The following is a 57,671-nucleotide window of genomic DNA, read 5'->3' as shown; positions in this document are numbered from 1 at the left end:
GTGGTTTGTGGGAATATGTGTTTTTTATCGATATTGAAGGTCATCAGCAGAATGAGGATGTGGCAGCTGCATTGGCTGTCTTGCAACAGCGTTCAGCTTTTCTGAAAATAATTGGTTCTTATCCGCAGGCTGTGATTTAAATGCAAAGTTAATATTTATCTGAAGCAGATACCATTGACTGCTGGCATGGAGATAAAACAAATATGAAAAATATTGTTGTATATTGTGGTTCTAATCTGGGGCAGAACAAAGCTTATTTCGACGCAGCTCAGCAGCTGGGACAGGAAATGGCTCAGCAGGGATACCGTCTGGTTTATGGTGGCGGCAATATTGGTCTGATGGGTACGATTGCTACTGCTGTACTGGAACATGGTGGTGAAGTTATTGGTGTTATTCCGAGTTTTCTGAAAAATCTGGAAGGTGCGCATCCGGGGTTAACCGAATTGTATGAAACCACCAATATGACCGAGCGCAAAAATAAAATGATTGAACTGGCTAACGGCTTTATTGCCATGCCCGGCGGACTGGGAACTTATGAAGAACTGTTTGAAGTTCTCTCACAAGCTCAGCTGAAACTGCATCCTCATCCGATAGGAATTCTGAATGTAGCCGGTTTCTTTGATCCCTTAATTCAAATGCTGCAAAATACAGTCACTGCCGGTTTTATGCCGCCGGAAAACATGGATTTACTTTGTCTGTCCGCCAAACCAGCGGAGCTGCTGGAACAAATGCGCCTCTGGCAGCCGCGTGATGCAGTTAAATGGGTTACTCCGCAATGGGCGCAGCAAACCAGAGAAACTTTATGCTGACCTTAGCTGTTCTTAATCACCTTATCCAGCAGAATGTGGAGCTTAAAGTGCTCTGGCAGCAATACCGGCAACGGGTTGTAGCGCTAGTGTTGCCTATGCTGACTCTTAAAGGGCGCATTGATGATCAAGGATTCTGGCAGGAAGATTCTGCCGAAGCTGAAACCACCATTATTATCGCTCCGACAGCTCTGACTAAAATGCTCAGTGGTGTACAGCCGGGAGTGGGTGACGTACAAATTACTGGTGACCGTACCCTGGGTATGGCGATTTTGCCGCTTATACAGGCATTGCAGTATGACTGGCGTGACGATCTGGCCAGACTGCTTGGTGATGCTGTGGGCGGAAAGGTGGCGCTGGAACTGGAGAGTCTCTATCAGCAAGGCTGCGCTATTGGTCAGAATATTGCAGCACAGGTTGCAGATTATGCACAGGAAAACGATGCAATTGTGGTCGGGCAGAATCAATTACAACGTTTTTCTGCTCAGGTCGAGACATTACGTGATGATACAGCCCGACTGGCCGCCCGAATTTCCCGCTTGCAGCAGAAAACTGACTAATATTCCGGCACGTGAGTGGTTTATGAGCCGTTACTGTAGCAGAGAAACGGCTCTGGTATAATTTCAACGATTTTTACTAGATTCTAACGATACATCAATCATGACAAAACAACGCAAAATACTGGTTACTTCAGCCTTGCCCTATGCAAACGGTAATATTCATCTGGGACATATGGTTGAACATATTCAGACTGATATCTGGGTGCGTTTCCAGAAAGCCCGCGGACATGAATGCTATTACGTCTGTGCAGATGATACGCATGGTACACCGGTCATGCTGGCGGCACAGAAACAGGGAATAACACCGGAAGAAATGATTACTCAGGTACGTCAGAATCATCTGGCCGATTTTACCGGTTTTGGTATCGGCTATGATAATTATTACAGTACGCACTCACCTGAAAATGAAGCTTTATCACGCAGCATTTATCTGGCTTTAAAAGCTAATGGAAAAATTGAAAGCCGTACTATTGAGCAATTATTTGATCCGGAAAAGAATCTGTTTCTACCCGATCGTTTTGTTAAAGGTGAATGTCCGAAATGTCATGCACAGGATCAGTATGGTGATAATTGTGAAGTTTGCGGCACTACTTATAGTCCTACCGAACTGATTAAACCGTATTCTGCTATTTCCGGCGCTACTCCTGTGCTGAAAGAATCTGAGCATTTCTTCTTTAAACTCGGAGAATGTGCGGATTATCTGAAACAGTGGACTGCCGGCAGTACCAAGCTGAAAAATGGTCGTGAGCAGCCGCATTTGCAGGCAGAAGCCCTGAATAAAATGAATGAATGGTTGCAGAATGATAGCCTGAGTGACTGGGATATCAGTCGTGATGCGCCTTATTTCGGCTTTGAGATTCCGGATGCTCCCGGTAAATATTTTTATGTGTGGCTGGATGCACCTATCGGCTACATGGCATCATTTAAAAACCTGTGTGAACGTCTGGGCATTGATTTTGATCAGTGGTTCTGTGCAGATACTGATACTGAAATGTATCATTTCATCGGTAAGGATATTTTATATTTTCATGCATTATTCTGGCCGGCTACTTTGCAATACGCCAATCTGCGGGCACCCACAGGCATATTCGCGCACGGTTTTCTCACGGTAGACGGACAGAAAATGTCCAAATCACGCGGTACTTTTATCACAGCCCGTTCCTATCTTGAGCAACGACTGAATCCCGAATGGCTGCGTTATTATTTCGCAGCCAAACTCAATAGCAGAATTGAAGATCTGGATTTAAATCTGAATGATTTTATCGCCCGGGTTAACAGTGATTTAGTTGGTAAATACATAAATATCGCTGCGCGTGCTGCCGGATTCATCAGCAAACGCTTTCAGGGAACACTGGCTGATGTTAGCAACAGCGAGCTGTTACCACAGCTACAGGCGCAAAGTGAAAATATTGCTGCCAGCTTTGAAGCACGTGAGTATGCGCGTGCCTTACGTGAAATCATGGCATTAGCTGATGTGGTCAATGAGTATGTCGATGCCAACAAACCATGGGAGCTGGCACGACAGGAAGGACAGGAGATACGTTTACAGCAAGTATGCAGTGAACTGATTAATGCTTTCCGTATTCTGACCGTATATATGTCACCAGTACTGCCGAAGCTTGCTGCAGAAGCAGCCGCTTTTCTGAATGTGGCGCCATTAAGCTGGGCTGATAGTACGACCTTATTACCTGCCGGTCATCATATCAATGCATATCAGCATCTGATGCACCGGGTGGAACAGAAACAGATTGATGACCTGATTGTCGCGAATCAGCAGAATATTCAGGCAGTTGAGGCTGCTGCTGAAACAAAATACGAGCCTGTGGCAGATACAGCTTCATTTGATGACTTTATGAAAATCGATATGCGTGTTGCCAAAGTGTTGACATGCGAAAAAGTCGAAGGCAGTAGCAAACTGCTTAAATTTCAGCTTGATCTTGGTTTTGAGCAGCGCACAATATTCTCTGGTATTGCCGCCAGCTATCCTGAACCGGAAAAACTGGCCGGAAGAATGGTCATTGTGGTAGCCAATTTTGCGCCGCGTAAAATGGCAAAATTTGGCATGTCTGAAGGAATGATTACTTCAGCTGCCGGTAATGGCAAACTATTTTTACTGGATGTGGATAGTGGGGCTGAACCGGGTATGAAAGTCGGCTGATTATCTTGCTGAAAAACCAGACCAGCTAATATTGCTGGTCTGGTTTTTTATTTATGAATCAAAAAAGTGATGAGATGGTTAATCTCATCACTTGGTATAAGGAAATCAGATTTCTGTAAGCAGAATTTGAAGCTGTATGAAGTGCTTATTTCAGTACTTCATGTAAACGTTCTTCATCAAGGCTTTTTTCCCAGCGCGCAACCACAATAGTGGCACAGGCATTACCTACCAGATTAGTCAGAGCACGACACTCAGACATGAATCGGTCAATACCCAGAATCAGCGCCATTCCTTCCACCGGTACAGAAGGTACTACCGATAAGGTCGCAGCCAGGGTGATAAATCCTGCTCCTGTTACACCTGCGGCGCCTTTTGAACTTAACATGGCAACCAGTAACAGCAGTATTTGCTGTTCCAGTGTCAGGTCAATATTACATGCTTGTGCAATAAATAATGCCGCCATGGTCATGTAAATATTGGTACCGTCCAGATTAAACGAATAACCGGTTGGTACTACCAGTCCGACAATTGATTTCTTGCAGCCGGCTTTTTCCATTTTCTGCATCAGTGTGGGCAGGGCGGCTTCAGATGAACTAGTACCCAGTACCAGTAACAGCTCTTCCTTAATGTATTTGACCAGCTTGATAATCGAAAAACCGTTATAACGGGCTACAGCACCCAGAACAATCAGAATAAACAGAACGGAAGAAATATAAAAAGTCAGAATCAGATAGAGCAGATTACCAATAGAACTAATACCATATTTACCTATGGTAAAAGCCATGGCGCCAAATGCACCTATCGGGGCTGCACGCATCAGAATAGATACCATTTTGAAAACGGGCGCCGATAAATCCTGAAAAATATTAATCAGCGGGCGGGCTTTTTCACCAATCAATGCCAGTGAGATACCGAACAGAATAGCAATAAACAGAGTTTGCAGAATATTGCCATTAGTTAGCGGGCTCATGGCTGTAGTTGGAATAATATCCATCAGAAAGCCGGTCAGGCTGGATTCATGGGACTTCTGCACATATTCGTGTACCTTGGCACTTTGCAGTGAGCTCGGGTCAATATTCAGACCATGTCCCGGCTGGGCAATATTGGCCACGACCAGCCCGATAGCCAGTGCCAGAGTAGAGAAAGTAAGAAAGTAAACCATAGCCTTGCCGGCGACCCGCCCCATGGTTTTCATATTGGTCATCTCGGCGATGCCGGTTACCACTGTAAGAAAAATAACTGGGGAGATGATCATTTTCACTAATTTGATGAAAGCGTCGCCTAAAGGTTTCATGCTTTCGCCAACAGTAGGGAAAAAGTTGCCAAGTAAGATGCCAATAATAATGGCAATAATTACCTGTACATATAGGATCTGATACCAGCGCTGTTTTTTCGGTGGCGGATTCATTTCCTCAATTTCAAGTGGTAACATGTTTACCTTTCAATGGGTTGTGTTTAAAGGCTACAGTTTTTTAACGTTATTATGTAGTAGGATGTAACATAATTGGCTGATTATAAAGCCTACATAACTTAACAGAAAAGCATTATTAATTACTAAATAAGAACCATGAGACAAAAGGATGTATGATAAGAAAATTTTTTATAGAAAAATAGATGGTTGTATTAGGAATTGACGATAATTTTCTATCGTGTTTTTAGAAGTAAAAAATAATTTATATTATTTAATTTAAAATAATTTCATTCAAAATAAATTTATTTTAGTTATAAAAAAACCGTCTGCTTGAAATAAGCAGACGGTTTTTAAAATATGGTCGGAGTGAAAGGATTCGAACCTTCGACCCCCTCGTCCCGAACGAGGTGCGCTACCGGGCTGCGCTACACTCCGAAAGAAGTTGTGCATTATAGGCAGCGGCGAGGACATTGACAAGAGTGAAGCGCAAATTAATTTCAAAAAATATCAGTTACAATTATCCGGCATAAACAACGAACAGACATGGTCTTTTTTTCAGCGGTGGCAATGCCGGCATTTTTCGCCATGCTGCAATATTCTGACTAATAATAGTTTGGGTCGGCATAGTTAAATCTGCGGCAATACACAAACGGGTTTCAGAATGTAAAGTCGCTATGGCATCAGCCAGTAAAGCATCATTACGGTAAGGCGTTTCAATAAAAAGCTGAGTTTCATTTTCCTGTCGTGAGCGCTTTTCCAGAGTATGCAAACATTCAATACGTGCGTTTTTTTCAGCAGGCAGATAACCCTTGAAAGCAAAACACTGTCCGTTGGCGCCAGAAGCCATCAGAGCCAGCATGATACTGGACGGTCCCACGAGCGGCATTACAGTAAACCCGGCCTGATGTGCCAGTGCCACCAGCTGGGCTCCCGGGTCTGCAACAGCCGGACAGCCGGCTTCGCTGAGTAATCCCATACTGCGACCGGCCTGCAAAGGTTGTAATAACTTAGCAATATCCCGCTCAGGAGTATGTTCATTCAAAGTGCACAGATTCAGCTCACGAATCGGTGTTTGCACACCGAAGGCTTTTAAATGAGCCCGTGCTGTTTTTTCTGCTTCAACAACGAAGTCAGTCAGGTTAACAATGCATTTTTGTTCATGCGCAAGCAGACACGGTGTATCTGCATTTCCCAGCGGTGTCGGGATAAGATAGAGTACAGGACTGCTCATAAAATATTCATTCCTTCTGCCAGCAGAAAATCCACCAGACGAAAAACCGGTAAACCAATCAGTGCATTCGGATCGGTGCTTTCGATGCGTTTAATTAGTAAAGCGCCTAATCCTTCACTTTTTGCCGCGCCGGCACAATGTACAGCATCCGGTTCACGACTCAGATAATGCTTAATCTGCGCCTCAGTCAGTGAACGCATCATGACGCGTGTTTCATCAATATGCTGATGCAGGCGGTTTTCAGCAGCGTTCAGTACCGCAAGTGCACTGTAAAATATCACTTGCTGACCACTCAAATAGTGTAACATCTGTTGTGCTTTTGTTACGGTTAGTGGTTTGCCCAGTTGCTGCCCGCGACATAGCGCAACCTGATCGCAACCAATAATCAGAGCATCCGGATAAAGACTGGCTAGAGAGTATGCTTTGCCGCTGGCCAGACGCAACGCTGTTTGTGGTGCGGTTTCAGCAGAAAGTGGCGTTTCATCAAAATCAGGTTTAACCGCGTCAAAAGGAATGTTTAACTGCTGAAGTTGTTGCTGGCGAAAACGGGAGCTGGAAGCCAGAATCAACTTTTTCTCTCTTGGCATAAGTGCGAACTCATTGACATTATAAAGTTTAAATTATATCATCCGCCGTTTATGTTAGACCCTATTTTGATTGATACGGCCACGTTCACACGTGAACAGCAGCAACGCAGCGGTCAATTGCAGCTTCAGGCACTTGACCGGCGGGTTTGGTCGCATGAACTTTTAGCGCAACGCGAAGGCATTATCCAGTATCAGGTTTGTGGTGGTATTGACCGCTGGCAGCGTCCTTTTCTCGACATCAGTGTGGAAGGTCAGCTGGAACTGGTGTGTCAGCGCTGTTTACAGGCTGTTTCCTGGGCGCTGAATGACCAGTCGCATGTGGTGCTGTTTACCAGCGAACAGTTGCTGGACGAGGCCATGGCCGCTGATGAAACACTTGAAGGCGCGGTATGGAGTGCAGAATATAATCTTGCTGCACTGCTGGAAGACCAGATTTTAATGGCTATTCCGGTTGCACCGCGACATGAAGACTGTGATCACACTCTGGCAACCCAAACCAATCAAGACTCAGGTAATCCTTTTGCCAGACTGGCAGGACTGAAAAGCGGCCACTAACGAATTAACTTACATTACCCAGGAGCTTTAACATGGCAGTTCAACAAAACAAAAAATCACCTTCAAAACGTGGTATGCACCGTTCACACGATGGTCTGACCGCTGTACAGGTTTCTACTGATACCACTACCGGTGAAGTACATTTGCGTCACCACATCTCTCCAAACGGTATGTACCGCGGACGTAAAGTAGTCAAAGCCAAAGGTGAATAATTCACACCTTTGATTATTCAATACGTATGAAAGCCAGACATTGCATCTGCAATCACTGGCTTTTTTGTATCCAATATCAGCAGGGTAATTATCCTGCTAAAATAAACTGCTTCCACTTTCCCGGCAGCCTCAATGGCCTGCTTTACACTGACTCGGGTTTCCCATGAAAAAAATCTGGTATAACTACGAAGACATACATCGTGCCATTAAACAGCTGGCAGAAAAAATTCAGAAATCAGAGCATTCATTTGATGCAATGATCGCTATCGGTGGTGGTGGATTTATTCCGGCACGTATATTGCGTAGTTTTTTGAATATTCCTGTATATACTGTTACTTTGTCTTATTATGACGTTAACGACTGCCCGACTGACCAGCCGCAGAAAATACAGTGGACCAATGGTTTTGACGAAAAATTAAAAAACAAAAAACTACTGATTGTTGATGAAGTGGATGACAGCCGGGCTACGCTCGAATACTGTATTCGCGAATTACAGCATGAAGGATTCCAGCATCTTGGGGTAGCAGTACTGCATGAAAAGCGCAAACCCAAAAAAGGGGTATTGCCGGCAGATTTACCTTTTTATAGTGCAATACAGGTTGATGACTGGTGGATTAACTATCCTTGGGATGCGCTTGATATTGATGAGCACTATGAGCATGTTGCAGCCCAAGCTACATCAGAGGCATGATCTATGACCCTGAAAACTATTGCTGTAGATGCCATGGGCGGCGATTTCGGTCTGGATATAACCATTCCGGGGGCGCTGACATTTTTACAGCAGCAAACTGACGCAGCACTGATTCTGGTTGGTGATGAATCCAAAATCAGAAATGCATTAAATAAAGCTAATGCTTCCATGGAACGGATTACCATTTGCCCGGCCAGTGAAGTGGTAGGCATGGATGAAGAACCGACTTCTGCGCTCAAGAATAAAAAAGATTCTTCGATGCGTGTGGCCATCAACCAGATTAAAGAAGGCCAGGCACAGGCAGCTGTATCAGCCGGCAATACCGGAGCACTGATGGCAACTGCCCGCTTTGTATTGAAAACCATTGACGGTGTTGATCGTCCTGCAATTGCTAAATTCCTGCCCGGCCGCAATAATCATATGACACTAGTGCTGGATCTGGGTGCCAACGTCGATTGCAGCAGCACCCAGCTTTTGCAGTTTGCTATTGTTGGTAGCCAGCAGGTGGCGGCACTGTTTCCTGAAAATACGCAGCCAAGAGTAGGTTTACTCAATGTCGGTACTGAAGACATCAAGGGTAACGCAGCTGCTAAAGAAACTCATCAGCTTTTACGACGCAGTGATCTGAATTTTGTCGGCAATGTTGAAGGTAATTCTATTTTTACAGCTGAAGTTGATGTGCTGGTAGTTGATGGTTTTACCGGTAATGCAATGCTCAAAAGTATTGAAGGAGCGGTGAAATTTGCCGGTTCAGTTGTTAAAGAAGAGTTTACCCGCAGCTGGTTTAATAAACTGGCCGCATTAATTGCATTACCAACATTAAAGGGGTTTAAGCGGCGTCTTGATCCGCGGCGTTTTAATGGTGCTATTTTTCTGGGATTACGTGGTGTCGTAATTAAAAGCCATGGCGGTACGGATGCTACAGGTTTCTGTTTTGCCCTGCAGGAAGCTTATAAAGCCATTAAGGCAGATTCAATCACTAAAATCCAGGCCGGTGTTGCACGTCAGCTGGCTGTTATGGAAGAATAAATCACCTTGTTGCAAAGGCAGACAAGTCAAATGACTTTGTTTAAAATATGCCCTTTGCCGTAAATTAAAGACAATGCCATGCTGAATGCCCATATTCTGGGTACAGGCAGTTACCTGCCTGCACGCCGCCTGACTAATGATGACCTGAGCAAATTTGTTGATACCTCGGATGAGTGGATTGCAACGCGTACCGGTATCAAAGCGCGTCATATTGCTGCAGAAAATGAACAGACCAGTGATATGGCTGTTTCTGCAGCACAGATTGCGCTGGCCGATGCAGGCATTGATGCCAATGAAATTGATCTCATTATTGTGGCTACCTCAACTGCGGATATGACATTTCCTGCTACTGCCTGCATTGTGCAGAATAAGCTGGGTATTTCCGGTTGTCCGGCATTTGATGTTCAGGCAGTCTGTGCCGGTTTTATGTATGCAATGGCTACTGCCAATGCTTATATTAAAAGTGGCATGGCCAGTAAGGCACTGGTTATCGGCGCGGAAACGTTCAGTCGTCTGCTTGACTGGAATGACCGGCGTACCTGTGTGTTGTTTGGTGATGGTGCTGGTGCAGTTATTCTTGGTGCTTCCGAACAGGAAGGCGGTATCATCCATACCAAATTACAGGCTGATGGTAATTACAGTCATATTCTGCAAACACCGGGAAAAATTGCAGCAGGCAAAATTGAAGGTTCACCCTATCTGTATATGGACGGGCAGGCTGTCTATAAATTTGCAGTAAAAGCGCTGGCCAATATTGCAAAAGAAGTCATTGATCAATCCGGTTTACAGCCGTCTGATATAGACTGGATTATTCCGCATCAGGCCAATCTGCGCATTATCGAATCTACTGCACGTCATCTTGGTGTATCAATGAATAAAGTTATTGTTACCCTTGCTGAGCAGGGCAATACTTCTGCTGCCTCTATTCCGCTGGCACTGGATGAAGGAATTAAATCCGGTCGGATTAAGCGCGGCCAGACCTTGTTGCTTGAAGGTATCGGAGGTGGCTTTGCCTGGGGTGCGGTTACCTTAAAATATTAATATTGTTCCTATCAGGATCGGATTATGCTATCTCAATCTGCGTTAGCCAATATGTATCCGGTTGTTATGTCGCCCAGTCATGACGGGCGGTATTTTGGTAATTATGTACAGTCATTGCTGGCTTTGGTTGCTGCGCATACCAGTGCAGGTTTTCCGATACAGGTATTTATGCATCAGGGTGAAAGTCTGATTACCCGTGCACGGAATAACTGTGTCGCAGAATTTCTGTCACATCCGGAATGGACGCACTTATGCTGGATTGATACTGATATCGGTTTTTCACCGGAAGCTTTTCAGCGTCTGCTGCTGGCAGATCGCGATATTGTTGCAGGTGTTTATCCGCTCAAGCGTGAGTCATGGCCGGAAGAAGGTATTCCTGCGCATATGACCCGGCAGCAGTTTAATGCCGCTTATACTCGCTATACCATCAATATCAGTAAGGCAGATATTAATCATGAGGTGCATGTACAGGTAGATGATGAAGGCTTTATTGAGCTGCCAGAGGCACCGACCGGATTTATGGTTATCAAGCGGGAAGTATTTATCCGGCTGATGGAAGCTTATCCTGAGTTGCAATATCAGCCTGATTCTATCGGTGTTGCTGATAGGGGATATCACTATCGTTTTTACGATTGTCTTGTTGATCCGGTGACGAAGCGTTATTTATCTGAAGATTTTAGTTTTTGCCGCTTGTGGAATCAGTTAGGCGGTAAGATTTATGTTGATGCACGCTCTAACCTGACCCATATGGGTAACAAAATCTATCAGGGGCCTTTTGCCCAGTCACTGGAAGCTAATCTTGCTTACGCAATAGGTGCCCCGGCAGGTGCCAAAATGTTTCTGCACCACGAACAGCCATTACAGACCAATCAGCCTCCGGCACAATAAATGTCCGGACATTAGTTTTATTCAATTCAAGGAAGATCATGAGTATTGCTTTTTTCTTTCCCGGACAGGGGTCACAAAGTCTCAATATGATGTCCGGCTTTAATGATATGCCAGTTGTTAAAGAAACATTTGAACAGGCATCAGAAGCACTTAATCAGGATTTATGGACATTGATGAACGGGGAAGACAGCACAGCCCTGAACGAAACCGTTAATACTCAGCCCCTGATGCTGACTGCCGGCATTGCCACATGGCGTGTATATCAGCAATTGCATGGTCAGTTACCTGTGATGCTGGCCGGGCACAGTTTAGGAGAATACACTGCGCTGGTCGCTGCCGGCAGCCTAGCATTTCATGATGCTGTGAAACTGGTTCGTCTGCGTGCACAATTAATGCAGGAAGCTGTACCAGCCGGAGAGGGTGCCATGGCTGCAATACTGGGACTGGATGATGATATCGTGCGTCAGGTATGTTTACAGGCACAAAATGAATTATCCGGTACAGTGGCCGAAGCCGTAAATTATAACTCACCCGGTCAGGTAGTGATTGCCGGAACTGCTGTTGCCATTAATCGTGCCTGTGAGCTTGCTAAAGCTGCCGGTGCCAAGCGTGCACTGCCGTTACCTGTATCCGTGCCTTCACACTGCTGTCTGATGAAACCAGCTGCAACCAAACTGGCTGCGGCCATGGAGCAGATTAATATTTCAAAACCACAAATTCCGGTATTGCATAATGTTGATGTTGCGGTGCATTCAGAACCGGAAACAATTAAACAGGTTCTGGTACAGCAGTTATATTCACCTGTGCGCTGGACTGAAACAGTAAGCAAACTGGTGGCTGACGGAATAACAGAATTTGCTGAATGCGGTCCGGGTAAAGTGCTGGCCGGACTGGCTAAACGGATTGATAAGAGCGCCAGTTGCGTTGCATTAACCAGTGTGCAAAGTATAGAAAGTTTTATTGCTGCACATGTTGAGAGCTAAAGGAATAAGTTATGAATCAGGATTTAACAGGTAAAATTGCGCTGGTAACTGGTGCTACCCGTGGAATTGGTGCCGCTATTGCCCGTTTTCTGGCAGAAAAAGGTGCTAAAGTAATTGGTACAGCCACTTCTGCTGCAGGTGTGACTAGTATCAATGAAGCACTGGCTGATTTTGGCGGAGAAGGGCGGGAATTACGTATCGCTGAAGAAAACAGTATTGAAAATCTGATTGCCGACATTGAAAGTAATATCGGTAATATTGCCATACTGGTTAATAATGCCGGTATTACCCGTGATAATTTGCTGATGCGCATGAAAGAATCAGAATGGGATGAAATCATGCAAATTAATCTGAAATCTGCTTTCCGTGCCAGCAAAGCAGTCACCCGCAGTATGATGAAAGCACGCTGGGGCAGAATTATCAATATAACCTCTGTAGTCGGTTTTATCGGTAATGCTGGCCAGGCTAATTATGCTGCAGCCAAGGCCGGATTAGTCGGATTCAGTAAATCAATGGCGCGTGAAGTGGGCTCGCGCGGGATTACCGTAAATTGTGTAGCTCCTGGTTTTATCGAAACCGATATGACAAAAGTTTTACCGCAAGAGCAGCGTGATTTTTTTGCTGGGCAAACGGCATTGAATCATTTTGGAACTGTAGAAGATGTGGCCGCCGCAGTTTTGTTTCTGGCCAGTGAAGAAGCTCGTTACATTACCGGACAAACGCTGCATGTGAACGGCGGAATGCTGATGCCCTAATATTAGTTAAAGTATTTACAAAGCCATTTTTATCATCTGATAAAAATGGCTTTGTTTTGTATCAGGGATAAATACTATTAAATTGAAAAATCTTCTTCGTAAGAAGAATACAGGGCAGATTCAATCCGCGACCGTGTTAACCCAGGAGCGAATAAGGCCAGAAACTCATAGCCAAAACCACGCAGATAAACATCTTGTCTGAGTATTATCTGGATAAAGGAAGGTTCAAACAGATGTTCTGCACTAATCTGCTGTAAACCTTCATCTTGTTTACTGTCAAAAGCCATGGTGGCCAGCAATCCGATACCCAGCCCCTGAGCAACATAAGTTTTAATGACATCCGTATCGGCTGAAGCCAGTTTAACTCTGGGTAACTGATAGCCTTCCTGAGTAAAAGCACGGGCGATTTTAGATTGTTCAGCGAAAGCAATATCATAAGTGATGAGCGGATAAGCTGTTATGTCTTCGAGCCGTAATGGCCGTTTTAAATCAAGCAGAGGATGATTATTAGGAACTACGATACTGCGATTCCAGGCTTTACAGCTCAATTTGCGTAATTCAGGATGCTCACTTTCCATTTCCATACCAATGGCAAAATCTACTTCTCCCTCCAGCACCATATGACTAATGGCTTTAGGGCTAGCTGTATGGATGCTCAGCTGTACCTGCGGATAACATTCAACAAACGCTGAGATAATTTTTGGCAGAGCATATCGGGCCAATGTATGTGTGGTGGCAATGGTCAGGGATCCAATATTCTGGTCGGCAAATTCTGTACCAATACTTTTAATATTCTGTACTTCACGTAAAATCCGCTCGGCAGTTTCCAGAACAATTTTGCCCGGAGCTGTCACTGCAACCATGCGTTTTCCATGACGAACAAATAATCGTACGCCTAGTTCTTCTTCCAGCATGCGTATTTGCTTGGAAATACCAGGCTGAGAAGTAAACAGTACTTCCGCTGCTTCTGAAACATTCAGATTCTGACGATAAACTTCAACTGCATAACGTAACTGTTGCAGCTTCATAGTATTTCAGCCCCTTTTAGGTTTGGAGTTTTTAACTGTCGCTCAAATACAACAAAAAAGCTTCTTTATCTGCATCATAACTCAATTTACCCATTCTGACATGGAACACTTTCACTCTAAGCTTAACATTTTTACACGTTAATCCACCTGTAGCAGACCCTTAGGATAATAAAAGCTTGCTTGTTGTTTTCATGCAACTTAATTAGGGTAAACGCGTGAATTTAGTTGTAAATAAGTGACACAAAGCTATTTTTTAGGCATCATGCACAGATAGGAAGCGGGTCGTCTAGCAGCTTCGCCTTGGTAGTTTGCATATTGACAGTTTATGCTGCGGTTTTTTATAGTATAGACTTGATTTACCAAGCTACCCGCCCGGTTTGAGCGGCCTGTAAATGGTATTTGTGTATTGATCAGACGAATTTCAGGCTGAATCAACACATAACAAATTTTTTGATGAGGGAATAACATGACCAAACAGCTAAAATTGAGCGCATTGATCGTTGCTATGGCTGCTTCAACTGCCGCTTTTGCCAATGGTGTTGTACCGGGTGCCGACTGGACCGGTGAACCTGCTGGTGCTTACAATGGCTATACTACCAGTTCTGCTCCTGAAAAAGGAACTGGCGAAATTATCGTCACCCGCGAAAATGGTGCCGATGGTACACCTGAATGTGTGAAAAACCGTTTCAACAACGATCAAGAACCAACTCTGGGTAACAATTGTGGTCACCCAATTGCACAGGCTGCTCCAGAAGCACCTAAATTTGTTGATGAAACAGTATCTTTGTCTGCTAACTTCCTGTTTGGCTTTGATAAATTTACCCTGCGTCCTGAAGCGATCGATACTCTGGATCAGTTGGCTACCCGTCTGGCAGACAGCAGCGTACAGGTTGTACGTGTTGAAGGTCATACCGACTTTAAAGGTTCAGATGCTTATAATCAGACTTTGTCTGATCGTCGTGCTAATACTGTTGCTCAGTATCTGGTTTCTAAAGGTGTTCCTGCTGGGAAAATTTCAGCAGTCGGCTTGGGTAAATCTGAAGCCCGCATGACTGAAACTTGTCAGCGTGAAGTTGCTAAATTAGGCAAGAAAGTTTCAGCTGCTAAGAAACGTACTGCTTTAATCGAATGTATTGCACCTGATCGCCGTGTAGATGTGAAAATCCGCACTCAGGTAGCTAAAAAAGTTAGATAATTTTTCTAATTTTATATTGATGAAAAACCCTGCTTAAAGCAGGGTTTTTTTATGCCAATAAAAATTTTAAGGAAATCAGAATACCTGTAATATCCTTTGTATAGAAAATTGATAGTTATATTTGACAATAATAGGTTGGATGATCTGGTATCAATTTAAAATCATCAGAATTATATTACTTTAAAATATTTTCAGATAAGTGAATAATTATTAATAAAGTGTTAATATGCATGTTGGTAAAAATAAAATATGATTGATATGAATTATTTGTTCATTATTTCTATTAGTAACGGTTTTTCGAATATGCAAATAGTATATAAATAAAAATGGCATATTCATATATAACTAAGTAAACATTAAATCTATTTAATGATAAGTATTCAGTAAAATATAAAATCATTTCATCTATGAAATTTTTTAAATTCCTGTTTTTAATTTTATGCTGTAATTTACTTTTTGCCTGTACCGCACAGTTTCAGCGAGTCCCTAATGTTTCGGGTGAAAAAAAACATGTATCAGTAAAATTTCAGCGACAAAATACTGCGCCACAGACAGGAGTAGTATTGGTTCAGCCGATGGATTTACAAAGCGGTGATATTTTATTTTCTGCCGACTCCAGTCTCAATTCCCTTGTTTTGCGCTTGTTTGGTAATACTTCGGTTAGCCATGCATTTCTGTATTTAGGAGATGGAGAAATAGCAGAAGCCGTGGGTGGTGGTGTGCATATTATGTCTCTGGCTGAAAGCGTTGATGAAAGTCCGTTACTGGCCGTTTATCGCCATCCGCAGCTAAATGATTTACAGGCTGAAAAAATCCGTGAATTTGCCAGAGCAGAGGCTGGCGGGAAATATAATTATATGGGGATTATCAAGCAGACACCTTATACAGTTACCCGTAAAGTGTGTGAATTGCCAGTTATTCCGCGAGCTTTTCGCCATTTGTGCCTGAATACCATGGCTGTAGTACAGGTAACGCCTTTTTCTTCAGACCGTTACTTTTGTTCGCAACTGGTTGTCGCTGCCTATAATTATGCAGGATTGCCTTTAACCAAAACGCCGGCTGAATGGGTTGCTCCCGGGGATTTATTGCATATGCGTGCCGGTGATATCCCTTCAGTTGTACCAGTATATCCATTACAGTATATTGGTCATTTACGTTGTAAAACCTCTTTATGGCAGCGCAATTGTTCCCTGGCAGATATCTGATATTGATAAACTTCAGATATCTGCCTAATGTATCAAACAGCAGGATATGATTAAATTATTGATTAAATAAATTAGGTAAATTAAAACATGTTTGAATTAATTTATTAATAATAAATATGTATTTTTTGCTTTAAATAGATTAAATTTATTATAAAAATTAATAGTATTCGTTTTGAAATGAGTTATATCTGAATCCTGAGTAATTGTGTTGAGAGAATCAAATACAGAATTGAAAAGGAATAATTTCAGCCAAATCTCCGGGCGCATATAAAAAGTGTAGTACACGTCTGCCATTAGTCTGAATAGCTTTTGACGAAGAATGCACAATAAGTGGTCGCATGATAACAGCTCCTCCTTTAGACAGGGTGCATTCTTGCTCGCCTTTTTGGTCTCGAAGCTGTGGTAGCGTTGATTCATTGATTCTTCCATACTGATGAGTACCGGCAACTACTTTAAGCGGACCATGCTCGTGCTGGCAATCATCTATGTGTAGCCTCACAGCTACCAGTTGCTGCATATATTGTGCCGGCGGTTGTACAAATAACATATTTTGTTTATGTGACCAGCCGGTAAACTGAGTATCAGAAAACTGATGTCTGACTGCTATGCTTAAATCCTGATGTAAAGGTACCAGCCAGTTTTTATCGGCTGATTTTTTGAATAATGTGCATTGGATTGCCACCGGGTTTATTGGGAGCAAGGAAGTAAGCTGAGTATTATTTTTCAAATTGTTAGCAAGTATCTGACACCATGGTTGTGTCAGAAGCTCACGACTGCCGGCAGTAGTTAAATTAATCTGTTCTAATTGTTGTTCTATATCTGTTAGTTGCTGAGGAGTAATTAAATCATTAATAACAGCATAACCATTCTGTTCAAAACAATCATATATCTTCATTATATTTTCCGTTTGTATCTGTTTATCTGAATTAATATTAATATCTTCTAATTTTATTAGGATTAGGTAGATCCTATTTATAGGATAATATATTGATATTTTCCATTATTTATTTAAAATGATTTATTTGTAATATTTATCTATACTATAGTTTTTCAAGGTAAGCAGAATATATACTCCTTACATTAGTCAATTTTTTCTTAATAAAATTAAATTGATTAATTTCTGTATCTCATAAAATAGCCCTAGACACTATATCAAGTTTTTATGCTGTCATGTCAAAGATTGGTAGTGCTAAGCCTGTCAAAATATGTGTTTATGTCTTCATATGGCTACAAAACTTGAATTTATCTGTATTTTTTGCTCGTTTGTGAATTGAATTCAGTTAAGTATATGATTTATAGATGTTATAAACTATCATTCATCATTAAGATATTGTATAAATGAAAATTTATTTATAACCTGATGTATATCATAAAAATTATGATAAAAGAAAAATATGACCAATTTTTAACTTATACTCAGGAACTTATCTGGTATGGTTTTTATCAATCAATTAAGGGGAAGCTTTATGTTTTTTAAAAAATTCTGGAGAAAAAAATCAAATTCTGATATTCAATCAGTACAAGATAAACCAATCGCTCAAGATAAGATATCTCTCGCTATTCAAACATTCTGGACACAGGTAAAAGCATCTGAGCAGACATTTAATACGCTAGAGCCAATCTCTATCATGGAAAATCTCAATAATCTTTTAATAGATAATCAATTAAATGTTATTGCTGAGCTTACACGAGGAGATAAAAAAAATCATAAAATAATTTTTACGGCTGAAGGCCGAATTGAGCAGTTTGAACTAGTGATACGAATCGTTAAACATGCACCGGATCTGAATTTTTTTGAAATAGAAGCATTTAGGACGCGGGTTGAAAATCTGGATGTATTCTCTATAATGCATCATGATCATTCTCTTTCATTGAGCCCGGCTGATTTATTGATTTATCATCATGAAGAATATCGTAAAATCTCTTTGGAAATTGCGTTTGGTAAAACTATTCCTGAAGAGATGAAGCAAATCGCCCAGTCGACTGCATTTATCTTGCTTGATCATGCATTAGGAGAATATGATTTTTCTATTAAAATCGATTGTGTCAACTTTTTAGAAATTCCCAAAGAGGCAACCGCAGTACCTCTTAATGAATTTGTAACGGTGTTTGATCAGTTATGGCAAGATAAATTAAAGCATACAGGTATTTTTCCTCTTTCTGATAAAGAGGATAGATGGAATGTATTTGAAATCAGTGATCAAAATGATCCTGATAACAAAAGATTTGTGCAAAGAAATGAGACAGCCGATGTATTGGTAGGTGATTTCAATTATTGCTATGCTTTAACTATAACAGCCGATGTGGATAGTAAGGAAAATTTATCTCTGGTTTATGAACTAGAAGATACTATTAATCCGGCTCTACGATTTAATAAACAGGGCATTCATTGTCAAAATACCCTTTATCAGGGTGTAAGAACCATGTTATGGCATGTGCAGGATAAACAATCAGCTATGACATTAGCACAACGTCTGGCAGATCAGTATAGAACCCTTTCAATTAAAATTGAGTGCGAATTTGATCCGGGCTGGTCACAATATTTAAGTTGGGTAGAAAAATAAAGATAACAATAGTTTTATTTTTTATTGGTTTTCTTTGAAAATTTTATATTTCTTCTCATTCCAAAAAAAGAATAAATTAACAAATATTTAACAATATAAAAAGCCTGATGGGCTGGTTGAAGCTGTTTCGCGACGAGCAGGAGTTAGCGGAACAAGCTATAGTAAAAAAGAAATAGTATTGAAAAGGCATTGATTTTACGATCTGATGATCATTTAGCATATATTGACTCTGATACAGCCGAGGCTACTATTGCTATGGGTTTGTTCTTTGATAAATATTTAAATACGTATTATTTATTGTTGCAATTCATTTTTGAATAAAATAAAAAAACCGGATAATAAATTAGTATTATCCGGTTCTAGAAATGATAGATTTTTATAAAATATCTTTTTTATCAGTTAACTGAGGTAGCAGTGCATCCTGACTTACTGATAATAGCCCGCTCTGAGTATATATACCCAATTTGTTGCGGGTATCGATAATATCCAGATTACGCATGGTAAGCTGGCCGATACGGTCAGCAGGGGAAAAGGCAGCATTATCTACTTTTTCCATGCTTAACCGCTCCGGCTGATAAGTAAGATTAGATGATTCGGTATTGAGAATAGAGTAATCATTACCGCGGCGTAATTCCAGCGTAACTTCACCGGTAATAGCTTTGGCTACCCAGCGTTGCGCAGTTTCACGCAGCATGAGCGCCTGTGAATCAAACCAGCGTCCCTGATACAGCAGTCTGCCCAGACGCAGACCATTAATGCGGTACTGTTCAATCGTATCCTCGTTATGGATGCCGGTAAGCAGGCGTTCATAGGCAATATGCAGCAATGCCATTGCCGGTGCTTCATAAATACCGCGTGATTTAGCCTCAATAATACGATTTTCAATCTGATCTGTCATGCCAAGACCATGTCGGCCGCCAATACGGTTGGCTTCCAGAATCAGCTCTACCGGATCATGGTATTCAACACCATTTAAAGCCACCGGTACACCTTCTGTAAACCGCACACTTACTTCTTCAGCCGGAATGGTTACATGTTCATCCCAGAAAGCCACGCCCATAATCGGCTGTACGATTTTCATGCTGCTATTGAGCATTTCCAGATCTTTAGCTTCATGGGTAGCACCGAGCATATTGGAGTCGGTTGAGTAGGCTTTTTCAACAGACATTTTATAGTCAAAACCCTGAGCAATCAGAAATTCAGACATTTCATGACGTCCGCCCAGCTCATCAATAAACTGTTGATCCAACCATGGCTTGTAGATGCGTAAAGCCGGATTAGTTAACAGCCCGTAGCGATAGAAGCGTTCAATATCATTGCCTTTATAGGTGGAGCCATCACCCCATATATGTACATCATCTTCTTTCATTGCGGCTACCAGCATTGTGCCGGTAACAGCCCGTCCCAGCGGGGTAGTATTAAAATAAGGCATACCACCCGTATGTACATGGAATGCTCCGCTTTGTATTGCAGCAATACCTTCATGCGCCAGCTGTGTGCGACAATCAATCAGACGGGCTTTTTGAGCACCGTATTCGAGTGCTTTTTGCGGAATAGCATCATAATCATCTTCATCAGGCTGTCCCAGATTAGCTGTATAGGCATAAGGTAAAGCGCCCTTCAGTTTCATCCAGAGTAATGCTGTAGAGGTATCCAGCCCGCCGGAAAAAGCAATGCCAACTTTTTCGCCAACGGGCAGGTGTTGCAGAATAGTGCTGTGGTTACTCATATTAACTCCCTTGAGTGATGTATTTGCAAAATATGAAAATTTATTGCCATACCAGTAGTGCATGGTTGCGTTTACCGCGCCGCAAAATGGTGTAGTGCCCGAAACGTTTGTCATCGCTGCTGAATACGTAATCAGCACTGTCAATTTTTTGCCCGTTAACCATGACTGCTCCCTGACTGATAAAGCCGCGTGCTTCATTATTGGATTTGGCCAGTGACGCAGTAGTTAAGGCCTGCACGATATTGATGGATTCAGTAACTGGAAATGCAGGTAAGCCATCCAGAGATAATTGCTGAAAATCGCTTTCAGTAAGTGCACTCTGATCTTCGGCAAACAGGCTGGCAGAAATACGCTGTGCTGCAGCCAGAGCTTCTTCACCATGAATCAGTCGGGTCATTTCCTCTGCCAGAATGCGCTGTGCCTGTGGCTTACTGCCACTGGCCTGATCGCTGGCTTCAATGGCCTCTATCTCTGCCATACTGAGGAAAGTAAAATATTTGAGGAATTTATATACATCCGCATCAGCAACTTTTAACCAGAACTGATAGAACTGGTAAGGAGAGGTTTTTTCTGCACTCAGCCAGACTGCACCACCTTCGGTTTTACCAAATTTAGTTCCGTCAGCTTTAGTTACCAGTGGTAGTGTCAAACCATAAACGGTAGCCTGATGCAGCCGGCGGGAGAGGTCAATCCCTCCGGTGATATTACCCCACTGATCCGAACCGCCGATTTGCAATACGGCACCGTGGCGGCGATACAGTTCAGCAAAATCGTAACCTTGGAGCAGAGCATAGGCAAATTCGGTAAATGAAATACCTACATCATCACGGCTTAGACGCTGTTTTACTGACTCTTTGTTCAGCATGGCATTTACAGAAAAATGTTTGCCGATATCGCGCAGAAAATCCAGACAATTCATGCTGCCGAACCAGTCAAAATTATTTGCCATAATGGCGGCATTGTCACCACTGAAGCTAAGGAATGGTTGTAGCTGCGCGCGTATTTTGGCTACCCAGTCCTGTACGGTTTCTAAAGTGTTGAGCGAACGTTCCTGTGCCTTGAAGCTCGGATCACCAATCATACCAGTGGCACCTCCTACCAGCGCGATTGGTGTATGTCCGGCCAGTTGAAAGCGGCGTAAAACCAGAATAGGTAACAGGTGACCGATATGCAGACTGTCGGCTGTCGGGTCGAAACCACAGTACAGAGTAATTTTCTTTTCGTTTAATAATGTATCAAGAGCCTGTGCATCAGTGGTTTGAGCTATCAGGCCTCGTTGCTGTAAGTCGTGAACAACGCTGGTCATGATTGGATTTTGTTCTTTCAAATTAAATAAATTAGCTAAAATTAAGTTTGTCTGGCTCAGACTGCACATAAAAACATAATAGCAAATATCATATTTTTGCTGGTTTTGGCTGATTAGTCTGTTTTAGCGCCTAATAATGATGCATTATTTTACACGATTTGTTTATTGCTGCATTTGTGGTTGTAATAAATTGATAATTCATTAGTTTGGTAATGGTCGGAAATACTTTATCAGTTTCTGTTTATAAATAGACACAGTGATATTTATAATAGGTAAATCATATGGATAACCAATATCAAAGCTGATATTTATTAGTTGCTGGCAGATGGTTTAGATAACCGAACCGAGAGGGTTCGATATGTCAGGCTAAAAAATAAATTTATTATTAACCGAAATGCATAAACCAGCTATATTCTGGATAAGAATATAGCTGGTTTAAAGAGATTAATGGTTATACGTTAAACAGGAAATGAATTACATCACCATCATTTACGATGTATTCCTTGCCTTCAGCACGCATTTTACCGGCCTCTTTAGCTTTGGCTTCACCTCCGCAGGCAATGAAATCTTCGTAAGCAATAACCTGAGCACGGATAAAACCACGTTCAAAATCGGTATGAATAACACCGGCAGCCTGAGGGGCAGTATCGCCTTTATGGATGGTCCATGCTCTGACTTCCTGAACGCCGGCAGTAAAATAGGTTTGCAAACCGAGTAAGTCGTAGCCGGCGCGAATCAGTCGATTCAGACCCGGTTCTTTTAAACCCATTTCTTGCAGAAATTCGGCTTTATCAGCCTCATCCAGATCGGCAATTTCGCTTTCCATTGCTGCACATAGTGCAACAACAGGTGCATTTTCCTGTGCCGCCAGTTGTTGCAGACGTTCCAGATGCGGGTTGTTATCAAAGCCATCTTCAGCTACATTGGCTACGTACATTGCCGGTTTTACAGTAAGCAGACATAAAGGTTTAATCAGTGCCAGCTCATCCTGATCCAGTTCTGCCGAACGTACGGGTTTACCTTCAAGCAGATGTTGTTGCAAGCGCTCCAGAATGGCCACCAGTTTTTGTGCTTCTTTATCACCGGATTTGGCTTTCTTGCTTTCGCGTATGATGGTTTTTTCTACACTGGCTAAATCTGCAAGTGCCAACTCGGTACCAATGACTTCAATATCCGAAATCGGATCTACCTTTCCGGAAACATGCACAATGTTATCATCATCAAAGCAGCGCACAACGTTTACGATGGCATCAGTTTCACGGATATTGGCGAGAAACTGATTACCCAGACCTTCGCCTTTACTGGCTCCGGCTACCAGTCCGGCAATATCGACAAATTCAACGATGGCCGGCTGGGTTCGTTTGGGATTAACGATTTTAGCCAACTCTTCCATACGATCATCCGGCACTTCAACAATACCGACATTAGGCTCAATAGTACAGAAAGGATAATTGGCAGCTTCAATACCAGACTGGGTAAGGGCGTTAAACAGGGTAGATTTGCCTACATTGGGCAAACCCACAATGCCACATTTCAAACTCATGATATTCCTTGAAAACAGGCGATATTTAAAAATGGCTGAATTGTATCATAAAGCATGCAGATACCTGTGCCAAACCGGTAAAACACTGTGTTATTCTCCTTTAAATGCGCATTTATCGCTCTTTAAACGCCAGATAAATACTATATGAATTGAAGTCATATAAAATGATTTATAAAAACAATAAAATAATAATTTTTTCTTTTTGAGTGCTTGCATAATCAGAAAAATATCGTATAATTGCGACTCTCTTGAAATGAGATACGGCGAATTAGCTCAGTCGGTTAGAGCAGAGGAATCATAATCCTTGTGTCCGGGGTTCGAATCCCTGATTCGCCACCAAATAAATCGCAAGCTCTGGTTGAGTTTGCGTTTTTTATTATCTATGTTATTTTATACATATAGCATATAATTTAATTGTCCTGACTGTTTCCTGCGCAGATGTTTTCCGGATTTATTGGTAAACTGTAAAATACAGGCAGCTGTTGATTTTGCTGCCTGTGATCTTAAATACAGATTTATGTTGAATTTTCTGGTTAACATTAACTATTGTGTACTTCTGCTTATTCAAATTAAATTCTTTGATCCATTTCCTGAGCAGGACTTTCATGATTATCTGTTTTGCTGATAACGCGCGCAGGTACGCCTACTACTGTCGAATATTCCGGAACATCATTAACTACGACACTGCCGGCACCTACTTTGGCGCAGGTATGTACACGAATATTGCCTAGTACAGAGGCATTGGCTCCGATCATGACGCCGTCACTGATTTTCGGATGCCTGTCACCGCTCTGTTTACCGGACCCACCCAGAGTAACACCATGTAACAGCGAAATATTATTACCCAGCACCGCTGTTTCGCCAATCACCACACCCGTACCATGGTCAATCATAATTCCATAGCCCATTGAAGCAGCAGGATGAATATCAACTCCTAATACTTCGGAAGCACGATTTTGCAAAAAATAAGCCAGAGTATGGCGATTCTGTTGCCAGAGCCAGTGGTTAATGCGATGGGTCTGTATAGCGTGAAAACCTTTGTAATACAATAATGGTAGACTATAGGTTTCACAGGCAGGATCGCGTTCATAATAGGCAACAATATCTGCCAGGGCTGCATGAATAATAGAAGTGTCCTGATGTAAGGCTTCCAGATAAATCTCGAATAATGCCCGCGCATCCATTACAGCACTGGACATTTTGGTAGATAGATGGAAGGCCAGCATGCGGGCAAAATTTTTATGACGTAATACGCTCAAGTGCAGAAAGCTGGCCAGTATAGGTTCATTGCTGGCTGCTATTTCAGTTTCATGACGAATGGTTTGCCACAGGTTTTCAGCCTGAGTAGCATCAGGTAAATTCATATGTTTAATTTCTCGTTTGCAGATTAAATTTATTGAATCACAATATCATATTGTTCCTGAGTGTAAGTGGTTTCTACTGCCAGAGCAATCGGCTTGCCAATAAAATCACTTAGCATTTTCAGAGAATCGGCTTCTTCATCCAGAAACAAATCTATGACGCTGGGAGAGGCCAGTATACGCAATTGCTTAAGATCAGGACGACGTGATTCGCACACTATTTCACGCAAAATTTCATAGCACATAGTTTGTGCTGTTTTGATGCGACCGCGCCCCTGACAGACAGGGCAGGGTTCACACAGTATCTGGGTCAGATTTTCCCGGGTACGTTTGCGTGTTAGCTCTACCAGACCTAAACTGGTAAAACCGTTAAGTGTAACGCGGGTACGGTCGTAGGCCAGCGCTTGAGCAAGCTCGGTCAGAATTTCCTGCTGGTGTGCTTCGTTGGTCATATCGATAAAATCAATAATGATAATTCCCCCCAGATTGCGTAAACGCAGTTCACGTGCAATCACATGGCAAGCTTCCAGATTGGTTTTAAAGATAGTTTCTTCAAAATTGCGTGCACCGACAAAACCACCGGTATTTACATCAATGGTAGTCATAGCTTCTGTCGGCTCAATAATAATATAGCCGCCAAAATCCAGATTCACCCGTGGTTGCAGAGAGCGGTTAATTTTGGCTTCGATATTGTATTTTTCAAATAACGGACAATCATCCTTAAATAATTGCAATTTATCCAGTGCACCCTGAGAATAATTCGTGGCAAATTCGTGCATGCGTTGATAATGGCTGGTTGAATCCACAATAATGTGATTGATATTGTCACTGTACATATCACGCAATACACGTAAACTCAGGGGTAAATCCTGATACAGTAATGTTTCAGGCGGGCAGGTTTTTGATAGTTGCTGAATATGCTGCCATCGCTTGGTCAGATAATTGATATCAGCCTGCAATTCTGCATCAGTCGCATTTTCGGCACTGGTACGGATAATATAACCATGGGCAGCATCCGCCGGTAACAGATTTTCCAGCCGTTCACGTAACTGGTTGCGTTCCTCTTCGTCTTCAATACGTTGTGAGATGCCGATATGCTCATCCTGAGGCAGATATACGAGAAAACGGCCAGCCAGTGATATCTGGGTAGACAGACGTGCGCCTTTAGTATTAATCGGGTCTTTGATGACCTGTACAACAATTGATTGTCCTTCACGCAGCGTGTGTTCAATACGCTGAATCTGTTCTGGTTGCTGACGCTGCTCGAGTACATCAACAATATGCAGAAAAGCAGCACGTTCCAGTCCGATATCAATAAAGGCGCTTTGCATACCGGGTAATACACGGCGCACCACACCCAGATAAATATTGCCTACCAGACCATGGCCGCAATTACGTTCAATATGGATTTCACACAACGTATTTTCTTCCATTACGGCTACTCTGGTTTCTTGCGGAGTAATATTTACCAGTACCGTTTCAGCCGGCCGCTGAATATCCTTCGGCAGCGATATGTCGCTGTTATGCATGATGGAGCTTTCAATTTAATCAAATCACTTTGTGCAGTCTCCATCTGTACAGATAAAAACTGTACAAAGTAATCTGGTCTGTTTATATAGTGCGATTGACATCATAGCGCAGCCAAGAGTTTCCTGCCAAACGCAGTTGCATACAGTTGTCTGGCAAAGTAGTCTGCAAATAAATATAAAACTTAAATTTGTAGTATTTACTGTAATAGCGGATACATTATTTTAACTGTGAGCAGCTCTTGATACATTCGGCAACTAACCGGGGACCTCGAAAAATCAGACCTGAATACAACTGGATGGCGGAGGCACCAAGACGGATTTTTTCTGCTGCATCTGTGCCAGTCGTAATGCCACCTACACCGATAAGCGGAATTTGCGAATTAATGTGTGCAGATAACTGATTCAGAACGTAATTACTCTGTGTCTGTACGGGATGACCAGACAACCCGCCAGTTTCCTGAGCAAATTTATGCGTATCCAAAGCAGTTTTGTCTATAGTAGTATTGGTGGCAATAATTCCGTCTATTTGAGTATTCAATGCAACCTCTGCAATGGCTTCAATTTGCTCTTCATCCAGATCGGGAGCAATTTTGATGGCAATAGGCACATAGCGGCTTTGCTGAGTAGCCAGCTGAGCCTGACGGTTTTTCAGGTGGTTTAATAATCTGTCCAGCTCTCCGGCACTTTGCAGACTGCGTAAATCACGTGTGTTGGGTGAAGAAATATTAACAGTCACATAACTGGCATGCGGATAGGCTTTTTCCAGACAAATCAGATAATCATCCACTGCTTTTTCAATCGGTGTGGCAGCATTTTTGCCAATATTAATCCCCAATATACCGCGATACCTGCTATTTGCAATATTATTGATTAAAGTATCAATACCATAATTGTTAAAGCCCATACGATTAATAATTGCCTGTTGCTTTGGTAATCTGAATAACCGCGGCTTAGGATTGCCTGCCTGAGGTAGTGGTGTCACAGTGCCTACTTCTATAAAACCAAATCCCAGCATAGCAAGTGCATCAATATATTCACCATTTTTATCCAGACCGGCAGCCAGTCCTACAGGATTGGGGAGCGTTAGTCCCATCAGTGTTGTGGTATTGTTAATATTGTTTTTAGGAAAAATACCATTGGTATTTTTCTGCATGAATGAGAAGCTTGGTTTGCATCCCAGTAAAAAACCACAATGATAACGATGTAACCATTGCAGCGATTTTAATGTCAGGTAATGGGCTTTTTCAGGATCCAGTCTGAATAGCAATGGTTTAATAATAGGATACATGATATTGATGATTGAAAAAGGAAGAAATATTATAACCAACAACACTATCAATTCGGGTGGAAAATAATCAAATTCGGTATGTGTAGGTGAATAAATTATTTAGTTGCTGCCGATAAATATTTTATGTTTTATAACAATAGCCTCTTCATCTGATGATATATAACAATATACCCGTTTATGGTTCTGTAATTTAGAGCAGAAAGCATAAACGGGCATAATAATCAGAATATCTGTTCATTATTGCGGTTATAGCCGGATATCACCATGGTTTGTCAGCCATACCCTGAAAATTCTGCTGTAATGTGCTGCCTATGCTTCGTCCGAAGCGTTTCCAGCTGGTTTCAGCAGTGTAATCTACCAGTTCCGGAGCTTCAATAACATCGCGGGCAACTGTGTAAATATTGCCAAAATCATCTACTAGTCCGACTGCTTTAGCTTCTTCACCGGTATAAGCACGACCGCTGAATATGTCCGGATTATCAGCAACTTTTAACCGGTCACCACGCCCCTGCTGCACCGCCTGAATGAATTGCTTATGAATACTGCTTAGCATTTGTTGCCAGATTTCCGCCTGTTCCGGGGTTTCCGGCACAAATGGATCGCCCATATCTTTATTGTTGCCGGCTATTTTTACCCGGCGTTTAATTCCAAGTTTGTCAATCAGACCTGTAAAATCAAAACTGCTGCCAATAACACCGATACTGCCGACAAGGCTGGACGGATCTGCATAAATTTTATCTGCGGCACTGGCAATATAATAACAACCGGAGGCGCACATATCCTCAGTTACAACATATAAAGGTATCTTCGGATGTTTTGCTTTCAGATGTCGGATTTCTTCATAGGCAATACTGGAAATGACCGGTGAACCGCCCGGGCTGTTGGCACGAATGATAATGCCTTTAACATTTTTATTCTTATAGGCTGTTTTAAGGCTTTTACGTAATAATTCTGCCTGATTATTCTCGCTGCTGATCACACCACTCAGATCAATGACCGCTGTGTGCGGGCTATTGGGTATTGAACTTCCCATCGCTGCTGTAATGATAAAAATAATAATGCACAGCCAGAGTAATCGCCAGACCCAGCGCCAGATTCGATTGCGCCGTTGTTCGCGGTATACTTCAAGTAACAGCTTCTCCAGCATATTGCGTTCCCAGCTGCTATTTTTTTCAGGATTGCCATTTGTCGACCCTGATCCATTAATTTTGATTGTCATTTGCTTTATTCTCTGCTGTTAGTATGTATCCGGCCATTCTGCTTCTGTCAGCTCTGTTGTTGATTCTGTAAAGTGGTTTATAACTGAAATTAAGCCGGAATCTAATTATATCTGAATTAATATTTGTCTATGTTCTTATTGTTTAAGAATTCGGGTCAAGCTTTATCTGTATGAGCGTCTAAATTATAATAGCGCAGCTATTAGCCGGAGCAAGTTAAATTAGACGATAGTTAATAAGCTGAAACAATAGAATAAAGGAAGTTGTTGTACTACATCCGGTACTGTATTTTATAGATAAATTTAAACATTGTATCGAAACTGAAGCTGAGTCTGTTGGTACTGATATCTGTATATTCGAAGGATGAAATCGATTAGTCCGTTTAATGTGCTTAGTCTGTATTCAGCATCATTCATGTTTGTCATTTTGTAATTAAAACTTGGAAAATCATGTCCAGATTCTTTTTTAACGACCGTAAACAACTGGTTAATGAAGCGATTGAGGGTTTAATTATTTCCGCACCTGAAGGTAACCTTGTCAGGTTGGATACGGACCCGGCAATTCGGGTAGTGATGCGTAATGACTGGGATAAAAGCAAAGTAGCAGTTATTTCCGGCGGTGGTTCCGGTCATGAGCCCGCACATGCCGGTTTTGTTGGCAAAGGTATGTTAACTGCAGCAGTGTGCGGAGATTTATTTGCTTCGCCCAGCGTCGATGCGGTATTTAGCGCAATTATGGCGGTAACGGGAGAACAAGGTTGTTTGTTAATCGTCAAAAATTATACCGGAGACCGGCTGAATTTCGGACTGGCGGCGGAAAAGGCTAAAAGTCATGGGATAAATGTGGAGATGGTTATTGTTGCAGATGATATTTCTCTGCCGGAAAACAGACAACCCCGCGGTATTGCCGGTACAGTACTGGTGCATAAGATAGCAGGTTATGCGGCAGAGGAAGGTAAATCCTTATCTCAGGTACGCGAGATAGCACAGCAAACCTGTGACAATCTGTATAGCTTAGGTGTAGCCATGCAAACCTGTAATTTACCGGACTATACAGAAGAAAGACGAATTAAAGCCGGACAGGTCGAACTTGGTCTGGGTATTCATGGCGAACCGGGTGCTTCTGTAGAGGATACGCACAATAGCAAAATATTGATTGATACACTGGTTCGGGCATTATCGAAGTCAGCTGGGGCAGGCCGTTTTGCTGTTTTAATTAATAATCTGGGCGGTGTGTCTGCGCTAGAAATGGCCGTACTGACACGTGAGTTAGCGCATTCAGCTATTAGTAAACAGACAGATTTACTGATTGGTCCTGCATCACTGGTAACTTCCTTGGATATGAAAGGTTTTTCACTTTCCTTGCTTAAGCTGAACGATTACTTTAGTAAGGCACTTAATGCGCCCGTAGAAACACAGGGATGGCAGAAACCCGTAGTTTTACAGCCACTAAAAACCATAGTATGTGAAACTGAATATAAACAGTCAGTTTATATTCCATCCGAAAATGCCCGGATAGCAGAATATATCAATGTCATTACTGATACTTTGATTCGAATGGAAAATCAGCTTAATGCTCTGGATGCAAAAGTAGGTGATGGCGATACTGGAAGTACATTTGCTCATGCTGCTCATGCTATTGCTTCGCAGCTGGCACAAAAACACCTACCGTTAAATGATTTGCCTCAACTGTTGTTGTGCATTGGCGAGCGACTGTCTGTTGTTATGGGTGGTTCAAGCGGAGTATTGATGTCGATTTTTTTCACCGCAGCCGGTCAGAAATTACAGACAGGCGGTACGCTCGTAGATGCATTATTAAACGGGCTGGCACAAATGAAACATTATGGTGGTGCAGATATAGGTGACCGAACTCTGATTGACGCATTACAACCGGCGTTAGATGTATGGCAGAACCGGAATTTTTCTGCCGCCATACAGGCAGCCAGAGAGGGAACAGAAAAAACTGCTGGGATGCATAAAGCCGGAGCAGGGCGTTCATCTTACGTTAATCAGCAAAATCTCGCCGGAGTGCCTGATCCGGGGGCAGTGGCAGTAGCTGAGGTGTTTACTGCACTGGGTAAGTTACAGATTAAGCTGTAAGATGAAAGTTAAAGTGTTTAGATATTACTCATAAATTAATTTTGATTCTGAATAATAAACGGGTAATATCTATGACATATTTTATGTTAAATTAAGCTAGTAATTTTTTGTTTTAAAATAATATTATTTTAAATAATATATTTATACTATTTTAATAGGATAGAATTAGATGAAAGCAGTAATTCCTGTAGCAGGATTAGGTACACGTATGTTACCAGCCACAAAAGCTATTCCAAAAGAAATGCTGACTGTGGCCGATAAACCATTAATTCAATATATCGTTCAGGAATGTGCTGCTGCAGGAATTAATGAAATTGTTCTGGTTAACCATGCATTTAAAGCGGCAATTGAAAACCACTTTGATACAGCATTTGAGCTGGAAACACAGTTGCAGAACAAAGGTAAAACGGCTTTATTGGATGAAATCCGAAACGTATTACCTCGTGGAATGCAAATAATACAAGTCCGTCAAAGTGAAGCCAAAGGTTTGGGTCATGCAATGCTGTGTGCTCGTTCTGTTATTGGTGATGAACCATTTGCTGTTTTACTGCCAGATGTGCTGATAGATGAAAAAGCCTGTAATCTGGCTACAGATAATCTGGCTGCAATGCTAAAACAGTTCCAGACTACACAGCGCAGCCAGATTATGGTTGAACGTGTACCGATGAGTGAGGTCAATAAATACGGCATTGTTGATTGTAATGGTCAGCAGGCTGATTCCGGAAACAGCATCAGGATGAGTGCCATTGTCGAAAAACCTTCAACAGAACAGGCTCCGTCTGATCTGGCTGTGGTTGGCCGTTATGTACTTTCAGCCGGTATCTGGTCTAAGCTGGAAAAAACACTGCCCGGTGCAGGAGGCGAGATTCAGCTTACTGATGCTATCGCAGCCCTGATGCAGCAGGAAGCTGTGGATGCTTTTGTGATTCAGGGTTATTCACATGATTGCGGTAACAAACTTGGCTATATGAAAACTTTCATTGAATATAGTCTGCGTCACAATCAATGTGGTACCGCACTCAGGCAATGGCTGCAGCAGCAAGCATTTTGATACAGGCAGATACAGATAGATATAAACATCGTTTACATTTTGCTAGATGTTTTTGGCAAATGATTCAGGAATAGTTGCAGATCATCCGGTAAAGGAGCGGTAAGCTGTAAAATATCGCCACTAACCGGATGAGTCAGCGTTAATTCAGAAGCATGTAAAAACATTCTTTTCAGCCCGGCTTTTTGCAGGCGCTTATTTATCTGATAATCACCATAACGCTCATCTCCGGCAATAGGGCATAACTGTGATTGCATATGGACACGTATCTGATGGGTGCGACCTGTTTTAAGTGTTGCTTCCATAAGTGTTAATGCTCTGATACCTATATGGTGTAATTGCTCGCCTGCATAACGTTGCAGTATCCGGAACTGCGTATGTGCCCGTTGTCCTTCCTGGGTATTGCCGGCGATACGTACCATTTTTTCCCCTTGTGCGCCGATATATTTCAGCAGTGGAAGTTTAATTTGCCCTATATTTTCCGGCCAGTTGCCAATGGCCAGGGCTAGGTACACTTTATGCGGATGATTCTGGCGGATTGATTCATGCAGTTTGACCAAAGCACTGCGTTTTTTGGCTATCATCAACAAGCCGCTAGTATCTTTATCCAGCCGGTGAACTAGCTCCAGATAACGGGATTCAGGGCGGGCGCGGCGCAGCTGCTCAATAACACCAAAACTAATACCACTGCCGCCATGTACAGCAATACCGGCTGGTTTGTTAATCACAAGTAATACATCATCTTCATACACAACCGTAAATTCCTGAGCAGGAATAGCCAAAGTTGTTGCGGATGCGTGTCTGGCCGCAATGCGAATAGGGGGTAAGCGGATCTCATCATTGGTTTGAATCCGGTCTGTTCCTTTGCAGCGTTTTTTGTTCAGCCGGACTTCCCCGCTACGAATAATGCGCTGAATATGACTTTTCGGTACTCCCTTTAATTCCCGTATTAAATAATTATCCAGTCTCTGACCGGCACTTTCTGCACAGACAGATAAAAACTGCACTGAATCTTTGCTTAAAACCGTCATATTGCTTATAATCCGTAAGCTTTTATAAATAAATAAAAGTCATCAGTGGTCATGACCAAATATCGTGTTGGCAGACTGAACTGAACCAAAAATGGCCGCATTTTGCCCGAAGCTGAAAAAGTGCCTGAAAGCGCAATTTGGCTGTAAATAATGAAATGTTAACGTATTTACCGGAAAAACGCACTGTTGCAGGCGTATTTCCCCGTGTTGCTGACCAGCCGTCAGCAGCAAGGGTTAGTGATTAAGTTTGACTCCATCAGGTGGCAAGCCACGGCTTCAGACGTGATCAGGCAGGACAAAACCTGAAAACGCAGCCGCTAATGTGCCCGAGCACCTGACAGAATAACAGAAGAATGGCTACCCCAGTTAAGTGTCCAATCCATACTGATCGGATACCGGACACACCCTGTTTAGCAGGAATTATGATGCTGAATGGCGGATATGATCTTTACACCTTCTTTATGATGAAAGCCTGTTTAGTTTGCCGCGAATGATTTAATCGGGCAAGGCTATGGGTGTCAAATACTAATTACAACGCCTCGTCAGTGCACACAACGAGGTTTTCATGAAACGAATGTTATTCAATGCTACACAGGCAGAAGAGCTGCGTGTGGCTATTGTGGATGGGCAAAGTCTGCTTGACCTTGACATCGAAACGCTGGGGAAAGAACAGCGTAAAGGCAATATCTATAAAGGTGTCATCACCCGTATCGAACCTTCTCTGGAAGCATGTTTTGTAGACTATGGCACAGACCGTCATGGTTTCTTACCATTTAAAGAAATCTCACGCAGCTATTTTCAGAATTATGAAGGTGGCCGTGTCCGGATTCAGGATGTACTTTCAGAAGGTATAGAAGTCATTGTACAAGTGGAAAAAGATGAGCGCGGTAATAAAGGCGCAGCTCTGACCACTTTTATCAGTCTGGCCGGACGCTATCTGGTACTGATGCCGAACAATCCGCGTGGCGGCGGTGTTTCCCGTCGTATTGAAGGAGAAGACCGGCAGGAGCTCAAGCAGGCAATGAGTGAGCTTGATACACCGCGCGGAATGAGCCTGATTGCACGTACAGCCGGTATTGGTCGCAGTACCGAAGAATTACAGTGGGATCTTAATTATCTGATTCAATTGTGGCGGGCAATTGAGCAGGCGGCGCAGCAGCATAGTGAGCCTTACCTGTTGTTTATGGAAAGTTCCTTACTTATTCGTGCCATTCGCGATTATTTCCAGCCGGATATCGGGGAAATCCTGATTGACTCTCAGGAAGTGTATGATCAGATTCGTGAGTTTATGTCTTATGTGATGCCCGCCTATATTAACCGGTTGCGGCATTATACTGATCATATTCCGCTGTTTTCCCGTTTTCAGATAGAGCAGCAGATTGAGTCTGCGTTTTCGCGTGAAGTTGCTTTGCCATCCGGTGGTGCTATAGTTATCGACCACACCGAAGCATTGGTATCCATAGATGTTAACTCTGCCAGAGCAACCCGTGGTGCGGATATTGAAGATACCGCTTTCAAAACCAATATGGAGGCTGCTGAAGAGGTTGCACGGCAGATGCGTGTGCGTGACCTGGGCGGACTGGTAGTTATTGACTTCATTGATATGGAGAACAGTAAAAATCAGCGTGATGTAGAAATTACCCTGCGTGAAGCGCTGAAAAAAGACCGTGCCCGGGTACAAATGGCTAAATTGTCCCGCTTTGGTTTAATGGAATTATCCAGACAGCGCCTGAAACCATCATTGGGAGAAAGCAGTCATACCATCTGTCCGCGCTGTGCCGGCACTGGCTTTATCCGCAGTATTGAATCAACTGCATTACATATCCTGCGCATCATTCAGGAAGAGTCAATGAAGGATAACACTGCCGAAGTACGGGTACAGGTACCGGTAGATGTGGCTACTTTTCTGCTGAATGAAAAACGTGCTGAACTGTTTGGTCTGGAAGAACGCCTTGATGTATGTGTATTGCTGATTCCGAATATTCATCTGGAAAATCCGCATTACAGCGTGACCCGTGTACGTACTGATAATGTCGAAGAAAATACCGTTCCCAGCTACCATCAGGTACAGGAACCGGAAAATACAGGCGAACTGCCTTTTTCTATTGGTCAGAATAAACCGGTTAAGCCAGAGGCGGCTGTTAAAGGAATTCATCATACTCAGCCTGCTCCGCTTATTGAGAAGACCGCTGCAGGTAAAACTGAATCAGCAGGTATGTGGAAAAAACTGACTGGCTGGCTGGGTAATCTGCTGGGTGGAAAAGCGGTTGAATCTGCTGCATCAGATCGTACGGTAGCAGAAAAAACTGTCAAAACCACGCATCAGAAAAAAAATCAGAAATCCCAGACACAAGAACGCCGTCAGGCACGTGCCGGCCGGCTGGCTAAAAATACTGATTCAGCCTCCAAAGGTAATAGTACCAATGACAATAAAGTATCAACTGATCCGGCAATAACTAACCGGTCAGCCAATGAGAATCGTAACCGGCGTGAAGAAAAGCGTGCTGACAGATATGCAACGGTACAGGCTGATACAGTAGCTGATTCAGTTCAGGAACAAAATACTTTTAAACAGGAGCAGAATACCTCGCGCAGACGTCGTCAGCGGACATCAGGCAAAAATGAAATGCCTGTGCAACAGGCTAATATAATTAATCCGGTAAATGAAGCTCAGGCCGGAGATCCTCTGATTATTACTCTGACAGATACCGGATCGAAAAGTGAACGGCATAAAGCACGGCATGATAAAAATAGTCGTCGACAGAATGGTAAGAAAAAACGCAATTACATTGTTTCTGCCAGAAAAATAAGTCGAAATATTGATATTGCCGCTATTACTGCACAAATACAGCTAACTACTGAGCATGTACTCAATCCTGAAAAAGATATTAATCGTATTAGTATTTATTCAGCGCAAACGAATACGTTGAGTGAAACTCATGATGTAATCGTGCAAAATGCAGTCGCACAGGCAAAGCTGGCTATTACACATGTGCTGGCGCAGTTAGAAACTGAGCAGCAATTATCTGTTGTTGATAAAGCAGATATTGCTGGTACTGAAACTATTATTCAGACTCAAAAGGCAATTACAACTGAGCCTGAAATAATGATTACCAGCACAGATGCAGATATCAGTTTGTGCCGTATTGCAGAACAAGGCGGGCTGATACTGGTTGAGACCAGTGCGGATAAGGCAGTTTTAACCGGTAATGATGCAGAGCCGGTTCCGGTGCAGTCTAAACTGCGGCGTAAAGATATTATGCTTAGCAAGACGGATGCTGCTGTGACTCCGACAGCCTTGGAGCAGGTTGAAACCAGAGCATAGACAGATGTGCGCGCTTTTGGTAGCTAAATGATTAGTATTTCGTTTGTATGAATACCATCAGCGCTTCTGAGAAAATATCATGCTGAATTAAGAATGATATTTATAAATTACTTATTAATTTGTACAATACTGGTAACCAATTAAGCAGCTATTGGAATGTATTTTGCACAGGTGACAATGAGTTACCTCTGATACAATAGCTGCTCAGACTGATTATTTAATTCAGTTATTGTGTTGAAAAAGTGCAACACTTTTAAAAACTGAAAATATTTTATTTTAATGGATTATTTTTTATATAATTCATTGAATTTAATTGAAAATATTGTTATCTACCTATTATTTGCCGCAGCAGGATTGGTCAAAAGTGTTGTGTGTTTGCAAATGAATTTGTTTTTTTGCAACTAAAGCATTATATTGACAGCCATGAAATCGCTAATGCGGCGATTAATGCAAAACTTTAAAAGCTCTTCATTAGGTTTTTGAAGTTTGTTTTTTCGACATAGAAAAGGAATACAGCAATGAAAAAAACCCTGATTGCTTTGGCTTTGACCACTTTGCCGGTTGCCGCTATGGCTGAGGTTGTTTTGTATGGCCAAATGAAAGCAGGCTATGAAGTTTCTTCTACTAAAACCAGTGGCGAAACCCGCGGTCCGTACCAGAATGGTATTGGTGACTACGGTTCACGTATCGGTTTCAAAGGTTCTGAAGACCTGGGTAACGGTCTGAAAGCTATCTGGCAGGTTGAATCCCGCATTCATTTGGGTAATAGCAATGGCGGATCTGATGGCTGGGCTAACCGTGACTCTTTCTTAGGTCTGGCAACTAAATACGGTACTGTTCGCGCTGGTCGTATCAGCAATCAGATGAATGCTAATATGGACATCGTTGATGCATGGGAATACAACAATGAAGCATTGGGTCTGGGTAAATTCACCCGTACTGATGCCCGTTATGTAGGTATTGCTTACGATTCTCCGGAATGGGCTGGTTTCAGCTTCAACTTATTGTACTCTCCGCGTGATAACGTAAACGGTGGTGATCGTCCTGCTGAGTACGCAGCTGGTATCGGTACCGGTGAGAAATACAGCCTTGGTTTGAACTACCAAAATTCTGGCTGGTTTGCTAAATACGGTTTTGACTACCTGAAAAATTCTGCTGTTAAAGTTGATGATGATCTGACAACAGATCTGAAAGATGGTCAGGTACACCGTGTTGAAGGTGGTTATGATGCCAATAATTGGTTTGTAGGTGTTGGATATCAGTACACTAAAAACACTACTTCATACTACAGAGGTTTAAAAGAAGCAAGTGTTGGTAGCATTGGTGACCACAATTTAACTTGGGACAACCAGGGACAGGAAGCAGCTCTGACTGTTGGTTATCACTTTGGTAATATTTTCCCGAAAATTTCCTATGCTCATGGCTGGGATGTAAAAATTAACGGTGACAAAGAGAAAAACACCAAATACGATCAGGTTGTGTTAGGTGCTGATTATGACTTCTCTAAACGTACCACTGCTAATGTACAGGCAGGCTGGTTGCGTGAAGGTAACGGCGAAGGTCTTGGTAAAGACAAAACTACCGCTGTCGGCGTTGGTCTGAAACACACATTCTAATTAGTGTTTAATTCTTACTGATTAGTATTTGAATCTGATCCCTGATTGAAGAACAGTTTAGTTTGTTCTTCAGTCAGGGATTAATTTTTTAACAATATAAATAAAATGCTATCCCAAATTATTTAACAGCTGGTTCTTCTACATTTCATTCTCGGTATTCCTTTCAGAATTTCAATACGAATACATCGAAACCTAATGATTAATGTTATATCCGAATAAATCATTTCTAGACAAATATGTATGGAAATACTCTGATAAATTATTGATACAGAAACAACTAAATAGAAATTATTATTTTTATAAAAAATATAAATATTGATATTACTGAATTATTACATAGTAATGAGCATATACTGGTATAAATTATCATTTGAATTCAAGAATTATTTGTAAAGAAGTTCAGAAATTAATAAGAATTCAAAAAAACAAACCATTTAAGAATATTGATATTTATCTTAATAGTACTGGTTTAACTGAATACCATAAAAAAATGGTTTATCAGTATTGTGGTTCCGGTCAAGGATATTTGTAAATTAATTCTCCGGTTGTTGTAAATGACTTTTCTGTACAATTCTTTTCTGAAATATAAAAAATGTATTTTTAATATTTATTAAAGTCAATTAGTGTTTTTTTTAGTTACTATTATTCTAGTATCTAAGAATATTATCAGCATTTAAATACATTTCTAATATTTATTTTACCTATTCTTTAATGAGGAAAATTACCTGAATCAATAATTAGAATCAGTGGTTTGCTTTTTTATTACCCGACCAGTATATTCCGCACACTCGTCGTAATGGCGATTGATGTAAAACTTCAAAAGCTCTTCATTTGGTTTTTGAAGTTTGTATTTTTGACGTTGAGACTAGGAATACAGTAATGAATAAAAACCTGATTGCTTTGGCTTTGACCACTTTGCCGGTTGTTGCTATGGCAGATGTTGTTTTATACGGCCAAATGAAAGCAGGCTATGAAGTATCTTCTACTAAAACCAGTGGTGACAGCCGTGGTCCGTACCAGAATGGTATAGCTGATTATGGTTCACGCATCGGTTTCAAGGGTTCTGAAGATTTAGGTAATGGTCTGAAAGCTATCTGGCAGGTTGAGTCTGCTATCCATCTGGGTAATAGTAATGGTAAAGCTGATGGCTGGGCTAATCGTGATTCTTTCATTGGTTTTCAGTCTGAATTCGGTACTGTTCGTGCCGGTCGCATTAGTAATCAGATGAAGGCCAATATGGATACAGTTGATCCATGGGAATACAACAATGAAGTGCTGGGTTTAGGTAAATTTACCCGTACCGGTCAGCGTTATGTAGGTATTGCTTACGATTCTCCGGAATGGGCTGGTTTCAAATTTAATGCATTATACTCTCCGCGTGATAATGTAAATGGCGGTGATCGGAACAGTGAGTATGATTATGGTATGGGTGCCGGCGATAAATACAGTATCGGTCTGAATTATCGCAATGCCGGATATTTTGCAAAATATGGCTTCGATTATCTGAAAAATTCAGCAGCTATAATGACTGAATCCGGTAACACTAAATTAAAAGACGGTCAGGTACATCGCGTTGAAGGCGGCTATGATGCTAATAATCTGTTTGTAGGTGTAGGTTACCAATATACCAAAAATACCAGCTCTTATTTCAATGGTTTAAAAGGTGCTTCTATTCCTGTAGGCGTAAATGAGCAGGGTAACTTAATCAGCATGAATGTTGGTGATCATAATGTAACCTGGGATAATCAGGGACAGGAAGCAGCTCTGACTGTTGGTTACCACTTTGGTAATATTTTTCCGAAATTCACTTATGCCCATGGCTGGGACATTAAGTTGGATGGCGATAAAATGAAAAATACCAAATACGATCAGATCGTATTAGGTGCTGATTATGATTTCTCTAAACATACTACTGCAAATGTACAGGCTGGCTGGTTGCGTGAGGGTAATGGCTACAATGAACTGAACGAAAGCAGAGGTAAAAATAAAACTACTGCATTTGGTGTTGGTCTGAAACATACTTTCTAATCAGGCTTTGTTAGCTGATTTTAGAATAAACCCCGCAGCAGCGGGGTTTATTTTTTATATCCGGTAAATCTAACCAGTTAATTATTGAAATAAAATACATCTGTACTTTGTATCTGCAATCAGATTTGCATAATTATTTAATTACTGATTTTTCTTAAAAGCCGTTTTTGTTTCTGTTTTATTTATTACGATGCCGTTTGATATACCAGTATATCAGCAAAGCAAATACAGCTACTATCAGAATAACAACAAAGAGCAGTTTCGTATATTGTTGAAACTCTGCAAACAGCCATTGCGCTGATTGTCCGAACAGATAACCAAAACTAACGATAATGGTTGCCCAGAGTAAAGCGCCTAATGCATTAAATAACAGAAACCGATGGAATGTTACTTTACTCATACCGATGGCAATCGGGCCGGCAATACGCAAACCATACATGAAGCGTACTCCGATAATAATGACAGAGCTGTGTTTACACAGCAAACGATCAGTTTTGGCTACCATCGGATCCAGTTTAGGGAAATGCTGCAATAGGTGTTTACCATAATAACGGCCAAGCAAAAAACATATCTGGTCTCCCAGCATCCCGCCAGCTGCCGCACACAGGATTGAAGGCACAAATAATAAATAGCCTTTGTGTACGAAAAAGCCGGCCAGGGTCAGTATGGTTTCACCTTCAAGAATGCTGCCGATAAATATAGCCAGATAGCCATAGTGATTCAGTAATTGCTCAACATTCATCTGTTTAATAGGATTAGAAAGAAATCATTTGTTAAACATAATGTTGTTTAAACCGTTCTGGCAATCTGTTTTGCCAGAACCAGACAAAATTTACACGCCATATTGTTTGCGGTAATCTGCTACCGGCTGGCGATAATCAGCCAGTGTTGAGTCATTTTCTAATAACAGCAGTAAATCTTCCAATGTGGCAATGGCCGTTACCGGTATTTGATACTGTTGTTCGACTTCCTGAACGGCGGATTGATTTCCCTGACCTTTTTCCATGCGGTCAAGTGCAATGGCTACACCTGCGGTAACCGCGCCTTCATGCTGAATGATGGCAACCGATTCACGTACAGAAGTACCGGCTGAAATAACATCATCTATAATCAGTACACGACCTTTAAGCGGTGCACCAACCAGTACGCCACCTTCGCCATGGTCTTTTGCTTCTTTACGGTTATAGGCATATGGTACATTACGCCCTTCTTCCGCCAGCATCATGGCTGTTGCTGCGGCCAGAATAATGCCTTTATAGGCCGGTCCGAACAGCATATCAAATTCAATACCGCTGGCAAGAATCGAGCGTGCATAAAAACGTGCCAGTTGCAGAATACTATAGCCATCGTTAAACAGTCCGGCATTGAAAAAATAAGGTGATTGTCTGCCGGCTTTGGTTGTGAACTGGCCAAATTTTAAAACATGCTGTTGCAGAGCGAAGTGCAGAAAATCCTGACGGAAATCAGACATAATGATCCTTAATGGTAAAATGGCAGATTAAAAATTTTAAGATGTAAATTTTATCATTAATCGAAAGGACATGCGGATGCGCATTATTTCAGCCAATGTAAACGGAATACGTTCAGCTACCAGTAAGGGTTTTATTGATTATCTGGCGCAGGCACAGGCTGATATTGTGTGTGTTCAGGAATTAAAAGCCCAGGAAGCGGATATGACTGAGCAGATGAAGCATCCGCTGGGTATGTATGGTGCGTGGCACACCGCAGTGAAACGCGGCTATAGTGGTGTGGCAATTTACAGTAAACAGCAGCCTGATGATGTGCAAATCGGCTTAGGATGGGAAGATTTTGATCATGAAGGCCGCTATGTACGTGCTGATTTTGGCAAGCTCAGTGTTATCTCTGTGTATTTGCCGTCCGGAAGCAGTTCGGAAGAGCGGCAGCAGGCTAAATTCTGTTTTCTGGATAAATTTTTACCGGTTCTGCGCGAATTACAAGCCTTACAGCGCGATATCGTAATCTGTGGCGACTGGAATATAGCGCACCAGAATATTGATTTAAAAAACTGGCGCGGCAATCTGAAAAATTCCGGTTTTTTGCCGGAAGAGCGTGAATGGCTGAGCCAGATTATCAATGAGCTTGGCTGGGTGGATATCTGGCGTACGCTGTACCCTGAGATTCCCGGTTATACCTGGTGGAGCAATCGCGGGCAGGCTTATGCCAAAGATGTAGGCTGGCGTATTGATTATCAGATGGCTACGCCAGCACTGGCTGCCTGTGCACAAACTGCTACGATCTATAAAGAAGAAAAATTTTCTGATCATGCGCCTTTAATTGTTGATTATGACTATCAAATAAAGTGCTCGAAGTAATGCAATTGGTTTTCGGCTGTCATATATAACAATCTGATCAGCAGGTAGCTTGCGTAACCAGTAATATTATTTAATCCGGCTGCCAGTGAATAGGCAGAAGCGGGTAGGGTAAGCGTGCTTTATCCGTTTATGATAAATTCTATTTCCCATCGCTATCATTAATTGCATTCGCGTAAAGCGTTCAGTAAACGCCTGTATATTGATTGTCTGATGGCAGACTGATATTTGCCGTGGTAATAAATATGGGAATATCAGGAACCGGTATTCATGGAACTGAGTTAATGTGATTTAATTAATGGTCTCTACAATCTCGTATTCCTGCATTTTATATAATAATGTTCTTTTGCTGACGCCTAGAGAGCGGGCAGTATTTTCCCGGTGTCCGTTATTCAGTCTCAATTCATTAATGATTAATTCCTTCTCATAAATTTTGACTTTTTCTTTCAAGGTGGCACCCAGCTGTTCATCTTCACTAAAATCAGGATGAAAATCTGGTGTTTTTTTATGAGCAATAATTTGTGCGGGCAAATCTTGCGGATAGATAAACAGTCCGTTGGACATGACTACTGCATGTTCGATGGCATTAGACAGTTCACGTACATTGCCCGGCCATGGGTATTGATTAAGTACTTCTACCGCACTAATCGAAAAATCCAGTAATTCCTTATTATTTTCATGGCAAAACTGATTGGCAAAATAGCGCGCCAGCAGCATGACATCATTTTTCCGGTCGCGTAAGGGTGGTAAGCTTAATTCCATTACGTTCAGTCTGTAGAATAAATCTTCGCGGAATTCACCAGTGCTGATCATATCCTGAAGGCTGCGATTGGTAGCGGCAATCAGTCTGAAATCAGTTTTAATTAATCTGCTGCCACCGATTGGTTCGAATTCTCTTTCCTGGATTACCCGCAGAAGCTTAACCTGTAGATTGGTTGACATTTCAGCTACTTCATCCAGAAAAAGTGTCCCCTGGTGTGCCCGCTCAAATAAACCAATCTGGCGTTGATAAGCACCGGTAAATGATCCTTTTTCATGCCCGAATAAAGTACTTTCCAGCAAGGTTTCCGGTAATGCACCGCAGTTTACTTTGATAAACGGGCCGGTTGAGCGGGTACTGTAATAATGAATGGTTTTGGCGACTAATTCTTTACCCGTACCGCTTTCACCAGTAATCAATACGGTGGTTTTGGTTTGTGAAATTTTGGCAATATTGCGGCAAAGTTCCATCATATTCGGGCTGTTAGTCAGAATATGACCCTTATTATCCGAGCTGAATAATTCTATTTTCGGCGATAAATCCATTCCCTCTTTTTTAGCTTTGCTCAACTCCAGGGTACGTTTTATCAGTGCTTTCAGTTCATTCAGGTCAAAGGGTTTAACAATATAATCAATTGCACCGAGTTTTAATGCTTCTACCGCCGTATCCACACCGGCATAGGCGGTCATAAGGATGATGGATATATCCGTATAGTTCTGTTTAATTATTTTCAGTGCTTCCAGCCCGCTCATCTGAGGCAGGCGATTATCCATTAAAATTAAATCAACCGGCTGCTGTTCTAAGGTTTCAATAGCGTCTTCTGCATTATCAACAGCAATAACCTGATAATGTTCCTGCGATAAAAAAATAGATAACAGTTTGCGCAGATTTAATTCATCTTCGACAATTAAGATTTTTTCTGACATAAATTCCGGATTATTATGTATCAGTTAACGGGAAGTGCTACTTCAACCGTAACACCATTGCTATGCTCATTATTTTTAATGCTAATTTGCCCTTTATGTGAGGAAACTATTTTCTCTACCATGGCCAGACCCAGCCCGGTACCAGAAATTTTAGTGGTAAAAAACGGCGTAAAGATTTTATCCATTATTTCGCTTTTAATGCCTTCACCATCATCCTTTATCCGGATTAACTGATACTTTTGGTTAGCAGACATTAATGTAGAGATTTCAATGTTGCCCTGATCACTGACTGCCTGAATGGCATTGATTAACAAATTCAGTATTGCCTGTTTGATTAATTCTTTATCCAGATACAATGGCGGTAACTGGCTGGCTAATGAAAGAGTCAGGACGATGTTATTTGAGCGGTGAGATGAATTAACCAGTACCAGCACTTCATTAATCAGGTCGTTTAATTGCACCGAAACATAATAATTTTTTGAGGGTACTGAGAAATCAAGTAACTGCTGGATAACCTGATTAATCGAATCCACTTCTTTCAGAATAATCTCAAGATATTCATTTTGCTCAGCACGGGGTAAATCATTTTGCAGATATTGCACAAAACCGCGTACTGCAGCCAGCGGATTGCGGATCTCATGGGCAATGCCTGCCATCAGCTCGCCCAGTGCCACCAGGCGTTCGGTTTGCTGGATTAACTTTTCTACTTCTTCCCGTTCGGTGATATCTTTAAAAATAACGACGGCACCAATAATATTGCCCTGATAATCTTTCAGATGGCTGGTGCTGGCTGAGATTCGGATAATTTGCCGGGCAACTGGGAAATCTACTTCCACACCGACATGATCGATACCATTATATAAAGTATCCAGTAAAGGACTTTGAAAATTTTTATCATCAACTATGGTTGAATATGGCCGGCCAAGGACTTGTTCCAGCTGATAGCCGGTGATTTTTTCTGCAGCCGGATTTAACATGGTAATAAAGCCATTATTATCCACAGTAATAACCGCATCCAGTGTGTTTTCCAGAATCAGCTCGTTGATGGTTTTGGTTTTTCTGAGCTTTTCGGTCAGACTGTTAATTCCGCTGACAATTGCATTCAGCTCACCGCGAATAACCGGCAGACGCCTGTCCAGCGAGAAGGGGAGTTTTTCCAGCCCCTGTTTGATTATATTAATATCAGTATTCAGTTTTCTGGATAAAACAGAAGCAATACAAATACAGCTCAGCATACAGATCAGGCTGATAATAATGACATTTTTATCAAATACAAAGGCCTGTTTTTCAATGTCATCCAAAGTTTCATTAGCCCAGATATAGCCGATTATCTGATTATTGCGCACAATAGGAGTCATGGCATTCATGATATTGCCGCGGACTTGCTGGCCGGTTTCAATCATATGCCGGCCGCTGGTCATGACTTCATGCCCTTTATGCTCAGCCGGAATAGATTTACCAACATTCACACCATAGGCTGACTGCGGGGAATACAACACAATGGCATCTAATTGTTTATGATAATAACCGGCTGCAATATTCGGCATGTCTTTCAGCAGCGGTTCAATTTTAGGAGAGAGATACTGATTAAGCTGGGTAATTTGTTGTGTTCGGGGCAGGTTTTTATCCACCTGCTGGTAAGCATCACCTAAAAGCAAATCCAGAGTTTTGGTAATGGCATAAAGTTTATGGCTTTTTTCCTGTCTGAGAAGTTCGCGCCCTTCTTTATCAATTAGAACGGCACAGACAAAAATTGAAAAACAGGATAGGAAAGTCACCAGTAAAAAGATTCGGGCACTGATTCGTTCCGGATATAGGCGCTGAAGGAAGCTAGTGTTCATAAGTGCTCAAATATCCATAATTATCAATAAAATATTTTTAATATCCGGCTGGAACACAGCCAAAATATTTATCTGAATTAATTTTAAATTATCAGATGAATTATGCAAATTAACAAGTCAGGCGATATCGGATAAACTCATTACCACCTGACTGTTTAACCTAATCATATGTCTGTTAACCAGACATAACTATTAGTTTGACCGGATTGTCATTAACAGCGTTCCAGAATAACAGCCGTACCTTGTCCGCCGCCAATACATAATGTTGCCAGTCCCAGCTGTTTATCACGATGAAGCATGGAATAAAGCAGGGTAACCAGAATACGCGCACCGCTGGCACCAATAGGATGGCCCAGAGCAATGGCACCACCATGAATATTGGTTTTATCCATGTCAAAATTCAGCTCGCGTCCGACACCGAGGAATTGGGCAGCAAAAGCTTCATTTGCTTCGATTAAATCGATATCAGACAGCTGCAGTGCTGCTTTTTGTAAAGCCAGCCGGGTTGCCGGTACCGGACCCATTCCCATTATGCTCGGATCTACGCCGCCAGAAGCATAGCTGCGAATATATGCCAGTGGTTTTAAGCCTAATTCTTTTGCTCTGGTTTCTGACATCAGCACAAGAGCTGCAGCACCGTCATTAATACCGGAAGAATTACCCGCAGTTACTGTACCGTCTTTTTTAAACGCCGGTCTGAGTTTTGCCAGACCTTCCGCAGTGCTGTCTGCTTTGGGATATTCATCCTGTTTGAAGATAATATCGCCCTTGCGTGAGCTGATGGTGACCGGAACAATTTCTGCTTCAAAGTCACCATTGTTATTAGCTTCCGTAGCCAGTTTTTGAGAACGCAGTGCCAGTTCGTCCTGTTCCTCACGGCTGATAGAATACTGTTCAGCAATATTTTCTGCCGTAATTCCCATATGGTAATGATTGGTAGCACAGGTTAATCCATCATTCACCATGGTATCGTACAGTTCGGTATTACCCATTTTCAGTCCCCAGCGGGCTTTACTGCCAAGCAGATAGGGTGCCTGAGACATATTTTCCATACCGCCGGCGACAACAATATCATTGTCACCGGTTAAAATACTTTGTGTGGCCAGTACGATTGATTTAAGTCCGCTGCCGCATACCTTATTTACAGTAAAAGCCGGTACGCTGCTGGGAATACCTGCATTCAGTGCAGCCTGCCGGGCAGGATTCTGTCCCAGTCCGGCCTGAAGCACATTACCCATAATCACTTCATTTACCGCACCGGCATCCAGTGCAGCACGTTTTAAAGCTTCGTCAATAACGACTTTCCCCAAATTAATGGCACTTACAGAGGCAAGTGAACCATTAAAACTGCCGATGGCGGTGCGTGCAGCACTGACGATTACGGTTTTTGTCATAATAAACTCCCTTTTTTAACTAGAAAAAGTACAGACCAATCAGGAATATCGGCGTAGTGAATATCAGTGCTGTCATACAATATCCCATAATGTCACGCACCCCGAGACCGGCAATAGCCAGTGCAGGTAATGCCCAGAATGGTTGCAGCATATTCATCCATTGTTCGCCGTAGGCAATTGCCATCGTAGATTTACCTAAATCAGCACCCAGAGCCTGTGCGGCAGGAATTACGAACGGGCCTTGAATAACCCAGTGGCCGCCACCTGACGGTACGGCAAAATTAATAATGCCGGAGCTGAAGAACGTCCAGATAGGGAAGGTATCCTTGCTGGCAATATTGATGAAAAATTCAGTGATAAGACCACCCAGACCGGAATGTTCCATCATCAGCTGAATACCCGCGTAAAACGGAAACTGAATGATAATACCGGCTGTGCTTCTGGCTGCATTGGAGACAGCACGCATGTACGCCATAGGTGTACGGTGTAACAAAACACCGGCAGTCAGGAAGATCAGGTTAACGGTATTAATGGTGATATTAAAACCATTATGATAGAAGTAAATCAGCAGATAACTGATACCCAGAGCACCTACCAGCAAAGAAAGCAGCTTACTTTCTTCCATTTTTTCAGCTATGGTAGCTGTTTTCCGGTCAAGCTTACGCTGAAAATCGGGTTCCGGTGCCAGCAGCTCTGGATTAACCACATTCACCTTACCGTCAGTTCTGACCATAAACCGCACCAGAAGAGGTAAACAGATAATCAGCATAGAAGTAATAAAAATATTACTGGCTGAAAACATGGTCTGAGAAATCGGCACAATGCCCTGCGGATTAGTGTCACTAATCATAAAGTGTGCAACAGGATTCCCCGGAGTTGCCGCCATTAAAGGCATTGACCCGGACAAACCACCACCCCATGTCATAAAAGCAATATAAGCACAGGCGATCAGTAAGCCATAATCCACATTCTTAACCTGTCTGGCCACTTCCTTTGCCAGCATGGCACCTACAACCAGACCAAACCCCCAGTTTAAAATACAGGCAATGCAGCCGACAAACGTAACCAGCATAGCTGCCTGTGTAGGAGTTTTGGCCAGAGAGGCAATAGATACCAGAACAGATTTCACCGGAGGTGAGCTGGCTAAGGCATGACCGGTAACCACAATCAGAGCCATCTGCATACCAAAGGCCAGCAAATTCCAGAAGCCGTCCCCCCACATTTTTATCAGACCCAGAGGCTGTGAATCAGTTAATCCCCAGGCCATGAAAAAAATGATAAATGTAAGCAGTAAAGCAAATATCAGCGGGTCAGGCAGATATTTACTGACCAGATTAGTCGTATGTCTGGATAAACGTGAAATCATAAAACTTATGCCCCTGTAGCAATGGACATCGTTTTCAGATTATCCGCAACAATAAACTCTGCCGTGGTATGCGCTTTTACAGTATCAACATCCACACCCTCAGCGGTTTCAATCAGATACATTTGACCGTTTATAAATTCAAATACAGCCAGCTCAGTAATAACCATGCTGACTTTACCTTTCGCCGTAAGCGGTAAAGTGCATTCCGGCAATATTTTCGGTTCACCGGTTTTAGTACAGTGTTCCATGGCAATAATTACCTTTTTCGCACCTGTAACCAGATCCATAGCACCGCCCATACCCGGCACCATTTTGCCCGGTACCATCCAGTTAGCCAGATTGGCATGCTGGTCGACTTCCAGTCCGCCAAGCACACAGGCATCGACATGACCGCCGCGAATCAGCATAAAAGAAAATGCACTGTCAAACATCGCCGCACCGGGAACAATGCCGCAAGGCTGACCGCCTGCATTAACAATATTCGGTTCATCAACTGTTTTAGGCCCCAGCCCCAGAAAGCCATTTTCTGATTGCAGCGTAATATTGATACCTTCAGGCAAATAATTCACCACCTGAGTTGGTAAACCAATCCCCAGATTAACAACATCTCCGTTACGTAATTCCTGAGCAACACGGCGAGCAATTAATTCTTTTTTATCCATTGTCTTTATTCCTTAATCGTTAGTGCTAACCATAAAATCAACTAATGCTGCCGGTGTCATCACCGCATCAGGATGTATCTGGCCGACTTCTACCAGTTCATCAGCCTGAGCAATCACCGTGTCAGCAGCGGTAGCAATCAGCGGATTAAAATTACGTGCAGCATACTGATAGACCAGATTACCGTTGTAATCAGCCTTATGCGCATGAATGATGGCTAAATCAGCACGGATTGGCAGCTCAAGTAAATACTCACGATTATTAACTGATAAAACTTTCTTGCCTTCAGCAACAATCGTACCGACTCCAGTAGGTGTTAAAACTCCGCCCAGTCCGGCACCGCCGCAGCGAATCCGTTCAGCCAGCGTACCCTGAGGTACCAGCTCAACTTCCATCTCACCGGCAATCATTCTTCTGCCTGTTTCACGATTGGTGCCAATATGGGAAGTAATCACTTTTCTGACCTGATTATTATTAATCAGCGGTCCGACACCAGTGTCTACAAAAGCTGTATCATTTCCGATAAGTGTTATATCCTTAATACCCGATTCCAGAATTGCATTAACAATCTTTGACGGCGTACCACACCCCATAAAACCGCCAAACATAATCGTCATACCGTCTTTAAGAAAATCCCGGATTTTATCGGTAGTGATTAATTTTGTTTGCATCAACGGCTCCTTGTTACACGTTAAAAATTCATCTATGCTTAAAAGCAAGCCACTTTGCTATTGCAATTTGTATACCAGATTGGAATAAGGAAAATAAAATAATAAAATATTGATTTATAAAAATAAATTTTATATGACAAAAGAGTTTTGAATAAACTTGGCGCAGAAAATTGCACTTGCGTGCAAAAAAAAATGCACGATTAAGTATTCATTATTTATTTGACATTAATGATATGTAAGAAGTTACATTGATTTTAGTTACACCAGCAGACAAGAAAATAAAGAATCAGAATAATCCAGGAAAATAATTAATATTATGATTTATTGGATAAATAATTCTATATTGATAAAAATACTTTCAGTTTATTTTTATCATAAATTCTTCAGGAAAAATCCGATAAAGAAATTTGTACAAGGAAAAACTATATAGTATTTGTTTGGCGTGAATAAGCCATAATATATTTTATTAATTTTCTGATCTGAACTGATAAGCACAGAACCTGAATACGTTTATTAGAGTATAAAAGCAAATAGAATTTAAGCTATACAACCATATTTACAATTAAAAATATATAACTACCAATGATTTGTATTTATTAGGCCGTTTTTGAGGCTTAAAATGGCTAAAAAGGCTTGACGAGTTTAATATCGACCCCTATAATGCGCTCTTCCTTTCCCTGATAGCTCAGTCGGTAGAGCGACGGACTGTTAATCCGCAGGTCCCAGGTTCGAGCCCTGGTCGGGGAGCCAAAGGGTCGTTAGCTCAGTCGGTAGAGCAGCGGACTTTTAATCCGTTGGTCGAGCGTTCGAATCGCTCACGACCCACCAATACATTCTCTGATTATCTGATGATTAATTTCGCGGTAAGCTGAAAAACTCAGCAATAAACAGCATCATATTTACCCTATTCACGTACAAAAAGATCATCAGCGATAATAAGATTAATACTTAATATTTAATATAATTATTAATCAGTATCTGTCGTATCAGCCGGAAATAAATGCAATATCACATTTCAGGCAAAATTTATACTGAAAAAATGTTATCAAGAAATGACTTTAGTTTCGGTTCAGCTTCATCTTCCCACTTTTTTATCTCACATTCCCAGAGAATCAGAACCCGCCATCCCTGATTCAGAAGATTTTCTATATTTTTTTTATCACGTTTGATATTAAGCTCAAATTTTTTAATCCAGAAATCCTGATGTGATTTAGGAGCGGATGAATACTTACAGCCGTGCCGGTGCCAGAAACATCCGTGTACGAATATCACAGCTTTCCGGGATCTGAATACAATATCAGGCTTACCAGGCAGATCTGAAGCATATAGTCTGTACCTGTAATTGTTCTTCCATAACCATTTACGTACCAGAATTTCCGGCTTGGTATTTTTGCTCCTGATCTTTGACATATTAAAGGAGCGCTTTTCCGGTGAATGAACATCCATATCTGAATAATATTAACAATAATACTGGAATTTGATTGTTGCCGGTTACAGCGGCAGTTTTATGATATAAACATTTAAATTTAAATGTTTATATCATGATTTCAAAATTTAAATACTTTATAAAAAATAATCTCCGGTGTTAAGGATAACAGATCCGGCAATTAATGTAATTTTTAAAAGAGTAATTACAGTTTGATTACTGAAATCATCTTCTGGGCAATAGCTTTTATAACCGGTACACATACACTGTTCCCGAACTGCCTGTATGCCTGCACATCAGAAACAGGAATTTTAAAATAATCAGGAAACCCCTGTAATCGGGTGGCTTCTCTGGGTGTAAGCTTTCTGGGATTCTGCCCGGGCTGCTCAATCAGAATTTCACTGCCGTCTTTATAATATCTGGCTGAAATAGTATTAGTATATTCAGAATTGCAATTGACTAACCCGTAACCGAAGCCTTTACCCTTGTTTCTGTTTTCAGCTTTCCGTCTCTGATGGCCGGCCCATAATTTATCAGAAATAGTGTATTTAACATCAACTTTATGTTCCAGTATATCACCCACCTTCGTGGGAATTTTTAACGGTTCAGGAAATGTAAAATCTGCTGAATGATCTAAAAAAACTACTATATAAATTCTTTCTCGGTTTTGCGGAATTCCAAAGTCTCTGGCTTTCAGAACATCATAAAAAACTTTATAACCGGCTTTTTTTAAATGATCTAAAATAGTCAGCAGAGTACGTCCCTGATCATGTCCCTTCAACTGTTTTGCTATTTCTGGTGCTGTTATAAGACCTTTGCCTTTGAGTAAGCAAGAAAAGCAACCGATTGCTGCACAAAATTTAAACCAGCGCATAATTTTTTGTCTTAGATAACAAAAACGAATCTCATTTATATTACACAACATTACTATTTGACTCAATTGTTCAATTTCATTCGTTATTTAAATCTGAATGAAATTATATATCGGTGCCGTTTTTTGGGGTGAATATCTATTTCCTCATGAATTTATTAATTATCCTGATAGCAACATTATTTATCAGTTTAAAAACACTCCTTAAAGATAATTGCTTAGTTTTTTAAGTTTCGAAAAGTATTCTTCTAAATTAAAATATTAATAGAATAAATGAAATTTAGTTAAATATTAATAAAATTAATGTGATAATGAAAAATCTAGTAATAGAAGATTTAATATAGAAAATATTGAGAAAATGAATTAGCTAAAATTTTTATATAAAAATTCTGAATTTAATTTAGATATAGAGATTAGAGCAAATTACAAAATAACAAAACTATTAAATAGTTTTAAATTTATTAAATATCTGATTTATTTAAATATATTTATTCTTGTTTTTAGATGGATAACTAGTATAATAATATAAAATCATTAATTTATTTTTGATAGAACAGTATATCATGGTATCTGTATTGGTAAAAGGTAAATAATGGCAAAAGAGTTGAACTTTCTTGATCTATTTGCAGGAGCTGGTGGATTATCCGAAGGATTTATCCAAGCAGGTTTTAAACCTGTGGCTCATGTTGAATCAGATAAAGCTGCATGTTTTACTCTTTTAACGAGAATGGCATATCATTGGTTAAAAAATAATTGTAATCAAGAGTTGTATATAAATTATTTAAAAGGAGAAATAAGCCGAGAAAGCTTTTACAAAAAAATACCAGAGAGTGTTAAAAAATCGATAATTAATAGAGAAATTTCACAAAAATCTTTGCATGAGATATTCTTAGCTATTGATAGTTTATTGGGAAATAATACTTTAGACTTGATTATCGGAGGCCCTCCATGTCAGGCGTATTCTTTAGTTGGTAGATCCTGTGATGCTAATAAGATGTTTGGAGATAAGCGTAATTATCTTTATATATTTTATGCGGAGTTTTTAAGAAGATATAAACCAAAATATTTTGTATTTGAAAATGTGACTGGTCTTCTTTCGGCAAAAGATAGAGCTGGTAAATATTATCTCAATGAGATGCAGCAATTATTTAATAGTTATGGATATAAAACTGAATATTGTGTGCTAAATGCAAGTGATTATGGCGTACTTCAATCTAGGAAACGTATCATATTAGTTGGTAGGCTTGGTAATAAAACTGGATTTTATCCAAAGTTAACACATTGCTATTCTAAAGTTTATGTTAATGAGATTTTTAAAGATTTACCTGTGATTAAAGCCAATGAAGGCAGTGTGTACACCTGTCAAATGCAAAATTATTCAGGAACGTGGTTGTATGACGTTAATATTAAAAATGATGAAATACCTGTAACTTGGCATGTAGCACGGCCAATAAATAAATTAGATGCCGAGATATATAAAATAGCTGTTAATCTTTGGGAAAGTAAAAACCAAAGATTAGAATACGATAGTTTGCCAGAGTCTCTAAAAACTCATAAAAATAGAACAGCATTTATTGATAGATTTAAAGTAGTTGCTGGTAATTTATCTGCCTCACATACTATTCTTGCTCATTTAGCAAAAGATGGTCATTATTATATTCATCCTGATAAAACACAAAATAGATCAATTACCCCTCGTGAGGCAGCACGTCTCCAAACTTTTCCAGATGATTATTATTTTGAAGGGGTTCTGGAAAGACCTAGCAGAACAGCAGCATTTCGTCAAATTGGTAACGCAGTTCCGGTCTTATTGGCTCTAAGAATTGCAACGAAACTAAAGGAGAACTGGAATGAATAATATTAATCATACGTATAAAATTAGGCCTGCAGGTCGTCATATATTAACAATTGGCCGTGATTTAATTCAAAATAATTATGCTGCTATTGTTGAATTAGTTAAAAATGCCTATGATGCAGACTCTAACAAGGTTGAAATAAATTTTTCGTTAAAAGAAAAACCAAAAAATATTTCAAAACTGGAACAATTATCAGAAAAAAGCCTTTTCATAACTATTAAGGATTATGGTCATGGAATGTCTCGTGATACTGTAATAAATAAGTGGCTGGTTCCATCGACTAATGATAAGCTTGAACGAAAACTAAGCCCTAAAGGAAGGGTTATGCAAGGCCGAAAGGGGATTGGTCGTTATGCAGCATCTATGCTTGGTTCAACTTTATTGCTTGAGACAGTTTCTACAGAAGCTGAGAAAACAGTTGTATTTGTTGACTGGCTAAACTTTGAAAAATCAGAATATTTAGATGATGTAGAAATTTTAGTAAAAAGCAATACTGTTGATGAAAAACCTTGTACATCCCTAACAATTGAAGGAGGACGTGAATATTATGAAGAATGGGATAAAAAACAATTTGATAAACTGCGATTTGAGTTGAAAAAATTAATACCTCCTATAGATAAGTCAATCAATAAAGATGAACAAGAATTTAAGATTTACCTAAAAATTTCAGGTTTTTCATCTGAATGGGATATTGAAGAAATTATTACGCCTTACCCTATATTTCAACTATACGATTACAGAATTTCTGGAGAAATTCACTCTAATGGCACGGGTTTTTTAGAATATTCTGTTCAGAAAGCTAAGAATACAGTTTTAGAAAAAATTAACGTAAAATTAAATACTCCTACAAATTGTGGATATTTGAAATTTGATATAAGAGTATATGACAGAGAAGCAGAATCTATAGAACAATTAATAAGTAGGGGGCTTAAAGATGAATATGGTGTTTATGTTGGAAAATTACAAGCACGTCAAATTTTAAATATTTCTAATGGTATAGGTGTATATCGAAATGGCTTTAGAATTCGACCATTAGGTGATCCTGAATTTGACTGGTTGAAACTAAATGAACAGCGTGTACAAAATCCTTCGTTAAGAATTGGCAGTAATCAAGTAATTGGCTATGTTTCTATTGAATCTGAAGAACAATCTAATCTAATTGAAAATAGTGCTCGAGACGGATTGCGTGAAAATAATGCCTATCGAAGATTACAAGAAATCACAAAAATGGTTATCGCTGAGCTTGAAAATAGAAGATTTAGTTTTAGACGTAAAGTCGGATTACATAAACCCATACGTAGTATTGAACATGGATTAGAAAAAATTTCTTCATTAAACAATCTTAAGGATAATGTTTATAGTAAATTGATTAGTAGTGGTATGAGTGTTAAAGCAACGAAAGAAGTTATTACTTTAATCAATAAAGAAGAAGATCAGAGAAGTAGAGTAGTAGAAGACTTATGTCGGGCTGTTGCAATATATCAAGGTCAGGCAACACTTGGAAAAATTATTACAGTAATTCTTCATGAAGGAAGAAGATCGTTAAATTATTTTAGGAATGAAATTCCTAGAATAAATAAATTTATTAATTCTTTTTATAAAACAAATGAATTTAAATACATAGATAAAATTATAGATATTTCCAAAAAAACAATGATACACTCAAAAACACTTTCAGATCTTTTTGCACGATTAGATCCCCTTGCGGCAGGAAAACGTTCTACAAAAAAAACTATTCATTTGGAACAAACAATTTCTGAGTGTTTTTCTATATTTTCTCAACAAATGAAAAATAACCAAATTTCTTATGAAATAAGAGGGGATGGAGTAATAAATGCATGGAAGGAAGATATTATGGCTATATTTACAAATCTTATAGACAATAGTATTTATTGGTTAATTGAAAAGAATAATGATAAAATGAAAATTAATATTGATATAATGTCAGAGAATAATAAATTAAGATATGTAGATATCAAGGATACTGGTACTGGAATACAAAGTTTTCTTATTAAAAATAAAGATATTTTTGAACCACAATTTAGTACAAAACCACAAGGTACAGGTATTGGTCTGTCAATTGCAGGAGAAGCAGCAGAAAGAAATGGCTTAAAGCTTACTGCTTTAGAGTCTAATCAAGGAGCATATTTTAGGCTTATAAATATGGGTATAGAAGATGAATAATATAAAATTAATTCTTGTTGAGGATTCTGAAGCTGATGCAGAATTATGTAAAAACGCGATAGAAGACTTTAACGAAGATAATAGTGATTATAGTATTGAGTTAAAAGTAGTTCGTGATGCGTCTTCTGCAATTGAGGCTTTAAGATCATCACATTATGATGGTGCAATTGTTGATATGAAATTAGCTAATGATGGTAATAATGATGAAGGAAATTTAGTTTTACAAGAAATAAAAAATCAATTACGTAGAGTTCCTGTGGTAGTAATGACAGGAACTAAACATGTTGTGGAGTTTGATAATAATGAAATACCTTTAGTTGGTCAATATACAAAAGGGGGAGATATAAGTTATAAAAATGTGATAGATGAATTAAGCAATATATATAAAACTGGTTTGACACGAATAATGGGTGGAATAGGCGAAATTGAAAAAAGTCTTAGTGAGATATTCATTAAAAATCTTTTGCGACAAATAGTTCCAACGTCAGACATGCAGAGTAATAGTTGGATAGAATATGCTAAGAATGATGCTGCAAGCACAGAAAAAGCTTTACTTCGATATACGCTAAATCATCTAATCCATTATCTTTATGATAATGGTCGCTGTTATCCGAATGAAATGTATATATATTTGTACCCACCTATGAAAGATGAAATAGATACCGGATGTATTTTAAAAGAAAAAGACACAGATAAATTATATATAGTCATGAGTCCCTCATGTGATCTGGCAGTGCGAGAGGGAGGTAGTTGTAATACTGATCGGGCCCTATTGGTAACAATTCAAAAGATTGAAGAGATTAAAGAATTCCAGGATAAATCTTGGGATGAAATAAATAATTGTAAATCAATGAAAAGTACTTTAGCTAAAATCCGAAAAAATAATCAAAATTTATATTATTACTGGTTACCACCTACATCTTTATTTTATAAAAATGGTGCAGTTGTAAACTTCAGATGGCTCTATACATACAATGAGGATGAGTTAAAGACTAACTTTGAACCACCTAGATTACAAATATCTAGCCCTTTTCTAAAAGATATAATTTCTAGATTTTCATCTTATTATGCGCGACAAGGACAGCCAGATATCAATTACGAATAATAAATTGTTTTATGCTAAGAATGTATAATTAATGCAAAATTAGATAGTTTATGTAATTATGATGTTTATTTTTATTTATCATCGTTTTTTTTAGAAACATTCTTTTCCGTAATTATTTATGATGTAACTATCCCCTAAAATAGTACAGCAAGAAAGTAGAAAATTCTCTATGATATTTTTAAGGAGAATTTCAATATGAAAAAATTTTCAGAGCATCAAATTGTATCTATTTTAAATGAAGCTGAAGTTGGCATCTCTGTCA

General features: G+C 40.7%; 47 protein-coding genes and 4 tRNA genes (1 of these 51 running past the window's edge). 27 read left to right on the top strand and 24 right to left on the bottom strand.

Annotated features, from left to right (window positions below):
- The 4 genes from pheA to metG form a co-directional block, all read left to right on the top strand.
- Positions 1–140 carry the 3' portion of a prephenate dehydratase gene (gene pheA / locus GYX91_RS08685; RefSeq protein ID WP_037393084.1) on the top strand. It extends 937 nt beyond the left edge of the window, so only the last 140 of its 1,077 coding nucleotides appear in the window; the start codon falls outside the window, past its left edge; its stop codon occupies positions 138–140.
- 63 nt (positions 141–203) lie between these two features.
- Positions 204–809, top strand: coding sequence for a TIGR00730 family Rossman fold protein (locus GYX91_RS08680; RefSeq protein ID WP_174830618.1), 606 nt, complete (start codon positions 204–206; stop codon positions 807–809).
- Entirely contained in the window at positions 803–1,366 is a 564-nt protein-coding gene (locus tag GYX91_RS08675; RefSeq protein WP_174830617.1) for an SCP2 domain-containing protein, read from the top strand. The genes GYX91_RS08680 and GYX91_RS08675 overlap by 7 nt, the downstream gene beginning before the upstream one ends.
- Before the next feature lie 100 nt (positions 1,367–1,466).
- Positions 1,467–3,524 carry a methionine--tRNA ligase gene (gene metG, locus GYX91_RS08670; protein ID WP_174830616.1) on the top strand — a complete coding sequence of 686 codons (2,058 nt, stop codon included), beginning with the start codon at positions 1,467–1,469 and terminating at the stop codon, positions 3,522–3,524.
- A 145-nt stretch (positions 3,525–3,669) separates the two neighbouring features.
- Here the strand turns inward: metG and GYX91_RS08665 are convergent, their stop codons facing one another.
- The 4 genes from GYX91_RS08665 to GYX91_RS08650 form a co-directional block, all read right to left on the bottom strand.
- Positions 3,670–4,956 (bottom strand): dicarboxylate/amino acid:cation symporter, encoded by a 1,287-nt coding sequence (locus GYX91_RS08665; RefSeq protein ID WP_078475366.1) that lies wholly within the window; start codon positions 4,954–4,956, stop codon positions 3,670–3,672.
- Positions 4,957–5,293: 337 nt separating this feature from the next.
- Positions 5,294–5,370: transfer RNA gene (locus tag GYX91_RS08660), tRNA-Pro, on the bottom strand.
- An 82-nt stretch (positions 5,371–5,452) separates the two neighbouring features.
- A complete protein-coding gene (locus GYX91_RS08655) occupies positions 5,453–6,166 on the bottom strand; it encodes an SAM-dependent methyltransferase (RefSeq protein ID WP_078475365.1) in 714 nt (237 codons plus the stop codon).
- On the bottom strand, positions 6,163–6,753 hold the full coding sequence (locus GYX91_RS08650; protein WP_174830615.1) for a nucleoside triphosphate pyrophosphatase: 591 nt from the start codon (positions 6,751–6,753) through the stop codon (positions 6,163–6,165). The genes GYX91_RS08655 and GYX91_RS08650 overlap by 4 nt, the downstream gene beginning before the upstream one ends.
- Positions 6,754–6,804: 51 nt before the next feature.
- On the opposite strand from GYX91_RS08650, the gene GYX91_RS08645 reads away from it, so the two are divergent.
- The 8 genes from GYX91_RS08645 (at position 6,805) to fabG (ending at position 12,907) form a co-directional block, all read left to right on the top strand.
- Entirely contained in the window at positions 6,805–7,308 is a 504-nt protein-coding gene (locus GYX91_RS08645) for a DUF177 domain-containing protein (protein WP_025331344.1), read from the top strand.
- A 32-nt stretch (positions 7,309–7,340) separates the two neighbouring features.
- Entirely contained in the window at positions 7,341–7,520 is a 180-nt protein-coding gene (gene rpmF, locus GYX91_RS08640; protein WP_025331343.1) for a 50S ribosomal protein L32, read from the top strand.
- A gap of 163 nt (positions 7,521–7,683) precedes the next feature.
- Positions 7,684–8,211, top strand: a complete 528-nt coding sequence (locus tag GYX91_RS08635; protein WP_025331342.1) for a phosphoribosyltransferase — start codon at positions 7,684–7,686, stop codon at positions 8,209–8,211.
- Positions 8,212–8,220: 9 nt separating this feature from the next.
- Positions 8,221–9,240 (top strand): phosphate acyltransferase PlsX, encoded by a 1,020-nt coding sequence (gene plsX, locus GYX91_RS08630; protein ID WP_084565347.1) that lies wholly within the window; start codon positions 8,221–8,223, stop codon positions 9,238–9,240.
- Between the two features lie 78 nt (positions 9,241–9,318).
- Positions 9,319–10,281 (top strand): beta-ketoacyl-ACP synthase III, encoded by a 963-nt coding sequence (locus tag GYX91_RS08625; protein ID WP_174830614.1) that lies wholly within the window; start codon positions 9,319–9,321, stop codon positions 10,279–10,281.
- 24 nt (positions 10,282–10,305) lie between these two features.
- Positions 10,306–11,169, top strand: a complete 864-nt coding sequence (locus tag GYX91_RS08620) for a hypothetical protein (RefSeq protein WP_174830613.1) — start codon at positions 10,306–10,308, stop codon at positions 11,167–11,169.
- Positions 11,170–11,207: 38 nt separating this feature from the next.
- Complete coding sequence (gene fabD / locus GYX91_RS08615) at positions 11,208–12,152, top strand: ACP S-malonyltransferase (protein WP_084586616.1); 945 nt, start codon at positions 11,208–11,210, stop codon at positions 12,150–12,152.
- A gap of 11 nt (positions 12,153–12,163) precedes the next feature.
- Positions 12,164–12,907, top strand: coding sequence for a 3-oxoacyl-ACP reductase FabG (gene fabG, locus GYX91_RS08610; protein ID WP_041879020.1), 744 nt, complete (start codon positions 12,164–12,166; stop codon positions 12,905–12,907).
- 77 nt (positions 12,908–12,984) lie between these two features.
- Here the strand turns inward: fabG and GYX91_RS08605 are convergent, their stop codons facing one another.
- Entirely contained in the window at positions 12,985–13,935 is a 951-nt protein-coding gene (locus GYX91_RS08605) for a CysB family HTH-type transcriptional regulator (RefSeq protein ID WP_174830612.1), read from the bottom strand.
- A 466-nt stretch (positions 13,936–14,401) separates the two neighbouring features.
- Between GYX91_RS08605 and GYX91_RS08600 the strand changes: the two genes are divergently transcribed.
- On the top strand, positions 14,402–15,130 hold the full coding sequence (locus GYX91_RS08600) for an OmpA family protein (RefSeq protein WP_025331335.1): 729 nt from the start codon (positions 14,402–14,404) through the stop codon (positions 15,128–15,130).
- Between the two features lie 407 nt (positions 15,131–15,537).
- Positions 15,538–16,335, top strand: a complete 798-nt coding sequence (locus GYX91_RS08595) for a hypothetical protein (protein WP_174830611.1) — start codon at positions 15,538–15,540, stop codon at positions 16,333–16,335.
- Positions 16,336–16,552: 217 nt separating this feature from the next.
- Here GYX91_RS08595 and GYX91_RS08590 read toward each other — a convergent pair whose 3' ends face one another.
- Positions 16,553–17,230 (bottom strand): phytanoyl-CoA dioxygenase family protein, encoded by a 678-nt coding sequence (locus tag GYX91_RS08590; protein ID WP_110414563.1) that lies wholly within the window; start codon positions 17,228–17,230, stop codon positions 16,553–16,555.
- A 538-nt stretch (positions 17,231–17,768) separates the two neighbouring features.
- Between GYX91_RS08590 and GYX91_RS08585 the strand changes: the two genes are divergently transcribed.
- A complete protein-coding gene (locus GYX91_RS08585; RefSeq protein WP_174830610.1) occupies positions 17,769–18,899 on the top strand; it encodes a hypothetical protein in 1,131 nt (376 codons plus the stop codon).
- A gap of 376 nt (positions 18,900–19,275) precedes the next feature.
- On the opposite strand, the gene argG is transcribed toward GYX91_RS08585, so the two are convergent.
- The 3 genes from argG to ychF all read right to left on the bottom strand — a co-directional run bounded on the left by argG (position 19,276) and on the right by ychF (position 23,477).
- Positions 19,276–20,628 (bottom strand): argininosuccinate synthase, encoded by a 1,353-nt coding sequence (argG, locus tag GYX91_RS08580; RefSeq protein ID WP_174830609.1) that lies wholly within the window; start codon positions 20,626–20,628, stop codon positions 19,276–19,278.
- A 40-nt stretch (positions 20,629–20,668) separates the two neighbouring features.
- Entirely contained in the window at positions 20,669–21,934 is a 1,266-nt protein-coding gene (tyrS, locus tag GYX91_RS08575) for a tyrosine--tRNA ligase (protein ID WP_084551773.1), read from the bottom strand.
- A gap of 451 nt (positions 21,935–22,385) precedes the next feature.
- Complete coding sequence (gene ychF / locus GYX91_RS08570) at positions 22,386–23,477, bottom strand: redox-regulated ATPase YchF (RefSeq protein ID WP_110414560.1); 1,092 nt, start codon at positions 23,475–23,477, stop codon at positions 22,386–22,388.
- A gap of 262 nt (positions 23,478–23,739) precedes the next feature.
- Here ychF and GYX91_RS08565 point away from each other — a divergent pair.
- A tRNA-Met gene (locus tag GYX91_RS08565) sits at positions 23,740–23,816 on the top strand.
- A 230-nt stretch (positions 23,817–24,046) separates the two neighbouring features.
- Here the strand turns inward: GYX91_RS08565 and cysE are convergent.
- From cysE to sppA, 4 genes are all read right to left on the bottom strand, one after another.
- Positions 24,047–24,841 (bottom strand): serine O-acetyltransferase, encoded by a 795-nt coding sequence (gene cysE / locus GYX91_RS08560; protein WP_078475359.1) that lies wholly within the window; start codon positions 24,839–24,841, stop codon positions 24,047–24,049.
- 29 nt (positions 24,842–24,870) lie between these two features.
- Positions 24,871–26,367 (bottom strand): ribonuclease G, encoded by a 1,497-nt coding sequence (gene rng / locus GYX91_RS08555; protein WP_078475358.1) that lies wholly within the window; start codon positions 26,365–26,367, stop codon positions 24,871–24,873.
- 217 nt (positions 26,368–26,584) lie between these two features.
- Positions 26,585–27,655 (bottom strand): quinone-dependent dihydroorotate dehydrogenase, encoded by a 1,071-nt coding sequence (locus GYX91_RS08550; RefSeq protein ID WP_174830608.1) that lies wholly within the window; start codon positions 27,653–27,655, stop codon positions 26,585–26,587.
- Positions 27,656–27,914: 259 nt separating this feature from the next.
- Complete coding sequence (gene sppA / locus GYX91_RS08545) at positions 27,915–28,874, bottom strand: signal peptide peptidase SppA (protein WP_174830607.1); 960 nt, start codon at positions 28,872–28,874, stop codon at positions 27,915–27,917.
- 447 nt (positions 28,875–29,321) lie between these two features.
- Between sppA and GYX91_RS08540 the strand changes: the two genes are divergently transcribed.
- On the top strand, positions 29,322–30,971 hold the full coding sequence (locus GYX91_RS08540; protein ID WP_174830606.1) for a dihydroxyacetone kinase subunit DhaK: 1,650 nt from the start codon (positions 29,322–29,324) through the stop codon (positions 30,969–30,971).
- A gap of 169 nt (positions 30,972–31,140) precedes the next feature.
- On the top strand, positions 31,141–32,022 hold the full coding sequence (gene galU, locus GYX91_RS08535) for a UTP--glucose-1-phosphate uridylyltransferase GalU (protein WP_174830605.1): 882 nt from the start codon (positions 31,141–31,143) through the stop codon (positions 32,020–32,022).
- 32 nt (positions 32,023–32,054) lie between these two features.
- Here the strand turns inward: galU and GYX91_RS08530 are convergent, their stop codons facing one another.
- Complete coding sequence (locus tag GYX91_RS08530) at positions 32,055–33,050, bottom strand: RluA family pseudouridine synthase (protein ID WP_174830604.1); 996 nt, start codon at positions 33,048–33,050, stop codon at positions 32,055–32,057.
- Positions 33,051–33,615: 565 nt separating this feature from the next.
- On the opposite strand from GYX91_RS08530, the gene GYX91_RS08525 reads away from it, so the two are divergent.
- The 3 genes from GYX91_RS08525 (at position 33,616) to GYX91_RS08515 (ending at position 40,019) form a co-directional block, all read left to right on the top strand.
- Positions 33,616–36,375: an Rne/Rng family ribonuclease gene (locus GYX91_RS08525; RefSeq protein WP_174830603.1), complete on the top strand. Its 2,760-nt coding sequence runs from the start codon at positions 33,616–33,618 to the stop codon at positions 36,373–36,375.
- A gap of 518 nt (positions 36,376–36,893) precedes the next feature.
- Positions 36,894–37,991, top strand: coding sequence for a porin (locus GYX91_RS08520; protein WP_174830602.1), 1,098 nt, complete (start codon positions 36,894–36,896; stop codon positions 37,989–37,991).
- 879 nt (positions 37,992–38,870) lie between these two features.
- On the top strand, positions 38,871–40,019 hold the full coding sequence (locus GYX91_RS08515; RefSeq protein ID WP_174830601.1) for a porin: 1,149 nt from the start codon (positions 38,871–38,873) through the stop codon (positions 40,017–40,019).
- A 178-nt stretch (positions 40,020–40,197) separates the two neighbouring features.
- Here GYX91_RS08515 and GYX91_RS08510 read toward each other — a convergent pair whose 3' ends face one another.
- On the bottom strand, positions 40,198–40,761 hold the full coding sequence (locus tag GYX91_RS08510) for a DedA family protein (RefSeq protein WP_084562686.1): 564 nt from the start codon (positions 40,759–40,761) through the stop codon (positions 40,198–40,200).
- A gap of 90 nt (positions 40,762–40,851) precedes the next feature.
- On the bottom strand, positions 40,852–41,490 hold the full coding sequence (gene pyrE, locus GYX91_RS08505) for an orotate phosphoribosyltransferase (protein ID WP_110414548.1): 639 nt from the start codon (positions 41,488–41,490) through the stop codon (positions 40,852–40,854).
- Between the two features lie 76 nt (positions 41,491–41,566).
- On the opposite strand from pyrE, the gene GYX91_RS08500 reads away from it, so the two are divergent.
- The gene (locus tag GYX91_RS08500; protein ID WP_084565338.1) at positions 41,567–42,352 is read left to right on the top strand and encodes an exodeoxyribonuclease III; all 786 of its coding nucleotides are present in this window, start codon (positions 41,567–41,569) and stop codon (positions 42,350–42,352) included.
- Between the two features lie 288 nt (positions 42,353–42,640).
- On the opposite strand, the gene GYX91_RS08495 is transcribed toward GYX91_RS08500, so the two are convergent.
- The 6 genes from GYX91_RS08495 to atoD all read right to left on the bottom strand — a co-directional run bounded on the left by GYX91_RS08495 (position 42,641) and on the right by atoD (position 49,967).
- On the bottom strand, positions 42,641–44,035 hold the full coding sequence (locus GYX91_RS08495; RefSeq protein ID WP_041878951.1) for a sigma 54-interacting transcriptional regulator: 1,395 nt from the start codon (positions 44,033–44,035) through the stop codon (positions 42,641–42,643).
- A gap of 20 nt (positions 44,036–44,055) precedes the next feature.
- A complete protein-coding gene (gene atoS / locus GYX91_RS08490; RefSeq protein ID WP_174830600.1) occupies positions 44,056–45,876 on the bottom strand; it encodes a two-component system sensor histidine kinase AtoS in 1,821 nt (606 codons plus the stop codon).
- Between the two features lie 212 nt (positions 45,877–46,088).
- Positions 46,089–47,270 (bottom strand): acetyl-CoA C-acetyltransferase, encoded by a 1,182-nt coding sequence (locus GYX91_RS08485; RefSeq protein ID WP_174830599.1) that lies wholly within the window; start codon positions 47,268–47,270, stop codon positions 46,089–46,091.
- A 19-nt stretch (positions 47,271–47,289) separates the two neighbouring features.
- Complete coding sequence (locus tag GYX91_RS08480; protein WP_084565342.1) at positions 47,290–48,636, bottom strand: TIGR00366 family protein; 1,347 nt, start codon at positions 48,634–48,636, stop codon at positions 47,290–47,292.
- A gap of 5 nt (positions 48,637–48,641) precedes the next feature.
- Complete coding sequence (locus GYX91_RS08475) at positions 48,642–49,298, bottom strand: 3-oxoacid CoA-transferase subunit B (protein ID WP_025331311.1); 657 nt, start codon at positions 49,296–49,298, stop codon at positions 48,642–48,644.
- A gap of 12 nt (positions 49,299–49,310) precedes the next feature.
- Positions 49,311–49,967 carry an acetate CoA-transferase subunit alpha gene (gene atoD / locus GYX91_RS08470; protein ID WP_025331310.1) on the bottom strand — a complete coding sequence of 219 codons (657 nt, stop codon included), beginning with the start codon at positions 49,965–49,967 and terminating at the stop codon, positions 49,311–49,313.
- A 674-nt stretch (positions 49,968–50,641) separates the two neighbouring features.
- Between atoD and GYX91_RS08465 the strand changes: the two genes are divergently transcribed.
- Positions 50,642–50,717 (top strand) — tRNA-Asn (locus GYX91_RS08465).
- 2 nt (positions 50,718–50,719) lie between these two features.
- Positions 50,720–50,795, top strand: a tRNA-Lys gene (locus GYX91_RS08460).
- 198 nt (positions 50,796–50,993) lie between these two features.
- Here GYX91_RS08460 and GYX91_RS08455 read toward each other — a convergent pair.
- Together GYX91_RS08455 and dcm are read right to left on the bottom strand one after the other, a co-directional pair.
- On the bottom strand, positions 50,994–51,413 hold the full coding sequence (locus tag GYX91_RS08455) for a very short patch repair endonuclease (RefSeq protein WP_174830598.1): 420 nt from the start codon (positions 51,411–51,413) through the stop codon (positions 50,994–50,996).
- Between the two features lie 185 nt (positions 51,414–51,598).
- The gene (gene dcm, locus GYX91_RS08450) at positions 51,599–52,267 is read right to left on the bottom strand and encodes a DNA (cytosine-5-)-methyltransferase (protein ID WP_238791334.1); all 669 of its coding nucleotides are present in this window, start codon (positions 52,265–52,267) and stop codon (positions 51,599–51,601) included.
- Positions 52,268–52,856: 589 nt separating this feature from the next.
- Here dcm and GYX91_RS08445 point away from each other — a divergent pair.
- The 3 genes from GYX91_RS08445 to GYX91_RS08435 are packed head-to-tail and all read left to right on the top strand — an operon-like array spanning position 52,857 to position 57,409.
- Positions 52,857–54,122, top strand: coding sequence for a DNA cytosine methyltransferase (locus GYX91_RS08445; protein WP_174830596.1), 1,266 nt, complete (start codon positions 52,857–52,859; stop codon positions 54,120–54,122).
- Positions 54,115–56,304 carry a sensor histidine kinase gene (locus tag GYX91_RS08440; protein WP_174830595.1) on the top strand — a complete coding sequence of 730 codons (2,190 nt, stop codon included), beginning with the start codon at positions 54,115–54,117 and terminating at the stop codon, positions 56,302–56,304. Before GYX91_RS08445 ends, GYX91_RS08440 begins: the two co-directional genes overlap by 8 nt.
- Positions 56,297–57,409: a response regulator gene (locus GYX91_RS08435; protein WP_174830594.1), complete on the top strand. Its 1,113-nt coding sequence runs from the start codon at positions 56,297–56,299 to the stop codon at positions 57,407–57,409. The genes GYX91_RS08440 and GYX91_RS08435 overlap by 8 nt, the downstream gene beginning before the upstream one ends.
- Positions 57,410–57,671: the final 262 nt, after the last annotated feature.

This window comes from Snodgrassella sp. ESL0304, from assembly GCF_013344995.1.
Taxonomy (GTDB): Bacteria; Pseudomonadota; Gammaproteobacteria; order Burkholderiales; family Neisseriaceae; genus Snodgrassella; species Snodgrassella alvi.
The sequence above is the reverse complement of the archived record's forward strand: the minus strand, read 5'-3'. Positions and strand labels throughout refer to the sequence as shown.

What these genes read in the sequence shown, in the direction of transcription:
- GYX91_RS08680 (WP_174830618.1), top strand. Translation starts at nt 204, where the DNA reads ATGAAAAATATTGTTGTATATTGTGGTTCTAATCTGGGGCAGAACAAA.
- GYX91_RS08675 (WP_174830617.1), top strand. Translation starts at nt 803, where the DNA reads ATGCTGACCTTAGCTGTTCTTAATCACCTTATCCAGCAGAATGTGGAG.
- metG (WP_174830616.1), top strand. Translation starts at nt 1,467, where the DNA reads ATGACAAAACAACGCAAAATACTGGTTACTTCAGCCTTGCCCTATGCA.
- GYX91_RS08665 (WP_078475366.1), bottom strand. Translation starts at nt 4,956, where the DNA reads ATGTTACCACTTGAAATTGAGGAAATGAATCCGCCACCGAAAAAACAG.
- GYX91_RS08655 (WP_078475365.1), bottom strand. Translation starts at nt 6,166, where the DNA reads ATGAGCAGTCCTGTACTCTATCTTATCCCGACACCGCTGGGAAATGCA.
- GYX91_RS08650 (WP_174830615.1), bottom strand. Translation starts at nt 6,753, where the DNA reads ATGCCAAGAGAGAAAAAGTTGATTCTGGCTTCCAGCTCCCGTTTTCGC.
- GYX91_RS08645 (WP_025331344.1), top strand. Translation starts at nt 6,805, where the DNA reads ATGTTAGACCCTATTTTGATTGATACGGCCACGTTCACACGTGAACAG.
- rpmF (WP_025331343.1), top strand. Translation starts at nt 7,341, where the DNA reads ATGGCAGTTCAACAAAACAAAAAATCACCTTCAAAACGTGGTATGCAC.
- GYX91_RS08635 (WP_025331342.1), top strand. Translation starts at nt 7,684, where the DNA reads ATGAAAAAAATCTGGTATAACTACGAAGACATACATCGTGCCATTAAA.
- GYX91_RS08625 (WP_174830614.1), top strand. Translation starts at nt 9,319, where the DNA reads ATGCTGAATGCCCATATTCTGGGTACAGGCAGTTACCTGCCTGCACGC.
- GYX91_RS08620 (WP_174830613.1), top strand. Translation starts at nt 10,306, where the DNA reads ATGCTATCTCAATCTGCGTTAGCCAATATGTATCCGGTTGTTATGTCG.
- fabD (WP_084586616.1), top strand. Translation starts at nt 11,208, where the DNA reads ATGAGTATTGCTTTTTTCTTTCCCGGACAGGGGTCACAAAGTCTCAAT.
- fabG (WP_041879020.1), top strand. Translation starts at nt 12,164, where the DNA reads ATGAATCAGGATTTAACAGGTAAAATTGCGCTGGTAACTGGTGCTACC.
- GYX91_RS08605 (WP_174830612.1), bottom strand. Translation starts at nt 13,935, where the DNA reads ATGAAGCTGCAACAGTTACGTTATGCAGTTGAAGTTTATCGTCAGAAT.
- GYX91_RS08600 (WP_025331335.1), top strand. Translation starts at nt 14,402, where the DNA reads ATGACCAAACAGCTAAAATTGAGCGCATTGATCGTTGCTATGGCTGCT.
- GYX91_RS08595 (WP_174830611.1), top strand. Translation starts at nt 15,538, where the DNA reads ATGAAATTTTTTAAATTCCTGTTTTTAATTTTATGCTGTAATTTACTT.
- GYX91_RS08590 (WP_110414563.1), bottom strand. Translation starts at nt 17,230, where the DNA reads ATGAAGATATATGATTGTTTTGAACAGAATGGTTATGCTGTTATTAAT.
- GYX91_RS08585 (WP_174830610.1), top strand. Translation starts at nt 17,769, where the DNA reads ATGGTTTTTATCAATCAATTAAGGGGAAGCTTTATGTTTTTTAAAAAA.
- argG (WP_174830609.1), bottom strand. Translation starts at nt 20,628, where the DNA reads ATGAGTAACCACAGCACTATTCTGCAACACCTGCCCGTTGGCGAAAAA.
- tyrS (WP_084551773.1), bottom strand. Translation starts at nt 21,934, where the DNA reads ATGACCAGCGTTGTTCACGACTTACAGCAACGAGGCCTGATAGCTCAA.
- ychF (WP_110414560.1), bottom strand. Translation starts at nt 23,477, where the DNA reads ATGAGTTTGAAATGTGGCATTGTGGGTTTGCCCAATGTAGGCAAATCT.
- cysE (WP_078475359.1), bottom strand. Translation starts at nt 24,841, where the DNA reads ATGAATTTACCTGATGCTACTCAGGCTGAAAACCTGTGGCAAACCATT.
- rng (WP_078475358.1), bottom strand. Translation starts at nt 26,367, where the DNA reads ATGCATAACAGCGACATATCGCTGCCGAAGGATATTCAGCGGCCGGCT.
- GYX91_RS08550 (WP_174830608.1), bottom strand. Translation starts at nt 27,655, where the DNA reads ATGTATCCTATTATTAAACCATTGCTATTCAGACTGGATCCTGAAAAA.
- sppA (WP_174830607.1), bottom strand. Translation starts at nt 28,874, where the DNA reads ATGACAATCAAAATTAATGGATCAGGGTCGACAAATGGCAATCCTGAA.
- GYX91_RS08540 (WP_174830606.1), top strand. Translation starts at nt 29,322, where the DNA reads ATGTCCAGATTCTTTTTTAACGACCGTAAACAACTGGTTAATGAAGCG.
- galU (WP_174830605.1), top strand. Translation starts at nt 31,141, where the DNA reads ATGAAAGCAGTAATTCCTGTAGCAGGATTAGGTACACGTATGTTACCA.
- GYX91_RS08530 (WP_174830604.1), bottom strand. Translation starts at nt 33,050, where the DNA reads ATGACGGTTTTAAGCAAAGATTCAGTGCAGTTTTTATCTGTCTGTGCA.
- GYX91_RS08525 (WP_174830603.1), top strand. Translation starts at nt 33,616, where the DNA reads ATGAAACGAATGTTATTCAATGCTACACAGGCAGAAGAGCTGCGTGTG.
- GYX91_RS08520 (WP_174830602.1), top strand. Translation starts at nt 36,894, where the DNA reads ATGAAAAAAACCCTGATTGCTTTGGCTTTGACCACTTTGCCGGTTGCC.
- GYX91_RS08515 (WP_174830601.1), top strand. Translation starts at nt 38,871, where the DNA reads ATGAATAAAAACCTGATTGCTTTGGCTTTGACCACTTTGCCGGTTGTT.
- GYX91_RS08510 (WP_084562686.1), bottom strand. Translation starts at nt 40,761, where the DNA reads ATGAATGTTGAGCAATTACTGAATCACTATGGCTATCTGGCTATATTT.
- pyrE (WP_110414548.1), bottom strand. Translation starts at nt 41,490, where the DNA reads ATGTCTGATTTCCGTCAGGATTTTCTGCACTTCGCTCTGCAACAGCAT.
- GYX91_RS08500 (WP_084565338.1), top strand. Translation starts at nt 41,567, where the DNA reads ATGCGCATTATTTCAGCCAATGTAAACGGAATACGTTCAGCTACCAGT.
- GYX91_RS08495 (WP_041878951.1), bottom strand. Translation starts at nt 44,035, where the DNA reads ATGTCAGAAAAAATCTTAATTGTCGAAGATGAATTAAATCTGCGCAAA.
- atoS (WP_174830600.1), bottom strand. Translation starts at nt 45,876, where the DNA reads ATGAACACTAGCTTCCTTCAGCGCCTATATCCGGAACGAATCAGTGCC.
- GYX91_RS08485 (WP_174830599.1), bottom strand. Translation starts at nt 47,270, where the DNA reads ATGACAAAAACCGTAATCGTCAGTGCTGCACGCACCGCCATCGGCAGT.
- GYX91_RS08480 (WP_084565342.1), bottom strand. Translation starts at nt 48,636, where the DNA reads ATGATTTCACGTTTATCCAGACATACGACTAATCTGGTCAGTAAATAT.
- GYX91_RS08475 (WP_025331311.1), bottom strand. Translation starts at nt 49,298, where the DNA reads ATGGATAAAAAAGAATTAATTGCTCGCCGTGTTGCTCAGGAATTACGT.
- atoD (WP_025331310.1), bottom strand. Translation starts at nt 49,967, where the DNA reads ATGCAAACAAAATTAATCACTACCGATAAAATCCGGGATTTTCTTAAA.
- GYX91_RS08455 (WP_174830598.1), bottom strand. Translation starts at nt 51,413, where the DNA reads ATGGATGTTCATTCACCGGAAAAGCGCTCCTTTAATATGTCAAAGATC.
- dcm (WP_238791334.1), bottom strand. Translation starts at nt 52,267, where the DNA reads ATGCGCTGGTTTAAATTTTGTGCAGCAATCGGTTGCTTTTCTTGCTTA.
- GYX91_RS08445 (WP_174830596.1), top strand. Translation starts at nt 52,857, where the DNA reads ATGGCAAAAGAGTTGAACTTTCTTGATCTATTTGCAGGAGCTGGTGGA.
- GYX91_RS08440 (WP_174830595.1), top strand. Translation starts at nt 54,115, where the DNA reads ATGAATAATATTAATCATACGTATAAAATTAGGCCTGCAGGTCGTCAT.
- GYX91_RS08435 (WP_174830594.1), top strand. Translation starts at nt 56,297, where the DNA reads ATGAATAATATAAAATTAATTCTTGTTGAGGATTCTGAAGCTGATGCA.